Here is a 57,671-nt window from a genome sequence, read left to right as displayed (position 1 = left end):
GTCCGTGATCTCTTCATTATTTATATAAATTTTGCCCCCACTTTTTGGCTCGCTAAATGATATGAGCTTTGCAAGCGTGCTTTTGCCACTGCCACTTTGACCTAAAATGGCTAAATTTTCGCCATCATCAAGCTCAAAATTTATCCCCTCTAAAAGGTGCAGCACTTCAGCTCTAGCGTTAAAATGCTCCTTAAAACTTAAACTTTTTGAGACGTTTTCAAGCCTTATTTTCACGCATTTTCCTTTAAATTTAGCCGCCCATCTCTCATCTGCCAAATTTCATCACTAAGATAGTTCGTTAGCGCCTCATCGTGCGAGATAAAGATGACGCTCATCTTGCCCTTTAGGCTCTCTAAGATACCCGCCACATGACTAGCGCTAATGCTATCAAGCCCGCTTGTTATCTCGTCGCAGACTAAAATTTTTGGCTTCAGGCAAAGTGCAAGAGCGATCTGCACACGGCTCGCCTCACCGCCACTTAGCTCGTATGAGTATTTGTGCCAGATGAGATTTGCGTTATTTAAACCAAACTCCTTAAAATAGCTAAACGCAAGCTCTTTATTTGCCTTATTATCGCCATTTAGATAGGCGTTAAAGTGATCACCCACGTTTAAGAGTGGATGAAGGCTAGCGATAGAGTTTTGAAAAACTAGTGCGGCAACCTTTCTTCGGTGCTCTTTTAGCTCATTTTGGCTAAGTTTTAAGATATCTTTTTTATAAATGCTAAATTTATCTGCCCTCACTCTAAAATCATCGTCAAATAGCCTTATTAGGCTCTTTGCAAAGAGCGATTTGCCACTGCCACTTGCACCCGTGATACCTATAAATTTATCCTCACTCATACTAAAATCAAGCTCATACAAAAGCTTCTTATCCTTATAAAAAACGTTTAAATTTTTAATCTCTATCATATTTTTATATTGCCATTTTTTGAATTTGACGTGATGATCGAGGTTGCGAGGATGAGCAAAAAGAGCGTCACGCCAGGGAAAAGCACCATCCACCAAGAGCCAAGAAAAAGTGCCTCTTTACTCTCATTTAGCATGATGCCAAGGCTTATTTTATTTGCGTCGCTACCCACACCAAAAAAGCCAAGCGTAGCCTCCATGACGACTGCGTTTATCGCGTTTATGCCAAAGATGCTAATTATTAAATGCTTTAAATTTGGAAAAATTTCAAAGCAGATAAGACTAAATTTACTAGCCCCATTTATCACGACTTGCTCGGCATAGTCGCACTTTTTACTAAGTCTTAAATTTTGCATAAAGACTTTTGCGCCCTGCATAAACGAGCAAATGGCGATGATAAAAGATGTTATAAGCAGATCTCCGCTACTAAATGAGCTAAAAAGCATGATGAAAACGATGTTTGGGATACTTAAAAAAGCATCAAGCCCCTTATCAAAAAGGCTCTCACAAACTCTACTCTTGCTCGTGCCAAAATATGCGTAGATGAGCGAAAAAAGCGTCGTTAAAAAGCCAGCTAGCAGTAAGATAAGAAGCGAGTTTTTAAGTGCGTAGGCCACTCTTATGAGATTGTCCCTGCCTAGGATATCGGTACCAAAGATATGCTCACCACTTGGGGCTAAATTTACCGCCATAAAGTCAGTAAAATTTGGCTCAAATTTAGAAAAAAATGGCGTCACAAAGGCAAATGCGACAAGTGCCAAAAATACAAAGCAAGCTAGGAAAAATATAACTTTTCTCATAAATTTCTCTTATCTGCCAAGATGGCAAAAACTTTAGCTAGCAAATTTGCCAAAACGACAAAAGCAGCCGTTAGCAAAATGGTCGCGAGTGCGACTGGATAGTCTTTGGCAATCACCACGTCAAGACTTAGTTTGCCTATGCCTGGAAATGAAAAAATACTCTCAATGACGTACGAGCCAGCAAAAACACCAGCCACAAGTGTCGCGAAATAATAGACTATGTCCGTGCTTGCGTGCTTTATGGCAAAGAGATAAATTTTGCCCCGCCCCAACCCTCTAGCGCGTGCTGTTTGGATAAAGTCAGCATTTAGGCTTTGATTTAGCCTGTCTCTTACAAATTTCACGTTTGTGCCAAGGTGTGGCAAGATGATGGCAAGCGTTGGCAAGATGATAAATTTAGCCCCTACTCCGCTAGATCCCAGCTCGTTTGCCCCAGAGCTTGGCAGCACGTTTAGATAGACGCTAAAGATCGCTATTAGCACAAGTGCGATGTAAAAATGCGGTAGTGAAGCCAGCAAAAAGGAGCTAAAATTTATAAAAATATCAGCAAATTTATTCTTATAAATGGCACTTAAAAATCCTAAGAAAAAGGACAAAAGAGCTATCAGAAAAAACGAAGCAAAAAATAAAATGAGCGAGTTTAAAAGCCTCTCTTTAATGAGTAGCGACACACTTGCCCCACTTACAAAACTAGTGCCAAAGTCGCCTGTCACAAAGTGAGCCAGCCATCTAAAATACTGCACAAAAAAGCCATCTTTTAGCCCTAAATTTTCTAAAATTTGCTCTTTTATAGCGAAATTTATCGCCTCACTCCTTGAAAACATCGCGTCAGTGACATTTCCTGGCAAAAAGTATATGAGTAAAAATAGAAAAAACGAGATAAAAAACAGCAATCCAAGACTTGAGATCGCTGTTTTTAAAATGGCTCTAAACAATGCTCTTATCCACTATTTTACTTGCCACTCTCTTATATTCCATAAAAATCCAGCCCCATGGTGACCTAAAATTTGCGTCTTTATACCTGAAATTTTGTTATTAAACACAAGTGGATAGTCAAGATAGGCTATAAAAATGTAAGGTGGGTTTTCATGAAGCGCTTTTAAAAATTCCTTATAGTACTTTTTCCTAAGCTCTGCGTCTTTTGTGTATCTTGCGTTTTTTAATGCCTCATCGACGTTTGCATCCTTGTAGTGGCTAAAGTTCCAGCCATTTTCATTTACGCTAACATCGGCAAATCCGCCAAAAATTCTATATGTGTGAAAGTCTGGATCAAACGGGCTTCCCCAGCCGATCACGAAGCTATCAACCTCGCTTATACTAAAGGCTGTTCTTGGCTTAGCGTAGGCTTTTGCTCTCACGCCAAATTTATTTAGCTCACTGCTTAAAATTTTAGCTAGATTGACCCTTAAAATGTCGTTATTAAAGGCGTAGATATCAAAGCCAAGCTCCTTGCCGTCCTTTTCGAAAAAGCCAGCCTTGTTTTTCTTAAAGCCGCTCTTTTCAAGTAGCTCTTTGGCCTTTTGCGGATCGTAACTAAATTTAAACTCGCTGTCATTTGCAAAGCTTTTTTCTATCGGGTTATTCGCTACGCTTGCATATCCGTGAAATAAGCTTTTAACGATCTCGTCTTTATTTACAGCGTAGTTTAGGGCTATTCTTACATTTTTATCTTGAAAGATAGGATCTTCAAGGTTAAACATCAAAGCTCTATAGTCCGCACTTTTAAACTTAAGTAGGCCAAGTTTTTTATCATCTTTTATGAAATTTACACCAGTTGGAGAGATGAGCGCGACATCGATCTCGCCGCTTTTTAGTCCAACAAGTCTTAAATTTTCATCGCCAACAATTTTAAAAAATACCCTTTTTATCTTTGGCTCACCCTTGTAAAATTTCTCATTTGCCGCAAATTTCAAGCTCTCATCTTTTTTCCATTTTACTAACTTGTATGCGCCAGTGCCGATGGGTGCCTCGTTAAATTTATCAGTTGCAATATCTTTACCTTTTAAAATGTGCTCAGGCAAAACGCCAAAGCTAAGTGCGTCAAGAAACGGCGGAAAAGGCTCTTTTAGCGTGATCTTTACTTTATAATCGTCTAAAATTTCAACGCTTTTTACTACCTCATAGTTTGAGATAGCAGGCGCGTTTAGCTTCTTATCTTGAGCCGCTTCGATGGTGAATTTAACGTCCTTTGCGCTAAATTTCACCCCGTCATGCCAAAAGGCATCATCTCTTAGCTCAAAAATATACTCCAACCCATCGTTGCTTACTTGCCAAGACTTCGCAAGCTCTGGCACGACGTTACTATTTTCATCGTGGCTTGTAAGGCCAGAGAAAACCAACGAAAGCGTAGGATCGTGATCCTCGTCGTAAAGTGGATTTATACGAGGTGTTTGCTCCTCGATAGCGACCACAACGGCATTTTCATTTGCATAAGAAATAGTACCAAACAACAAAAAAAAGACAAGCAAAATTTTCTTCATTACAATCCCCTTTGCTTAAAAATATTTCTGCATAGTAATACGAATCGTATAAAAGTGTTATTAAGCTAAATGTAAATTTATAGTATAGAAGTTTTAAATTTCTAACTATCTTTTAACCTTTTTTAAAGTAAAATCTCTCCCTATTTTAGATAATAATAAGGCAAATTTTACAATGAATAAAAATAAAAAAATAGCCCTAATTTCAGGTATAAGTTTAGTTTCACTTTTGCTTATTTACACGCTTCTTGGCTTTTTTGGTGTACCTTACGGCATTAAACATATCGCTCCAAAGTATCTAAAAGACTACAATGCAACGCTTTTTGTGGAAAGTGCTAAATTTAATCCTTTTACCTTCGAGCTAAATGCGACAAACGCTGAGCTAAACAGCACTTCGCCACTTTTTAGCACAAAGCAAATCGACATCAAGCTAAAGCCATTTTCTATCTTTAAAAAATTAGTTGAAGTTGATATTTTTAGGCTTCAAGAACCAAATGTCAAAATTTTACGAGATAAAAATTCAAAATTTAACTTTAGCAATTTTATAAGCGACGATAACGCAACTACCGAAGATAACAGCACTAGCTCTATAAATTTTGCCTTAAATAACGCAAAAATCATCAAAGGCTCATTTTCATATAGCGATCAAAATTTAACAAATCCATTTAACGTAAATTTTGATGATATAAACTACGAGCTAAGCTCGCTAAATACTAAGAAAAATAGTGCAGGCAGCCATATTTTTGACTCAAACTCGACTCTAGCTCACAAGATCGATCTAAATGGCGATATCGAGCTAAATCCCCTAAAAATCGAGGGCAATATCAGCATAAAGAACTTTAGTATCGATCCAGTGGCGATTAGCTTTATCGATAATGACACACTAAATCTTAAAAATGCGGTCATAAATTTAGGAATAAATTACGTTTTAATTGCCGACGAGAACGCTACAAATATAAATTTAAAGGATAGCTTTTTAAATGTAAAATCGCTAAACATAAATGAGGGCAAAAACGAACTAAGCCTTGGTGAGCTAGAGCTTCCAAAATTTGATCTATCAAGTAAGATAGCAGACAAGATAGATGCTAAATTAGAGTTAAATGCCATAAATTTAAGCGATGTATCATTTAAAAATGCAATAACAGCAAGCTTAAAATCACTAAATTTAAGCAATATTTCGCTTTTAGCAAATTTAAATGAAAAAAGTGAGCTAAATGCGACAGCTGCACTAAATAGCATAAATGCAAATACCCTAAAAATAGACGAAACCAGTAAAAATTTAGTAAATCTAAAAGATATAAATGCCTCAAATTTAAATGCAAATTTAGCAAATAACAAAACAGCTCTCGCGCTTGAAAAAATAGCGTTTGATGACATCAATGCCCCGCTTAGTAAAAATGCGAATGCAAATGTGACAGGGGCTAAATTCTCAAATATTAGCTTCACTCAAGATACTAATAAAAGCCTTGCAACTCTTGATGAGATTAGTATAAATGGTATAAATTTAAAGGCAAAAAATAAAGAGATTTTAGATATCGCTAATGTGCTTACAAAAACGATCAAATTTGATATTTTAAATATGGCTTTGAGTGCTGAGAATATCGATGTAAATAGACCAAAATTTAACTCAGAGTTAAATGATAGCGGCTTAAGCGTGATAAACCAGCTTGGACTTGGTGAGAAAGAGCCGGCAAAAACAGCTAATCATCGCACTAAAACTAAAAAAGAAAATACATCAGCTTCAAAAAGCAAAGAAAATGAGTTTAAATTTGATATAAAAAATATCAATGTAAATAATGCTAGTATCGCTTTGACGCATCTTTTTGAAGGCGAGAAGATCACTCATAAATTTGATAATTTGTTTGTAAAAATAGCAAATTTAAGTAGCGATTTTAGTAAGCCATTTGACGCGAAAGTGGATATAAAAAGCTCGCAAAAGCTAAATTTGGACCTAACCTCAAAGATCAAACTTGAACCACTTGATATAACTGCTAAAATCAAACTTGAAGATAAAAATTTGCCAAAATATTTTGCCTACGCAAAGCCATTTTTAGAGGCAGACCTTTCAAGTGGAGAGATGAGTGCAAACGCCGAGCTTCACTATGCAAAAGATATAAAAGCAGATTCAAAACTTAGTGTAAAAGATATTAGATTAGATGATAAAAATAAAGAAAAGCTAATCGCGTTTAAAAGTTTAGAAGTGGATAAAATTTCACTTTTTAAAAATAATCTTGAAATTACTGGAGTTGCTCTAAATTCGCCATTTATCAAGGCTCATCTAAGCAAAGAGCGCGAATTTAATCTAAGCAAAATCGTAAAAGAAGATAAAAACAAAGCCCAAAATGAGCAAAAAGCTGAGAGCAAAAAGGTGGCTAGTAAAAAAGATGACGAGCTAAATTTTAGTATCAAAAATTTCTCACTTAACAACGGCGAGGTTGATTTTTCAGATGCGTCACTATTTATGCCATTTGCTACAAAAATTTCAAATCTAAATGGCAAGCTAACTGACATCGATAAAAAACGTCCAAGTTCGGGCGAGTTTAAAGGCACAGTTGGCAAAAATGGCTTTTCTCAGATCACAGCAAAATTATTTCCTTTTGAGCTAAAGCAAAATACCGATATTAAGCTTGATTTTAAAGACATCGATCTAATCGACATAACACCATACAGCGGGCAATTTTTGGGCTATAAAATAAAAAAAGGTAAGTTAAATTTAAATCTAAATTATAGCGTTGTTGATTCAAAATTAAACGGTTCAAATCTTATAAATTTTGACACACTCACACTTGGAGAAAAGGTTGATTCAAAAGATGCTGTAAATTTGCCACTTTCGCTTGCTATATCGATATTAAGCGATCAAAACAATCAAATAAATATCGACCTGCCAGTTGAAGGAAATTTAGACGATCCTGACTTTAAATATGGTGGCGTCATTTGGGCTGCTGTTAAAAAACTCTTTGCAGACATTACGTTAGCTCCGTTTAGATTTTTAGGTAATGCTCTAGGGCTTGGCAGCAAGGATCTTAGCTCTATTGATTTTCTTGCTGGAAGTAGCGAGCTAATAAGCTCAGAAGCACCAAAAATAGCTGATTTTATAAAATTAACTACTGCAAAGCCTATGATGAAACTTAGCATCACGCCTACTTACTCCGAAATAGATGTGCTCTACTTTAAAGAAAAAAAGCTTGATCAAAAGATAAATCAAATAATCGCCTCAAGTGGCAAAGATTATATCACTGTGCTAAATTCTCTCGTTCCAAACGCTAAAGATAAAAGCGATAAAGCCTTAAGAGAAGAGGCAATAAAAGCTATCGAAGTGGATAAGGAAAAGCTGGTTGAGCTAGCAAATGAGCGTGCAAATGCAGTAAAAGAAGCACTCATAAAGGCTGGACTTGAGACTAGCCGCATAAATGTAAATGATGCAACAAGCTCAGAGCCTAAACAAAACACCTACACAAGTGTGCTTATGGGAGTGGCGAACTAAATTTCATTTATCTCGCTGCTTCTTGCGTTGTAAACAAACCAGCTAAGAAGCATGAGCATCATAAATGCGCCAAAGACTAGGCTTGCGTAAAAATATAAGCTAAAGCCTTCGCCTAGTAAATTTGCATTGTGAAGAGCGATCATAACGCCAGCAAGTGAAATTAAATAGCCAATTAGCTTTATGATAAAAATTTTTGGATTTACAAGAATGAGTAAAAGCCCGCAAAGCATGACACTAAGGGCTATTTGTAAATTTAAAATGTCAGTTTGAGCATTTGAGCCAAATGTCAAAAAACCAAGCAAAAATATGACTAAAACCATCAAAACAGCATAAACTACCCTGCTTCGTCCAAAGCCGTACATAAAGCAAACAAAGCCTTTGTTATGTTTGTTGTAGTCCATTTTTCGCTCCTAGTAACAAGTTTTTGTATTTTAATGCCAAATTCTTAAATAAAGGCTTTAATCTGAAATTTCACTCATTTTGGCTAATATTTTGCATCTTAAAAAAGGAGCAAAAATGCCTTATGTTAATATCAAAATAGCAGGCCCAGAGCCGACAAAAGAACAAAAAGATCAAGTTTTTAAAGAGGTGACTGAGACGCTTGTAAGAGTGCTTGGCAAGAAAAAAGAGGCGGTTATGATTTTCATAGAAACTCACGACGCTAGCAACATCGGTGTAGGCGGCGAGAGCGTAGAAGATAAGCGAAAGGGGATAAAATGAGCGAATTTAGCAAAGCAGATATTGAACGAAAAATAACACTTGAAGTTGGTGACAAAGCACCAGAGTTTGAAGCGCTAAATCAAGACGGCGTAAAGGTCGCATTAAAAGACTTTATAGGCAAAAATGTAGTGCTTTACTTCTACCCAAAGGACAACACTCCTGGCTGCACGACTGAGGCTTGCGAATTTAGCGCAAACTACGATCAGTTCATCAAAAATGACACCGTCATCATCGGCGTTAGTCCAGATAGCGTGAAGTCGCATGCGGGCTTTATCGCAAAGCAAAATTTAAAGCACATCCTCTTAAGCGATGAGGATAAAGAAATTTCAAAGCTTTATGGCGTTTGGCAGGTCAAGAAAAACTACGGCAAAGAGTATCTTGGCATCGTTAGAAGCACCTTTGTGATCGGCAAAGACGGCAAGATAGTTAAAATTTACAAAAGCGTAAAAGCCAAAGACCACGCCGCAAAAGTGCTAGCCGATCTAGCAAAATAAGGAGCAAAGATGAAGCTTGTAAAAATGCTAATTTTAAGTGCGTTTTTTGCGCTAAATTTATCAGCACTAACTGAAGGCGTAGAGTATCAAACTCTAGCAAAACCGCTTAACGTACCTAAAAACTCAGTCGTCAAGGTCTTTAGCTACGACTGCCCACACTGCTATAAATTTGACCGGACTATCACAAAAAAGCTGATGTCAAAGCTTGAAGATGTAAAATTTATCCCATATCATCTAAGCACAAAAGGCAAGCTTGGCGAGACTGCAAGTAAAATTTTTGCTGCTCTTATCTTTATAGATGAAACAAATGGGACTGATCTACTAAGCGATGAGTCAAAATTTAAGCAAGCAAAATTTGCGATCTATAAAGCAAGACATGATGAGAAAGATGATTTTAATGATGGCAAAGACAAAGAGAGATTTATAAATTTAGCCCTTAAAGCAGCTCACGTGAGCAAGAACGACTACGAAAAAGCACTAAATAGCGAAAGAGCAAAAGAGCTTTTAGACGCATGGTTCGCCTCTTATGATGTTGCTAGCATTAGCGGTGTGCCAGCTTTTGTAGTAAGCGGCAAATACTTAATAAACTTAAGCGCAGCTTCATCAATCGATGAGATGGCAAAGATCATACAAGAGCTTTTAGATAAGTAGTTTTGGCGGGTAATATCTGCAAATTTTGGTCTTAGAAATGTAAATTTAAAGCAATTTTAGATAAACTCAGACCAAAATTTCTAAGAAAAAAGAAAGGTTTAACAATGAATGCTTCAGAATTTATCTGGATGGATGGAAAATTAGTTAAATGGGACGATGCAAAAGTACACGTTCTAACTCACTCTTTACACTATGCTAATGCCGTATTTGAAGGCACAAGAGCTTATAAAACAAAAAAAGGTCTAGCTATTTTTAGACTCCAAGATCACACAAAAAGGCTTTTAAGATCAGCAAAAATGACTGTTTTAAATGTACCTTACACTGAAGAAGAGCTTGAAAAAGCGCAAATAGAGCTTCTTCGTGCAAATAAATATAATGGCAATGTTTATATCCGCCCACTTATATTTTTAGGATACGGCGTAATGGGTGTAGCTCACACAAAAGCACCGGTGCAAACTGCTATCGCTTCATGGGAATGGGGTGCTTATCTTGGCGATGAAGGCCTAGAAAAAGGCATCAGAGTTAAAATTTCAAGCTTTGCCAAACTCGCACCTGCTGCTCAAATGAACAGAGCAAAAGCTAGCTCAAACTACCTAAGCTCACAAATGGCAAACTACGAGGCAAAAGAGGCTGGATACGACGAGGCGCTACTTCTTGATAGCGAAGGCTTTGTGGCTGAGGGTCCAGGCGAGTGCTTCTTTATCGTTGAAAATGGCGTTTTAATCACTCCTCCAAACGACAACAGCCTACTTAGCATCACTCAAGATACAGTCATAAGACTTGCTCACGATCTTGACATAGAAGTAAGAAGAGAGCGCATCACAAGAGATCAGGCTTACACAGCTGACGAGGCGTTTTTCACAGGCACAGCAGCTGAAGTAACACCGATAAATAGCATAGATAACCGCATCATTGGTAACGGCGCTAGAGGCGAAGTGACAAAGAGACTACAAAAAGCTTATTTTGACGTAGTTTATGGACTAAATAAAAAGTATGAATCATTTTTAACATATATTTAAAAATTTAAAGGAACGAAATGCCCGCTGATTTAAACGATTATTTCAATAAAAAAAAGCCAGGTAATGACAACAGAGGCTCAGGTCAAAATAGCGACAAAGAGCCACCTTTCAAAAAGGATTTTAAAATGCCAAATCTACCAAGTGGCTTTGGTAAATTTGGAGCACTTGCCTACATTGTAATTGCAATTATTGCTATTTTTGCTATCACTCAGCCATTTAAAGTGATTCACTCAGGCGAAGTTGGTATTAAAGCTACGGCAGGCAAATATGAACCAAATCCTTTACAGCCAGGCTTTCACTTCTTTTTACCTTTTATCCAAGACATCATCATCGTAGATACCAGAGTTAGGATCATAAACTATACTTCTGGCGAGGATATGGGCGAATCAATGCAAAAGTCATATCAAGGCGTTGGTGCTGGAATTTTACGTAAAAATTCTATTTCAGTACTTGATGCTAGAAATTTACCAGTTAGCATTGATATTACTGTGCAATACCGTTTAAATCCAGAAAATGCTCCTCAAACTATTGCCTCTTGGGGTCTTAGCTGGGAGAGCAAGATAGTTGATCCTGTCGTTCGTGACGTGGTTCGCAGTATCGCTGGTAAATATACAGCAGAAGAGCTTCCAACAAAGAGAAACGATCTAGCAAGACAAATCGATGATGGCATAAGAAAAGATATCGACTCTCAGCCAAATAAGCCAGTTGAGCTTTTAACAGTGCAGCTTCGTGAGATCATCTTGCCTTCAAAGGTAAAAGAGCAGATTGAGCGCGTCCAAATCGCAAAACAAGAAGCTGAAAGAACAAAATACGAAGTAGAAAGAGCAAATCAAGAAGCCTTAAAACAAGCTGCACTTGCAGAAGGTACCGCTAAAGCTGCGATCATTGAAGCAAAAGGTAAGGCTGATGCCATTAAAATCGAGGCTGACGCAACTGCGTATGCGAACAAAGAGGTCGCAAAAAGTGTCGATCAAAATCTACTAAATTTAAAGCAGATCGAGACGCAAAACAAATTTAACGAAGCCCTAAAAGAAAATAAAGATGCTAAAATTTTCTTAACACCTGGTGGAGCTGTGCCAAATATCTGGCTAGACGCAAAAGATAAAGCAAGAGCTAGCTCAGTAAGCGAGAGATAAAAATGAATAGCGTAACAAAAAGTATAGACTGGCAAAAAGTTGGTGGGTTGCTTCCAGTAGTGGTTTGCGATCATACCACAAAGGAAGTTTTAATGCTTGCTTACATGAACGAAGAAGCATTAAATTTAAGTCTATCTAGCCGTTACGCTCACTACTTTTCACGCACCAAAAATAGAATTTGGAAAAAAGGCGAAGAAAGTGGCAACACTCAGGAGATAAAGGCTGCTTTTTTAGACTGCGACAACGATACTTTGCTTTTAAAGGTGATTCAAAACGGAGGCGCTGCTTGTCACACTGGAGCAAGGTCGTGCTTTTTTAATGAGATAAATTTGCATGACGGCAAAATTTTAGATACAAAAGTTGAAGTCAAAAAAATAAATTATGGTGTGCTTGATGAGCTTTACCATGTGATAGAAGATAGAAAGCTAAATGCTAACCCTGAAACTTCATACGTAGCAAGTCTTTTTAAAAAAGGTGAAAATCAAATTTTAAAGAAAGTTGGTGAAGAGGCTGGTGAATTTATAATGGCTGCAAAGGATCTTAGTTTCGCAGAAAACTCAAAGCAAAATGAGCAAAAAGCAAAAGATGACCTAACCTACGAAGCAGCCGATCTTTGCTTTCATGCACTTGTAACACTTTCAGCCCATAATATCCATCCAGATGCTGTAAAAAACGAACTTGCAAGGCGTTTTGGCATGAGCGGCATTGAAGAGAAAAGATCGCGAGATGTTAAATAGCATTAAGCACAACTTGCTTTTTGTATTGCAAAATGCAAAACTCATCGATTTTCTAACCTATGGCTGGATATTTTTAGCATTTATACTAATCGTGCTTTTAGGGATTTTTATAGCGATAAAGTCGTGGTGGCAGATAGGATTTTTATTTATTTTGGCTGCTTTTTTCGGACTTTTTGTAGGTAATTACTACGCGAACAAATATATAAATGAAAATTTAAGGCCAGTTAGCATAAGCAAAATAACCACCAAACAGCTTCAATATGTCGATGCACTAATGGTTGATTTTAATATTACAAATAATTCAAATAATGTACTTAGTATCTGCAAAATCGAACTTGACTTCTATCTAAGCTCAAGACAAAATACGAAAGACTTTTTTAACTCACTTAATCCATTTGCTAGAAAAAGAATCATCTTAAACGAGGAATTTTTACCAAAGCAAAGCATTGAGGTTAAAGAATTTGTCAATGATTTCGCATTTATAGACTACAATATCTCTAAAAAAGTGGAGTGTTTTTGATGAGCTCAGCATATTTTACGATCGTTCATATTATCGTTCTTTTTGCGATTGCTCTGCTTTCTATTTTATTTCTTGTTCTCTCACTTAGAGCTGAGCGAAAGTTATTTTTATCACTATTTTTTACAAACATTCTAGTCTCAACCACACTTGCTGTTTTTTTGATGCTAGTGCTTGATAAATATACAAAAAAAGGCATGCTTGAAAATGTAAAAAGTGAGCGAATTTTACGAAATGAGAGTATCGTTTTTAAAGGGCAAGTGAGAAATATCGGTAAATTTACAATTAGCAACTGCACACTGACAGTCAAACTAATCAATCAACCGCTAAATAAAAATGACCTTGGCGGTGAAGCATTTTTTAAGCCAAGTGGGCTTTCATTTTTCTCATGGGTTCTTGGCACAGATAAGGATGAGAGGCCAAATACAGTTGAATATAAATTTGATGTAGCCAAAAATTTACCAAAGCAAAAAAGCACACCATTTACCGTATATATGCCATATCCGCCTTACTTTAAAAATGGCATAAATATCACAAAACTAAATTGCTACTAATCAAATTTAAAGCAAATTTTTACAAATTTCATAGGATAAAACGTTAAGTCTTAGTTTGATTTTAGAGTAAATTTTATCTTTTAAGTATATGCAATAAGCACAAATTTTTAAGATAAAGATTTAAAAAGTACAAAGTATGTCAAGTAGCCTGCCCAATTTTTGTAGGTCATTTAAAAAAAGCTGCTTTGCCTTTTGTGTAAATTCTTTTGCTTCTTCTAGGATTTTAATCTCAGCTATATTATAAACAAACTCTTTTTTTAGGATCTTTGCGCCTTTTTTATAAAAGAAATTTGCCTCTATTAAGCTTGCAAAAAAGCTATCATCTCTTAAGTAGTAGTTGGTGGCCGCATTTACAAAAACTGGCTTTTGAGCCAAAAACTCACCGCAAACGCCGTTTTGCGAGCTAAATTTAACACTCTCAACCACGTCAGGTCTTATCTCGTAAAATCTTATCTCACTAGATTTTTTAAGAGCCAAAATGTCACTAGCTTTGTTTAAATTTATAGAGGCGTGATCCGCTTCAATGACGTTTATAACGCCATTTACAAGAGAGTAAGCACTTGTAGTTTTATTTTGATCAAGAAAATTTACCATGCCAAAAAATGGCACACTAGCATTTTTATCAGCCAAATTTGGCATACTTTTGATTAGCAGCTGCTGCTTTTCGCCGTTTAGCTCAAAGTAGCTTACCATGATGAAAATTTCATCCTTTTTGCTAGGTGTCTTTTGCGAGCAGCCTGCAAAAAAGAGTATTGCTAGCAGCAAAACTACTAAATTTCTCATTTTATGAAATAATCACCATCAAAGCTTACAAGCGAATATTTTCGCTCATTGCCGATACTTTCTTTAAGTTCGTCTATACTTAAAAATTCTAAGCTATCTGCACCGATATATTCTCTTACTTCCTCTGCATTTTTTTTAGAGCTTATTAACTCTTCAAAGCTTGGCGTGTCGATACCGTATCGCTCAGGGTATTTAAGCTCAGGGCATGCGACTCTAAAATGAATCTCTTTAGCGCCCGCATGTCTTAAAAGATCAACCACCTTTTTTGAAGTAGTACCGCGAACGATACTATCATCTATGACAACGATACTTTTACCCTTTAGAACTGATGACATCGGGTTAAGTTTTAGCTTAACTTTTAAATTCCTCATCTCTTGGCTTGGCTCGATGAAGGTTCTACCCACATAGTGGTTTCTAGTGATAGCTAGCTCAAAAGGGATCTTGCTCTCGTTTGCATATCCGAGCGCTGCTGGCACACCGCTATCTGGTACAGGTACGACGAAATCTGCTTTAATTTTGCTCTTTTTAGCTAGTACTTCACCCATTTTTTTTCTAACTTCATAGACACTTTTACCTTCTATCACGCTATCTGGGCGAGCAAAATAGATATATTCAAATGCACAAATTCTAGGATCTGGATCATAAATTTGGATACTTTGAAACTCACTTTTTCCATGTTCAAAAACTATCATCTCACCAGGCCTAATATCTCTTATAAAGCTAGCTCCCACAAGATCAAAAGCGCAAGTCTCGCTAGCTACGATATATCCACCATCTTTTAGCCTGCCAAGACTTAGCGGCCTAACACCCCAGCGATCTCTTATGGCAAAGGTTTTATGGCGTGACTGGATAAGCAGACAATAAGCGCCTTTTATCTTATCAAGTGCCGCGATAATACGGTCCTGCAAGTGCTTGCTATGGTTTCTTGCGATTAGATGGATGATATTTTCAGTATCCATATTTGTCTGAAATATCGCACCATCCTTAATAAGCTCATCTCTAACCTCATCTTTATTTACCAAATTTCCATTATGGACGATTGAAATCTGCCCCAAAGAGTAGTTAGCGGCTATTGGCTGGGCGTCACGACCTGAGTTTTTACCAGCCGTTGCGTAGCGGTTGTGACCGATCGCCATATCACCTTTTAGCGATCTTAAAATTTCTTCATTAAAGACCTCTGTAACTAGGCCATTACCCTTGTGAGTAGAAATTTCTCCATCATCACAAACGCTAATGCCGCTTGCCTCTTGACCGCGATGCTGCATAGAAAATAACGCATAATAGGCAGTCTTTGCTGCATCTTTAGAATTTATAATACCAACTATTGCACACATTTTTTTCCTTTAGTTTTCATCATCTTTGTAAATTTCAAGAACATTTTTGTAGTTAAACTTGATCTCATCGCCAACATTTAAACAGCCTTTTGTAAATGGTTCATTGTCTAAAATGCCGGTAAATTCGCCGTTACTTGTCTCGTTAATGACCACCCACATGCGCTCAACCTGAGCAAACTCATCATCTTCAAACCTAAATATAAGCTTTACTATATCGCCAGTTCTTAAATTTTGACGCTTTTTACACTCCAGCAGGTAGAATTTATCACCAAATTCTAGTTTGTAACTCTCTACATCATCAAGCTCAAATTTAATCATCAAGCCCTAAACTATCGTCTATCGAGTAAAGGCCACTATTTTGATCTTTTAGCCAAATGGCAGCCCTGATCGCACCTTTTGAAAAAGTTGCCCTACTCGTTGCGGTGTGATTTAGCTCGATGAACTCGCCGTCATTATAAAAGCCAACCGTGTGGCGACCGACCACATCTCCACCACGAAGTGCCATGACTGCGATCTCGTCTTTGCTCCTAGCCCCTACCATACCGGCTCTACCAGTCACTAAAACATCTTTTAAATTTAAATCTCTTGCCTCAGCTACACTTCCTGCAAGTGTCATCGCTGTACCGCTTGGAGCGTCCTTTTTGTGCCTGTGGTGTTGCTCTACGATCTCTATGTCAAATTCTCTTAATGTTTTTGAAGCAATCCTTGCAAGGCGGTTTAGTACAGCCACACCCAAACTCATATTTGTTGCGTAAAGAATAGGCATAGCCCCTGATGCTAGGTGGAGCAAATTTTTCTCGTCATCATCTAAGCCGGTCGTACCGATAACTAGTGGTTTTGGATTAGTTCTAGCGTAGTTTAGCAGTGCCATGGTCGCCTCTTTTTGACTAAAGTCGATTATCACATCGCATGCTTCAAAAAATTTAGCAAAGTCATTTGTCAAAAGATCGCTACTTAAATTTTCAACCTGATTTTTTTGGCTAAAAGCGATGCCTAAAGTGGCATCTTTTTCATCTTTTAAACAAGAAATGATACTTTGAGCCATCTTTCCACTAGCACCATAAAGGCCTATTTTTACCAAAATTTATCCTTTGATTTTTGATTGAAATTTAACATAAAATTTATTATAGATAGATTACAAATAGGCTTTAAAGATACGTATAAAATCAAAAAATTTGATAGAAAAAAGAAGAGAAATTTAGCCAAAAATTTGGCTAAATTTGAGTACTAATGCAAGCTTTCTATGTAGCTCATAGCGCTAAGTGCAGCCACAGCGCCATCGCCTGCAGCCACGATGACTTGTTTTGGAGCATCCTCTCTGATATCACCTGCTACAAAGAGCCCTTTTAGGCTAGTTTGCATCTTAAGGTTTGTCTTGACCTGTCCACCATCGACCATATCGCAGATAAATTTGCCGTTTTCATCTTTTAAAATTTCGTTATTTACATTCAGTCCGACAAAGGTGAAAATGCCCGGCACATCAAGCACGCGCTCACCATTTTTGGTATCAAGCACAATCTTTGTTAGGCCCATTTTATCGCCAAGCGCCTCTTTTATCGTCGCACTTGTTATAAATTTGATCTTCTCATTTTTTCTAGCTTTTTCAACGGTCGTAGGTGCTGCTCTAAACTCGTCACGTCTATGGATAAGATAGACTTTTGAGCAGATATTCGCTAGATAAAGTGCCTCTTCAACAGCTGTGTCACCACCGCCAAGGACAGCTACCTCTTTGTTCTTGTAAAAGAAGCCATCGCATGTTGCGCATGTACTTACGCCTTTGCCAAAGAACTCGTCCTCGCCTTTAAAGCCAGCACGTCTTGGGGTTGAGCCAGTCGCTACGATGACAGCCTTTGCCTGCTCGCTCTTGCCGCCTTCAAGTAAAATTTCAAAGCTACCGTCGCTATTTTTTCTAACACCAACGACGTTTGCCCACTTATGAACTAGTCCAAATGCGCTACACTGCTTCCACCAAGTACTCATAAAGTCAAAGCCACTCTCACCAGGTGCTTTTTGGCCTGGGTAGTTTTCTATCTCTGAGCTAGAGGTGATCTGACCGCCAGGCTCGCCTTTTTCAAACATTACAACATTTTTTAATCCGCCTCTAGTGGCGTAAAGTCCGGCGCTTAGTCCTGCTGGACCGCCTCCGATGATCGCTAAATCAAGCATAAATTTCCTTTATTCTAAAACATTTATGGGCGAATTTTGTTTATAAATTTCGCCCTTTTGATGAACTATCTCAACACTACTTGGAAGCTTTGTAATGCTTAAATTTTGCATTAGCTCCAAGACCGTATTAATATCTGAGCTTATATATTTTAGTGTTGAGTTTGACTCATATCTTTTTTGAAAGATATCGATTGCTACAACTGTTTCATTTTTGGTTGGTAAAATTTCGTCTAATTTTGATTGATTTGAACTGAAGATTAAAAGCGTGTATTTTGGCTCTTTTGGAGTGAAAATTTCGCTTTTTTCGTAGAAAACTAGCTTCGCAAAATCAACAAATTTATATTGTGAAAAACGATAGTTGCTATACGTAAATGCAGCTGCTATCATAGCTGCACCAAAAAATGAACCAAATATATATGTAAGAGGAAGTAGGCTTCCTCTTCTTTTTTCGCTCATTAAAGAAGCGAATTTAGTTTGTCAGTTAAGGCTTGTTTTGACTGTGCACCGACCATTTGCTCAACTAGCTCGCCATTTTTGAAAAATAGCAATGTTGGGATCGATCTGATGCCAAACTCAACCGCAAAATCTTGCACTTCGTCAGTATTTACCTTGCAAATTTTTGCTTTACCGTCAAAGTCTTCAGCAAGTTCTTCGATCACCGGAGCTAGCATACGGCAAGGTCCGCACCATGGAGCCCAAAAGTCTACTAAAGCAACGCCTTCTTTTGTAACATCAAAATTTTCTTTTGTAAGTTCGATGTATTTTCCCATTTTTTCTCCTTATTTTTAAAATGTGGCAATTATACAAATTAAATTTAAATTTTATCTAAATCATAAATTTTATTATAAACTCATATTTTCTCTCAGTTCTAAATCTTCATTTTTTATGACGAGTAAATCGACTTGGAAATCTCTATTTGGCTCATTTTTCATCATATAAAAATTTATAGTTTTTAAAATTTTTATATATTTTGTCTTATTTAATCGGTATTCTACTTCATATTCTCCGCTAGTTGCTTTTACCTCTATAAAGTGTAAAATTTTATCACTACTTAGTGCAATAATGTCTATCTCGCCAAATTTAGAGTGAAAATTTCTCTCTAAAATGATAAAACCAAGCTTTTGTAAAAATTCACACGCCCTATCTTCTGAGTTTTTACCGAAGAGATACTCTTTTAACCCCAAGCTACTCCTCGATCCTCATCATAAATGGCTCTTCTTTTATATACTCTTGCTCTTTTAAAATTTCAATTGTCCTTCTTACATCAGCCTCAAGACTCGTATGTGTCGTAAAAAACAATACCGCAAATTCGCTCTCATCTTTTGGTTTTTGAAGTATGCTATCAATCGATAAGTTATTTTCGCTCATTAAATTTGTAATCTTTGCTAGCACACCCATTTTATCTTCGACTTTTAATCTAAAGTAATACTTTGTCTTTATCCTATCGCGGTCAAGTAGCTCAAGCGTATTTAATTCAAATGGTGCTTTATATCCTAGCATCGGCGATTTGCTATCTCTTGCGATGTCGATAAGATCGCTGATCACCGCGCTTGCCGTTGCATCGCCGCCAGCTCCAGGTCCATAGTACATCGTCTCGCCAACGACCTCGCCAACGACACTGATCGCATTTGTCACGCCACTTGCCTTTGCTATCATTTTATTTTGTGGCACAAGTGCTGGATGTACGCGTAGCTCGATTTTACCCTCACTTTTTTTGGCAATGGCCAGAAGTTTTATTGAGTATTCAAAATCTTTTGCAAAAAATATATCTTCAGGTGTAATACCTTTTATTCCTTCGATCAAAATATCCTCTGGATCGCCATGCACACCGTATGCGATGCTTGCCAGTATAAGAAGCTTATGAGCCGTATCAAAGCCTCCCACGTCAAAAGTAGGATCAGCCTCAGCGTATCCGAGCTCTCGCGCCTTTTTAAGTGCGTCTTTAAAATTTGAGCCCTCGTCCATCATCGAGGTTAGGATAAAGTTACTAGTTCCGTTTAGTATGCCATTTATACTAACGATATGATTTGCGCTTAAGCCTTCTCTTAATGCTCTAATGATCGGTATGCCCCCAGCCACGCTTGCTTCAAAGCCAAATGGCGTGTTTTTGGCTAAATTTTGCAAAGCATATCTGTGGTAGGCAAGAAGTGCTTTGTTTGCAGTTACAACTGCTTTTTTGCGCTTTAAAATTTCACTCACAACCCTAAAAGGCTCTTCTACACCACCCATAAGCTCGACAAAAACGTCGATATCATCGCGGTTTACAACGCTATTTATATCGTCAGTCAAAGGGATACCGGCTTCTCTTTTTTTATTTAAATTTCTAACCACTCCAATGACTGGTACGATCTCCTCGCCACTTCTTGCTGCAATTAGCTTTTTGTTTTTTAGTAAAATTTTAGCAACTGACTCGCCAACCGTTCCAACGCCTAATATCGCTACATTCATTCAAATTCTTTCAAATATTTTTTTATATTTCTTGCTGCTTGCCTTATTCTATTTTCGTTTTCGATAAGAGCTAGACGCACATAGTCGTTTCCGCCCTCGCCAAAACCAATACCCGGACTAACTGCGACTGATGCCTTTGTAAGAAGCTGCTTTGAAAACTCAAGGCTACCTAAGTGGCTAACTTTTGGCGGTAGCTTCGCCCAGATAAACATACTAGAGCTTGGTTTTTTAAGCTCCCAACCAGCCTGAGCAAAGGCCTCTATCATCACATCTCTTCTTTTTTCATAAATTTGGCGTATCTCTTCAACGCAGCTTTGATCGCCATCAAGTGCGACTGTGGCAGCCACCTGGATCGGCGTAAACATGCCGTAATCAACCCATGATTTTATCTTTTTAAGTGCAGCGCAAAGTCTTTTATTTCCGCACATAAAGCCAACTCTCCAGCCAGCCATATTATAGCTTTTTGAAAGTGTGTAGCACTCTACTGCAACATCTTTTGCACCATCAACCTCAAAGATGCTTGGCGTTTTGTAGCCGTCAAATGTAAGATCAGCGTAAGCGATGTCTGAGATGATGTAAAATCTCTCTTGTTTTGCAATGCTTACAAGGCGCTCATAAAAGCTCTTTTGCACGGTTACGGTCGTTGGGTTGTGAGGAAAATTTACGACTACGTATTTTGGCTTTGGTGAGCTTGCATGTATAGTTTGGATCAAATTTTCAAAAAATTTATTCTCATCTAGCTCAAATTTATCATTATAGTGAAGTGGCATCTTTGCGACACTTCCGCCAGCAAATAAAAACGCTTGCGTGTGTATCGGATAAGCAGGATCGGGCACGATAGCCACATCGCCTGGGTTTATCACGGCTTGAGCTAAGTGAACAAAACCCTCTTTGCTACCCATCGTGGCGACTGCTTCAGTGTCTGGGTCTAAATTTACGCCATATTTTCTTTTGTACCAGTTGCAAATGGCAAGGCGAAGCTTATAAATTCCAGCACTGGCTGAGTAGCCGTGAGTCTTGTCCTTTTGCGCGCTTTCGCATAGTTTATCGACGATGTGCTGTGGCGTTCTGCCCTCAGGATTACCCATAGAAAAGTCGATGATGTCTTCTCCAGCTCTTCGCGCAGCCATTTTTATTGCATTCACTTCGGCAAAAACGTAGTTTGGCAAACGCTCAATTGTATTAAATCTTATCTCATCAAACACTGCTTACTCCTATTTTATAAGCTTGATAATTATCTCATTTTTTATATTATTTATATCAACATTGTCGCTAATTAATGCGTATTTTGCGCCTATTGCTAAATTTATAGAAACGGCGGTTTTTGCTTGCTCCTCTTTTATAGAGTCAATCTGATTTAAATTTTTATCATAAATTCTAACAAGTGGCATCCATCTATTTGACTCTTTTGATGCGATATCTAGACTACTTGCACCCTCAACATCAACAAAATAAGTACCACCACTTTTTAAAAGTGGCGTCTCTTCGTCAAAATTTACCTTTGCAGCCTTAAGGATCATATTCTGAGCATCTAAAAATATCTCTAAATTCCCATCAACTCTATCAAATCCTAAAATTTTAAAACCGCTTTGACTAAGTGCTAAGCTTAATAAATTTGGATCTATTCCACCATTTTTTATGGCTGAAATTCCATAAGAAATTTGATCTCCATTTTTTAAGGAATTTATCCTTGAAATACTTATGTTGGCATCATCCAGAGTTGAATTTATTGATTTTACAAATAATGTAGAAGGAACCTTTTGCTCGCTTATAAATTTTAAATTCAAACTATTTGAACCAAATGAAATGCTATCGTAACTTGAGTTTTGTTTTAATCTTGATACTAGCTCATTGACATTGAGTGAGCCATTTTGGTCTAAATTTTCTAAAGAAATTTGCACATTTCCAACATTGCTTAAAGCACTTGCACTAGTTTGCAAGCTAAAAGCATAGGCAAATACACTAAAAGCGGTGAAAATCGCTATTTTTCTTACCAAGATTTGCCCTTGTTAAGTTCTACAAACTCATCATAGCTCACAAATTTCATCTCTCCATTTTCCACTAAAAATCTAGCCGGACGACTTGGATTATATTTTGTTACCTTATCGCCAATCTTTAGCTCAATGTTGCCATTTCCACAAACCACAAGCTGTCTTTGGTCTAAATTTATATTTATGCTTTTACTTGTGTCGTTTGATATTTTTTGACCATTTTCAAGATTAATTATCCCTATCCAGACACGTTGTTTTGGTGTAATGACCGCCTCATTTAGTGGCTTTGTAATGTTTTGCTCTATCTTAGGAGCTGACTGAGCCGTCATGCTTGGCTTCACAGCGTTTTGTTCCATGTTCACAGGACTTGTTGTCACATTTTGCTCAACTGGAGCTGAAATTTTTACGCTTGATATGTTTGCTTCTATTTTAGGGCTATTTTGAGAGATGGTGATATTTGTATCGATGATATTTTTCTTCACCTCATTTACTATGCTTGACTGCGAATAGCTCACGCTTTTATTCTCATCATTTAAAAACGATAAAAAATTCTCGATATATTTGTAAGCATCAAAATGATATGCCCCGCCAGCGATAATAGCTAAAATGATGAGCCAAAATAAAAATCCAACACCGCCACTACCGCTTTGTTTTTGTATGGTAATATCTTTTGGAGTGTAAGAAGAAATTTTTGGAGTAACTTTAGTTTTGTGACTCTCATCTGGAGTGTTTTCTTGCATAAAGGCATCATATTCAGCGAGCAACTCGCTCAAATCAACATCATATTCACGTTGCAAAATCTTGGCATAACCTCGAATATTTAAACGTGATAATTTTTCAAAATTTTTATCAAAAATATATTGTAAAAATGTAGGCTCAATATGCGTTTTACGTGAAATTTCCTTTATACCTATCTCTTTTAAATTCTCTAATTCATTCATCTATCATCCTGTCACAAATTATTGCAAAAGCTGCACTTACATTTAAGGAGTCCCAGCCCTCTTTTAACTTTATACCGATACACTCATCGCACTTTGCCAGAGCCTTTTGCGGTATACCTTCGCCCTCTGAGCCCATCACCAAAGCTCTCTTACCAGCAAACTTCATCTCTTTTACGTTTTTGCCATTACTTGCTGTTGCATAAATTTTAAAACCAAATTGTTTTAGTTCATTTAGCAAACTAAGCCCGTCTTCAAAAATCGCTATTGGTATCTCATAAGCAGCACCACTACTTGATCTTAAAACACCTTGCATATTTATACTTTTTGCCACTATCACAAGACCTTCGCAGCCTAGAGCATAAGCACTTCTAGCGATAGCACCGATATTGCCAACATCGCTTATGCCATAAAGAATAGCGATAAAATTTAGCTTTTTAAGCTCGGCAATGTCTGAAAATTCAAACTCACTAACATTCGCTAAAAAACCTTGATGGTTTCCACCGCGAGCCAAAGACTGTGCTTTTTGATTATCCACGCGAATGATCTTTTTGCCTGTGCCACAAATTTTAGAGAAGAGTTTTTTGTCACACTCTTTTGAGAGATATATCTCTTCTAATATCTGTGGTCGCTTGTTCAAAATATGTAAAAATAGTTGTTTTCCGTATATTATCATGGTAACTTATGGTAGCTAAAGTCAATTAAAATTTAACTTATTTTTGTATCTAACTAGAGTAAATTTTACACTTTCGTTTTAGTATCACTTAGCAGTTTTGTAGCATATAATTTAAGCTTTTATAAGCTCATCATATATCTTTTTTACATCTTCTCCGGTTATTTTGTTAAGCAATTTTGCTTTTACTTTTGGGGCAAGATTAAGCGAAAGTATCTCATCTTTTGTGATATTTTGAGTGGCTGTTTTGTCACTTTTTGAGATGACAACCGCCCACTCTCCGCTTAAATTTGCTTTTTCTAAAATTTGAGCTAAATTTTGAGCCTTTTCTTTAAATTTAGTCTCAAATTTTTTCGTAGCCTCTTTTATGGCAAAAATTTCTCTCTCAGGTTCTAGATTTGCGATGCTTTGTACTAAGCCTAGTATGCGTTTTGGGCTTTCGTAAATAACGGCTGGATAGGCTAAATTTAGAACATTTTGTATAGCCAAAGACCTATCTCTGCCAGTATTTGGCAAAAAGCCTAAAAAGACAAATTCCTTATCACAAAGCCCGCTTGCAACCACGCTTAGAAGTGCGGCGTTTGCTCCACTTAAAATTTCATATTCAATGTTATTTTTTTGAGCATATCTTACTAGGCTAACGCCTGGATCGCTGATACCTGGCATGCCGGCATCGCTCATGTAGGCTACATTTTTGCTAAAAAAATCATCACTTAAATTTACAAAAAAATCATTTTCGTTGTGAGTGTGAAGTGGAATAAATTTTGATATATTTATACTTGCTTCAAAGCGTTCATTTAGCAAGTTTATAAGACTTTTACAGACTCTTGTATCTTCGCAGATAGCTATCTCACATTCACGCAAAATTCTAATCGCGCGAAGCGAGATATCTTCTAAATTTCCTATTGGAGTAGGAATAAAGTAGAGCAAGGCTTATTTTTGAGCGTATTTTTTCTTAAATTTCTCAACACGGCCGGCACTGTCAACTATCTTTTCGCTGCCTGTAAAAAATGGGTGGCACTTGTCGCAAATGTCAATTCTGATCTCGCTTTTGTTTGACTTTGTTTTAAAAGTGTTTCCGCAAGCACAAGTTACAGTGCAATCTACGTATTCTGGATGGATATCTTTTTTCATCATTTTTCCTTTATTATTTTTGGGCTAATTATCTACATTAAAAGTTGCTGATTATATAAAAAGAAATCTAAAAATCAAATAAATTAAGCTAGGAATTTTGCCGCTACTGAGATAACCGCGGTCTGCGATCTTAAGATGTTTTTAGTATTTAGGCAGTAGCTATTTTTAAATTTAGCCGACTCATCCTCGCTAAATCCACCCTCTGGACCAATTATTAAAAGCTCATCATCTTTCTTTTCATTTAAGCTTTTACCGCCAAAATTTATAGCTGAGACATTTTTATAAACACTCATTAGCTCGTCCAAATTTTTATAAATTTCAAAATCCATTAATGAAGTTCGTCCGCACTGCTCGCAAGAGAGAGCATTTATATAGTTTAGCCTTTCAATATCTATCTTAAAATTTGCTTGAGAAAATTTAGTATAGACAAAAGCTATTTTACCAACGCCAAGTTCATTTAAAAATGGCAATGTCTTTTCAATTGTCTTTGGATCGACGATAGCCCAAGCGATCGTAAAGTCGAATTTTTGCTCGCCATTTAAGCTGGCAAAGACAAGACTTAAGCTCGCACTTCGCCTATCAATCTCATCAATTTCATAAATATACTCTTTAAAATCTCGTAAATTTCTAACACTTATTCGCTCACCAGCTTGCATTCTTCTAGCTTTTAGGTGCAAAAAAGCTTCATTTACTATCTTTAAGCTTTCATTACCTGCATTTTTATCATATAAAAATTTCATCTAAATCCCTGCAACTACAACTAAAACAAGATCACAAAATCCCTTAATAAGGGCAAATTTTTTAAATTTTTCTAAATCGCCATTAGCTGCATAAATTTTTAATCTTTTAAAACCTATGGCACTAAGTGCGATTAAAATTATTAAGATGATTAACATTTTTATGGCATTAAATTTAAACTCATATCCATAATACGCCCATAAAATAAGTCCAGTAAGTGTAAGAAAACTAAGTAGCATATGATAAATCGGTAAAAAATATCTTATACGAAGCACATAGTTTTTACTATTGCTGCTAAACTGAGTAAGTATTAAATAAAGTATATTACAGGCAACTAGCGCATAAAAAAATGTCACATGAAAAGGCAAAGTGTATGCAAAAAGCGAGGAGAGATGTTCGTTCATTTCTTATCTTTAGAAGGCTCGTTCTCTTCGACGACTGGCTCAGGCGGGAGTTGTTCATCAATTGTGACATTTGCGTCTGGTTGAGCTATGGTCACGTCACTCGGCACTGGCTCGCTAATATCATTTTTAGCCTCATCTTTATCTCCACAACCCACAAATAGACCAGCTATAAATAAAAAAGAAGTTATAATTTTTTTCATCAAACGTCCTTTGGAATTTCTATTTTTAACCTATTTTTCATTTTCTCAAATAAATTTTTATCTTCCCACTCTTCTATGATAGCATCTGAAAATTTGATCTCATCTAGTCTTATCTCGCCCATTTGCGCATTTACGGCGTCCTCTTTAAAGCACTGTGCATAGCCCGTATCAGTCTCATGCACGATAATGCTATGAAGCTTCACTTCACGCTCACCGTTGTTCATCACACTAAGCTCAAGTAGTCTTTCTATGAGTACAAAAAATATACGGCAAAACTGCTCTGCACTTGGATTTAGCGGGATCTCGATCCATCTTGCCGAGTGCTTTTTTAGATCATTTTTATACTCATCATTATCGCCTGAAAATATTGTCGTAGCGTGATCAAAACTATCAATAATCGTTTTTATATTTTGCTTCATTAAACCAAAATCATAGACCATGCCGGCGTTATCAAGAAAATTTGAGCTAAGTAAAATTTCAGCCACATAGCTGTGTCCGTGGATGCTAGTCCTGCAACGCTTTGAGCTACAAAATCTCACAATATGTGCATTTTCAAATCTAAAAAGCTTTCTAATAATCATCAAACACCTTCTTTATCACTCCAAAGCCTGATGTGGATACGCTCCGAGTAGTTAAATCCATACTTTATGGCGAATTCTGCTGTTTTTAAAGCATTTTCGTTTAGCTCAGCTCTATTCGCCCCTATTGCCATGCACCAAACTGGCAAATCAACTTGATTTTTTATATTTATAATTTCGTCTAACTCACTTTTGTCAAAGTGTGAGAGGACAAATTTTAAAAAGCTACTTCTTGCATTATTTTTAATAGCTAAAATAGCGTCTAAATTTATACGTTTTTGTTCATTAACTCCGCTATTTGCTAGCTTTATACCAAGTGCAAAGTGGCATTTTTTATAAATTTCATATTTAGCAAAATCAACCAAGATCGTGCCATTCGTCTCAAAATGCACTTCATAATCTTCAAGCAATTTCTTTACCAAATTTATAAAATTTTCATTTTCATGCCAAATGAGCGGTTCGCCACCGGTCAAAACAATGATCGGTTTTTGCATTAAGCCTTTACATAGGTTATCAACTAAGCCTAAAATTTCATCTATGCTGTAAACTTTATAATTAAAATGCCCTTTAAAAACAGCCCTTATGCTATCACACCCTAGTAAGCTTTCGCCAGTTTTTAAAGACTTTGTTTGCACGCCAAAGCCAGAGCAGTTTAAGTTGCAGCCTAAAAAGCGTAAAAATATAGCGAGTCTACCTTGGTAAGCTCCTTCGCCTTGGATGCTTAAAAACGCCTCAACTAGCTCTAGCTCTTTGCTCATCAACCACCAGTTTGATAAAAGGCACGCGAAGAGGTTTCATTGCTAGCACCTATCGCCCATTTGTTCTCTTTTGGCTTGCTTGCTAGTACTTGCCTTAAAATTTCACTTGCAGCTACGATATCACCTTTTTCAACCGCTTTTTTGATGCTAAGAGCCTCTTCAAAGTAAAGGCAAGGTATCAAAAGCCCCTCGGCACTTAGCCTGATACGGTTGCAACTCTCGCAAAAGTCGTGCTTATGCGGATCAATGATACCAAATTTATAACCATCATCAAGTCTATAAATAGACGCAGGCGCATTTGGTAGTTTTCCATCTTTTGTGACATTATATTTTTGTGAGATGATTTTTAAAATTTCATCGCTACTTAGCCCTTTTAGATCATCTTTAGCGTGTGAATTTTCCATATACTCAATAAATCTGATCTGAGAATCTCTAAATTTAGCAAACTCTAGCAAATTTATAAGCTCATCATCATTTACACCTTTTAGTGCGACAGTGTTGATTTTTACTTTTAATCCAGCATCATGAGCTGCTTCAAAGCCAGCTAGAACTTCGTGTAAAACGCTTTTTTGTGCGATAAATTTAGCCTTTTGCTCATTTAGTGTATCAAGCGACATATTTATGCGCTTTAGTCCAGCGTCTTTTAGCCTTTTGGCAAAATATGAAAGCATATAACCATTTGTAGTAAGCGCTAGATCAATGTCTGGATTATAATCACTTATCATCTTTATAAAAACGTCTAAATCCTTACGTACAAGCGGTTCGCCACCAGTGATTCTTATCTTTTTTATACCTTCATCGATAGCCACTTTTACAAATAAAAATAGCTCTTCAAAAGTTAATAAATTCTCTCTTGGCGTCCAGCTAAATGGCGTTGTAGGCATGCAATACCTACACCTAAAGTTGCAACGCTGAGTTACAGAAATCCTTAAATAATCAACAACCCGACCATATTTATCGATTAGCATAAAGCACCTTCTTAAGCTTGGTTAGAGCTTTTTATAATTTTTTCAATTATATGTTAAAAGATTTAAATCAAAATAAAAATTTAAGCTAATTTTTGTAGTTTAAGAGTAGTTTTGTCTTTTAAAATTAGCCCAAATTTAGGCTAATTTATGAAATTTAAGCACAAATTCAACTCGCCCCATACCCACGTGAAGATCTTTAGCGATCATGGCTGCGCTTTTGCCATCTTTAAACATTTTTAAAATTTGCTCTTCTTCATTGATGACGCTTGGTGCGATTTTATTAATATCTCTTGTTCGCTCTTCAAGACTAACTATCCTATCTTTTTGCTCTGTTGCAAAATCATCAATTACTCGCTCAATACTCTTAATCGCACGAATTATTGGTACAATTTTCTCATTTATTTGCAAATCAATATTTTCTTTTATCTGTTTTTTAAGTGGCTCATATTGTTCACTATTTTTAAACGCCTCGCCCTCAAGCATTGAAATTTGTTTTTTTAGATTGAAATTTTCTTGCATAACGCTTTCTATCGCTCGCTCAAATCTCGCAAATTTTTTATTTGTCTCACTATCTTTTATCAACATTAAAGCTACTATTATCGCCAAAACGATACCAAAGCCTAAAAAGATATAAATTTCCATATTTTTCCTTTACGAATTCGCTCTCATTTCTCTTATCATTACACGCTCTCTGGCTGTTACGTAAGCGTTCCAGTCGGCTTCATCCTCTTCGTGCATATTTTCTATCTTTGCTAAATTTTCACTAATAGCTCTTAAATAAAGGCTCAAATTTCTCTTTGGAAAGATAGGCATAGCAATCCTTGCGTAGTAAATTTCATCTTTTATAAATTTTTCTTCGCTTATTTTTATATGAGTAAAACCGATTTCTTCGATACTCGTCCTCTCTTTTAGTGGCAAATATTGCTTATGTTCGTTTTTAATATAATCACTCAGCGTATCAACTTTTCTGTGAAGCTCGATCAGCAAAGTTAATAAAACTTGATCGCTCTCTTTGGTTTCGCCACGTGATTTAGCTCGTTTTAGCCAAGCCCCAAGCGCGTCCTCTTCGCCCGGCAAGATGGAGTCAAACTCTCTTTTAAATTTCTCGCTCCCATCTTTATCAGACTCAAATTCCATATCAAGAGGTGCTTTAAACAGCTTAATCTCACTCATAATACGCTAATCCAAACAAAGATAAAAAATAAAATTCCCAGATAGCCATTTAACGTAAAAAATGCTCTATCTATCTTGCTAAAATCGCGTCTTACGATCCTATGCTCAAAAAATAAAATAACGCCACTTACTAAAATTCCAAAAAATGCCATCGCTCCAAGTCCAGCTGCCCAAGCAAAAAGTAGCCAAAATATAAAAGCTAAAGCGTGAAAAATGGCCGATAAAAAAAGCGTAGCCTTGTCGCCGTAAATAGCTGGTATGCTAAAGAGCTTATTTTCTTTATCAAATTTCATATCTTGAAGCGAGTAAAGCAAGTCAAATCCAGCTACCCAAAATGTCACACCAAGGCAAAGTAACACGCTCCAAAGCGGTATAGCAGCGCTCACTGCGACCACGCCAGCGATTGGAGCAAGACCTAGGCTAAGGCCAAGCACCAGATGTGCTAGCTCGCTAAAGCGTTTAAATAGCGAATATCCACCAAGAACAGCTAAAATAGGAAAACTTAGCCAAAATGCTAGCGAATTTATAAAATAAGCGCATACAATAAAAATAAACGCATTTGCCACGATAAAAAGCTGCATATTGCTCCTACCGATACGGCCATCAACGCTTGGACGGCTCGCAGTTCGCGGATTTAGCTTATCGATATCTTCATCTTTATATCTATTAAAAGCCATAGCAAAATTTCTAGCACTAACAGCGCAAAAAGTACCTAAGATAAGCAGTTTAAAGCCAAACCAAGCAGAGCCACTTTCTATCTTGCTAGCAACTATCATCGCAACAAAAATAAAAGGTAAAGCAAAAACAGAATGCTTAAAAACGATAAGTTCAGCAATAATTTTTAATTTTTCTATCATTTGATAAATTTCCATTTTCTTTAAAAATGGTTGATTTTACACCATTTTGCTTTAAATTTGAATTTATATTATCATTACAAGAATAATTTAAAACAAAGGGTTATTATGGGCAAAGTAGCGATTATTGGAGATAATTTTAGTGCGTTATTTACGGCTTACGAATTAGCTAAAAAAGGTGAAGAAATTTTAATTATTAGCAGCCAAAAAGATGATTTTACAAATGGAATTTTAGCACCCTTTAGCACACACGCTCTTGCAAAAGATGGAGCGATATCTAGCTCGTTTATGGGGCTAGTTAGCAAAAAAAGCGAGCTTGATATAAGTATTTGCTTAAATGAAAATTTTAGAGCTTGGATGACAAATTTTACACTTAAATCAACCAAAGCTCACGACAAAAAGATGCAAATTTTGTTTTCAAAATTTGGTAAGAAAAGCTTTGAAATTTTAAGAAAGCTAAACGAAAAATATCCGCAGATAAATTTCGATGAGAGCGGTATTTATCTACTTTTTAGCAATGACGAAAGCTTTAAAAAAAGGCTTGATGAGATAAAGGTTGCCCATAGCGAGCAAGAAATTTTAAGCGTAGATAAAGAGCTTGCAAATTTTGGACTAATAAATAAAAACATAAAAGGCGCTATAAATTTAGTCAAAAACGCAAGTATTGACACAAATGAGCTAAAAAAAGCTTTGATAAATGAGTTAAATTCTCTCGGGGTAAAATTTATAAATGATGAAATTTATGAGCTAAAAACGCAGGGGCAAATAGTGCAAAAAGCTACCGGCAATAACGGCGAATATGAGGCTGATAACTTTGTGATCACTTCAAAAAATTTAGAGCTTTCAAATAAACTAGGTACGAGCTTAAATGCGATTTTGGCTAAATTTTATACTATTGATCTTAGCTTAAATGAAGGGCAAATCCCTAAAAAACCAATCATTTTAAATGATCTATTTGCCAAAATTTATCCTACTAAAAATGGCGTTACGATTATTACAAATTTACAAGTCGGCGCTATCGATACGCTTGTTAAAACTGAAAAGATTAATGCATTTTTAAATGAGCTAAAGATACATCTTGGCATAAGCGAGCTAAAAGAGCCTAGTTTTAGGGCAAACTACGTACTTCTTAGCTCAAACGATAAGCCAGCTCTTGGACGCGATAACATATATAGCAACTTGATCTATAACCAAGCTTATGGACTAAATGAGCTTAGCTTTGCTCCGTATTTTGCTGGTGTTTTGGCTAGTCTTATAAAAGATAGCAAAAATAACGAGGAAAATGATGAAATTTTACTCTTTAGCTCGTTTTACGAGGGCTAGACTTGTTTAAAGAATTTGCAATAATTGGCACCACGGCAAGTGGCAAGAGCGATCTTGCATTTGAGCTTGCAAAGGAGCTTAATGGCGTCATCTTAAGTCTTGATTCGCTTGCACTTTATAAAGAGATAGATATCGCCAGCGCAAAGCCAAATAAAGAGCAGCTTGAAGCCATAAAGCACTTTGGTGTAAATGAAATTTATCCTGATGAAGAATTTAGCGTTGGAGCATTTTTTGAAATTTATAAAAATGCAAAGGAATTTGCACGCTTACAAGACTGCCCACTCATCATTACAGGAGGCAGCGGCTTTTATCTAAAATCAATGCTTAGTGGACTTGCACCAAATGTGCCAAAATGTGAGATAAATTTAAGCAATGAAGAAATTTATGAGCTAGCTGTAAAAATCGATCCTGAGTTTGCAAGTAAATTTAGCCAAAATGACTCTTATCGCCTCGAAAAGTGGTATCAAATTTATAAATTTAGTAGCCAAATCCCAAGCATTTGGCTAAGAGAAAATACAAAAGAGAGCATCATAAAAGAGCTAGCGATATTTGAAATTTTATGGGATAAAGATGAGCTTAGAGAACGTATCAAAAAGAGAACAAAAGGCATGCTCGAAGCTGGGCTTATAGATGAGGCGAAATTTTTATTTGATAAATACAAAAGTGAGCCAAAACCCCTAAAATCAATAGGTTTAAAAGAGTGCAAGCAATTTTTAAATAAAGAAATTTCTCAAAACGAGCTTGAAGAGCTCATAACTACGCACACAGCTCAGTTAGCAAAACGTCAGCGAACCTTTAATCGCTCGCAGTTTGAAAAAAAATTTGTGGGTGATTTGAATCAAATTAGAAGTGAAATTTTAAAATTTTTAAGAGAATAAATAAAAACTAGCCCACAAGGGCTAGTTGATAAAATCAAATAGGCATAACTCTAATTTTTGGGCTTAAGCTCTCTTGCAAGACATTTTCAATCGCATAAAGAGTACCAGTTGAGCCGCTCGCACAGCCCGAGCAAGCACCAAGATAGCGAATGTAAATATCAGTATTTTCTCCGTTATCATTTCTGATATCTAAAATTTCTAAATTTCCACCATCCATCTCAAGCATTGGGCGAATTTCTTTATCTATGACAGACTCTACCGCTTTTAACTGCCCTACCATCGTCATATTTTCAAAGCTAATGTCGCCTAAAGTATGATTTGCTTGGGCATTTGCCTGAGCTTCGATCTTCTCACGCTCCATCTCAGCTCTAGTATCACGCAAAATATCTACCAAATAATATTCTCTTTTTTCATGGCCACCAGGCTTTACGCAAGACTTGCAAAATGCACCAGCTTTGGTGTATTGCGTGATTTCCTCAACTGTGTGAAGGTCATTTAGTCTTATCACTTCTTTAATCGTACCAAGGCTTACCCTAGCGCACTCGCAAACGATGATCTCATCTTCAAAATGCTCTGGATCTATGCCTTTATAGCTTGCAGCTGCTGCTTTTATAACATCATACGCCATAACTGAGCAGTGCATCTTTTGAGGTGGGACTGCTGGCGTTTCTGGATTGTCGCGCATAGCCTTTTCTACATCAAGGTTTGTGATCTTGACCGCTTCATCAACTGTTTTGCCAATACAAAGCTCTGCCATCGTATCAGAGCTAGCTATCGCTGTGCCACAGCCAAAGCTTTTAAATTTAGCATCTATTATTTTGTCTGTCTTTTCATCAACAAGCCAGTATAACCTAACCGCATCACCGCAGCTTTCTGCACCAAAGTCAGCCACAATAAGCTTTGCGTTTGCCTTTTTAGCATCTTCTTCAGTTATCTCTCCCATAAATTTAGGGTTATTCATCCTATCTTGCACTACCTTAGAATACTCATCCCAGATAGAGCCTCCGATCAAATTATTCTTTGCCATATTATTTTCCTTTAAATTTTATAATCCACTCTTATGCCATTCTGGGGCGTAGGCAAATGTACTAGAGATACCTCTTAGTCTATTTACCGCTTTTGTTATATACTCGATCGCATAATCAATCTCTTCTTCTGTATTAAACCTAGAAAGAGATAGTCTAAGTGCGGTGTGAGCCAGCTCCTTATCTGCCCCTATGGCCTCCATTATTGGGTTACTCTCCAATGTTTCACTCGCACATGCTGAGCCAGTTGAAGCTGCAATGCCAGCTTTGTTTAGATCCCAAAGCATAGCTTCGCCTTCAACGCCTTTTATAGAAGCCAAAATGGTATTTGGCACACGTTGTTCTTTTTTACCAACGACGCTAACGTCAGGAATTTTTAAAATTGCATCTTCAAGCTTATCACGCAAACGGCGAACATGAGAGTGCTCATAATCCATAAATTTATTTGCCAGTTCAAGTGCTTTACCCATGCCAATGATGCCAGGAACATCGAGCGTGCCACTTCTGCGCCCGCCCATGTGCTCGCCGCCGTGAAGCAAGCTACTTAGTGGCATACTATTTTTTATAAATAGCGCTCCAACACCCTTTGGTCCGTGAAATTTATGCGCAGAAAAGCTTAGAAAATCAACGTCAAGGTCTTGAACATTTATCTTTATCTTACCAACTGCTTGAACCGCATCCGTGTGGAATAAAGCCCCATATTCATGAGCGATACTAGCAAGCTCTTTTATAGGAAAGATCATGCCAGTTTCGTTATTCGCGCTCATTATAGAAACAAGTGCTACATTCTCATCCATTACAGCTCTTAGCTGTTCTGGAGTGACTATGCCATCGTTATTTACATCTAAAACAGTAAGCTCTACGCCATATTTTTCTAAAAATTTACAAGTTGCCAAAATAGCTGGATGTTCAACTGCGGTTGTTACGATACGCTTCTTCTCGCCAGTTGCAATTTTGTCAAAGTAGATGCCTTTTACTACCCAGTTGTTGCTCTCAGTTGCACATGAGGTAACAACGATGTCATCGCTATCTTTTGCGTTTAGTCCGGCATAGAGCTGATCTAGCGCTGTTCTTAAAGCTGGATGTGTTTCAGAGCCAAATTTATGAAGCGAGTTTGGATTACCGTATTTTTCACAAAAATATGGCTTCATAAGCTCAAAAGCTTCAGGATCAACCATTGTTGTAGCGTTATTGTCTAAATATACTCTCAAATTTAAAACCTTAATTAGGATAAAAAATATCCTTTTTATTTTTGATGGGATATTATAACAAAAAAGTTAAAAGCAAGTTTAAAAATATGCTTTAATTTTTTCAAAATTCAGCTCATTTTGATATTAAAATATATTGAAATTCTTTATCAAAATTTGTATAGATCGCTATTTGCGATTTTTCTTATAAAAAAGTCTAATTATCTCTTAAAATTAATTTATTTTTTTAAGTTAATAGCGTGACAAACATATTGCCTATGTGCATTATCTCTTTATAGTTTTCTTCTAGTTTTTCATATGAGGTTTTATAAAGTTCTATTAGTCCGGTTATCATAGAGATGCCTATGCCCTTGATTGTAGTGGCTTAATATATTTATATTTGGCTCCATTTGGAGCCATAGATATTAAATTTATTCTTTAATCCTTTATATTATGCTCTTTTGCATAACTTAGTATCTTTTGCCTAAGATCTTCAGGGAAGCTATCTCTATACATTACTGGTGTTAGAGGATTTAGCTTTTTGTCTAATTTACCAGCCTCATATAGTCTTGTTAGCTCTTCTGGAGTGTTATAGTATGGTGCATTAGGATAACCTTCAGGTGGGGTTAGAGACATTATTTTAGATTCTAGAAGGGTGGAGTCGATGTAAAGAGATAGTCTTCTTTCATCCCACCCCGCAGGAAACCCACCTTTAAAATCCTCTTTATTGTCATCTAGGACTTTCTTTATAAAGTTATCAAATTCATTTCTTGTAGTCTCATTAGCATCTAGGTCTCTAGGATCAAGAAGTTCACCTTTTTCCTCTACTATCTCTCTTAAGCCAGCATAAAAACCTCCATTTGGTATAACCGCTAAATTATCTCTATTAAAATCCATCACAAAGTAATTACCTACTATTTCATCTAAATAAGGCATCATGCCATATTCATCTAGTGGAGGATTTTTATATAGTTTAAGAATTTTCGTGTAGGTATCTAAATTTTTATTTACTCCCATGCCATAAGTATAGTATTTAAAAGAGTCTGCCAGATAGTTTAATGCTTCTACTTCTCCTAGTTGGGCTGCTAGAAATGCTTTTTGAAAATCTCTTGCTTTAAATCCTGCTGAACCGCCAGTGCCAAATGCTGATGGATTACCTAATACTCCAGCACATAAATTCCACTCTCCTATAAAGAGTTCTGATTTAAGTGTATTTTTATTTCTATCTACTTCATCATAAATTTCAGCATATTCAGGTTTAGTTAGTTTGCCATTGCTATCTACTCTAGCTATTGCATCTTCTGGGATATCTATCATAGTGCATTTTAGATTACTTCTTTTTACTAGATAGATATATCTATCTCTTTTATCTTTTAAGCTTTCATAGTAGGCTTTTTCTGATTTAGTCCAAGGTGATAGTTTAGTTGAGCTTGGTTTATAGCTAATATCTAGCCATGGTTTAAATGATAGATAGTCTGTTTGACCTAGAGAGTTTGGTTTAGGGTTATAGTATAGTGGTTTATAGTTTTTATATGGAGATGAGTCTAGGATGGAGCGGGCTTGAAGGAGCATTTGGGATTTTTCTTTTAGGTAGGCTTCATCATTTGCAATATTTTTTGAAGCAATTAAATTTGTTTTTTTGTCAAATTCTATCTTGTCTCCATTTGGAGCTATAACCGTATATGTGTTAGTGTTATCCATTAAATTTCCTTTATCTTGTAATTTTCCTTTGCTTATTACTGCTACTACTATGACCGCTAAAATAGCTAAAGTTATAAATATTATCTTTTTCATATCTTATCCTATATATAGACCATCTTCCATAACTATGGTAGTAGCTAGACGACCTATTAGGCGTGGGGGGATTATAGGTTTTGAAATGTTAAATTTACCATTATTATAATTATCCTTACACCCCACATACATACCCTTTACATTGTTGTTTCCTATCACATCTAATGCTTTTAGTAGTCTTCTTGATTTATTATCTACTTCACATACATTGGTATTTAAATTTCCATTTTTAAAGTCTTCTAGTATCTCCATAGCTTCGTTGTATTTGTCTATTGGAATACCAAAAGTTGCATTGGCACTTTTGTTTTCAGCTACAGATTTTTTATACATCTCATAAATTTCATCTCTTTGTTTTATATCTATTGAGTTTGATGGACTTATTATTAGCAATGTTTTAACTCCTTGTAGCATAAGCTCTTTTGGTGAATATGCTAGTTTTTTATTTCTTTTATTAAGGTTATTAAAGAACTCTTCATCAGTTTTATTATCTGTTCTTAGCTCATCTAGACATAGATAAGATATCATAGTATCTAGGCTTATATCTTTAGATAGATTAGAGTCTAGTTTGTTTGTAGTGGTATTTATATCATAGTAGAAGAAGTTATGATAGTCTAGTCCTCCACTAGATAGTCTTCCTCCTATGATAGTTCTTTTTAGATCTATATTTATAAAAGATGAGTATATCTCTATAGGGTAGTAGGTATATTCACTTGTTTTATTTGAATAAGGTTCATAAGATATATTCTTAACAGCATAGGTATCATTAAATTTATTTGTGAAATACTTATGAAGTATTAGTTCATAAGATCTTTTTTGTTGTTCGTAGTTGTTGATGAAAAAACTATCTACTAAAAAGCCAAATCCAGCTTGTATTAAAGTTTCTGCATAAGTTTTTAAGCTATTTTTTAAAAAATTTTTACCAGCACTTATAGCTATTTGTCTTTTTACATTTATGCCTACTTCAAATTCATCTATCCATTGTTTTGTTTTTTTTATGCTGTGTTTGGATTTTTTTTTGTTATCTACATATATATAGAGAAGTTGGTTGCCTTTTACTTTGACCACTCCAGCAAATGCTGTTTGTTTGATTTTTTTCAAGGCTTTTTTATTATTTTCGTGAACTAGTTTTGCAACTGGCGCTTCGCCTAGCATACTAAATACTTTTAGTTCTCCTATTAGCTCCATAAAAATATTCTTAAAGATATTGCCTTTACCACCTGAGAACACAGCGTCAATTACTTTTTTCATTATATCGTCAGACTTGTCTATGAAAAAGCCATAAAATGGAAATATATCATATAGGGCATCATCTAATGTTGATGTTAAAGATATATCTATAGTATATTTATACTCATCATCATCTATCTGTTTAATATACTTTTCAAAATTCTTATCATCTATGCTTTCTCCGTCTATGCCGGTAGAATTTTTAAGAAGCTCTTTTAGCTCATTATAGGAGTCATCGTCTAGTATATTTTCACCATTTCTTACATGGCTTTGCTCTATTTTTTCTACTATCTCTTCTATGCAGATAGCATCTTGTTCTTTTTTTGCTTCTTTTGTTTGCTTGAAGAAGTAAATAGGCACAATAGCATTATTTTCTTGTATATAATATGTGTTTTCGTAAAGAACATTAAGTTTTTCACCAAATATCTCTAGTGTCTCATAGTTTGATGAAAGATATGAAAATTTTAATCCTTTTTGCTCAATAATAGAGCTATCAAATATCTGCCTTATGACATAATAGCCCATCACTAGAAGAAATATTTTTGTAGCAGGGTAGTAATAATGTGTCCTTATAGAAACTTGATTGTAAGATTCATCAGCTATTGCTTCAAAACTCTCCATCCCTTCATTAGGCATTTTAAAGTATTGGTTTAAAAAATAAGCCACTTTATCATGTTTCAAGTTTGAATTTAAGCCTGAAAAGAAAATTTCAAATTCCTTTATATTGGCTTTTAAAAATTCCTCTTCATTATTAACTATCTCTTCCATATCTTTGGCGTTTTTAAAGTGTCTATTTATACGACCTAGATATAAATTTGCCTCATTAAATTTTTTGTATTTTGCGTTAAAAGTGGTGTTTAAAACCTCTACTGATTTTGCGTCACCTCCATGAAAATTTTTGACACCTTTCATATATGAGTTATACTCCTCTATATCCTTTTCAAATTTTGCAAGCCTAGAGTTAATAACTCTCGTAAAAGGACTTAAGCTTAAAAGATAAAGGTCTTCATCGTTTTTGGCACCTATTTGTATAGAGTACTGACTATAGTCTTTTACATTGCCTACATTTTTGGGATCAACTATCTTTTTACCGCTAACTCTGTTTATACTATCTTCTATCTTATAGCTTAAGATATTTTGTATAAGGTGCTCGTTTAGCTTTGCGTTTAGTTTCATGGGGGCGTTTGAGACGACAAGATAGTTTTTAGAGATGCCGCTACTATTATTTGTATTGTGAGTATCGTCTTTTGTTGTTAGGGATTTGTCTTTTAGGAGATTTGCAAATTTGAAAGAGTTAAAAAATGGATATTGCATATAGACAAAATTTGCTCTATTTGCGATCACGCACTCTTCTATCCTTTTAAGTAAGCTCTCTTCGCTATTGTTCTTGTCGTTTTTACATATAGATATATTTTTAGACTTGTCTACATTTTCATTTTTGCTTACTCTAGCGTCAAATAAGCTTTGCTCATCGCCCTCTAAAATAAAATCAGAACAAATACCAATATACTCATCATAATTGCTCTTGGCTTTAGTGGCTGTTATATCAAAGCATGAAAAATCTATAAATTTTCCACTTTTTTGATCGTTATTTGTAAAAACCAATATATTATTAAACGACACTGTATTTAATAGACCTAGTATAAAGCCAAATTTAGTAGCTAGCAAGCTAGCGGCTGGACCAGAAAACGCGTAAAAGCCCCTTTTGTTTAAAAAGTCAATTATATTTGTAGTAGTAGTTATCGCCTCTGGAGCTGCCAGCAATAAAGCTAGCGGCTTAAACGATCCTTTTATATCGCTTATGTCGACAAGATTGATTAGAAATTTTGTGATCTCTTTTAAAATATATTTATTGCCATCATCTGAAGCTTTTTTGAGATTTTCTTTTATATTTTTAAAGCTCTCTTCTATGGCCTTTACGGTTTCATCTCTTTTATCAAAATTTTCACGACTTAGTATTGTATTGGTTTTGTTGATTAGCGAATTTTTTAGCTTATCTAATATAGCCTCAAAATTTGTCTCTATATTTTTATAGTTAGATACCAACTGGCTGGATGCATCGTCAAAATTTTTAATCTTATTGTCTTTGCTTCTACCATTATTTGCAAGTTCTATTAGCTCTTTTACGAATTCTGCTATTACATCTTGTTCTTTACTAAGAACCTCTACATCTATATCAATATCTTTGATTGCTATCTTATTGGTTGTGTTAACAGCTTTTTCGCTTTTAAATAAATTTGACTTTTCTAAATACTTATATGTTTTTATAAGCACATTTTTATTGGCTTTCTTGTGATTGTATAGCCTCGCGATTGTCTTGTTATATAAAGCATCTCCATTTAATATATTGGTATCATGAAAATGGTTTAAATCGCGACAATAAAATGTTATGTTTTGATATTTGTCAGCAAAAACATCAAATGCGTCAAGCAAGTCTTCTATACTTCTAATAATTTTTGTATTATCTAATCTCAAGAACGATCCCTCTCTTTAAATTTATCAACTAACAAGCATTACAAAGCTAGTTGTATTTATGTCATTTGTATAGCCACTATCTAGCCCTTTAGCTATCTCAAGCTCTATGCTTTTAGCTCCAGTTGGAGACATAAAAACATAAGTGTAAGTACGTCTATTCTTTTCTATATTAGAACTATTAAATTCATCTAAACTGGCAAAAAAGCCTACCCCGCTTTCCGGGCTATTTGCCTTTTTGTAGTTCTCTTTATCAAGAGAGCTAAAATTCTTTGGAACTACAAATATCAAATTCAGTTTATCCACTCCATATCTTAGTTTAAATTCTTTGATGTCGTAACGCTTATCGTCATAATTATCCGCTAAAAGAGCCTTTAAATTCTTATCCTCTACGTCTCTTCCCTCATCTAAATTGAGTTTGATCTTGCCAAAGCCATTTTTATCTTCAAATTTTTTATCAAATAGATAATAGGTAGTTACCAAAAGATTATCTATTTGGGAAGCAAAAGCTTTTATATGAAGTCTGATCAATGGCTTATTTAAATTTGGATTTTGTACGGCAAGGTTATTATTCTCAAACATAGGATTACTTAAACTATGCTCTAGTTTAAGTTTATTCTCTTTTTTTATGCACCTTAGCGAAGAGCCGGTGTTGCTTAGGCAGTTTGGCACTAGATCTTGCATTACAGCGTAGTGATCATTCATGCTTTTTAGACTAAGTGCTGATCTTGGTACATAAGCTACTATGACGCATGGGATCCTAGCTGAGCAGCCTACTATCGGCGAGTTTATAAAATCAACATCAAGTATCACGCCTTGATCGTCTGATCTTATACTCCTGCCTGCCCTACTTTTTAAGATCACATGACCGCCATGTGGGCAAATAATAGTGTCATCCTCTATGACAGGGCATGAAGTCGCGGTGGATGAAATTTCTTTAGATTGATTATCTTTTTGTAAATTTTGCCTTTGATTTAAATTTGAAAGAGCCTCTTTAGTCTTTTTGTTCATTGGTTTTAGATTGATATTTAGACTCTTATTTAATAGTGAATAATTTAATATATTTGCTTGAGAATTTCTATAAGCAACATTTAGCCTTCCTATATCTTTATCCTCATCTCTTGGCTGATGAGTAAAATTTAGAGGTATATTCTCATCACTATTATATTTTTCATCTTTAAAATAAAGTGGATAATCCTCCTCTTCATTGGCTTTAGACAAAAGGGCAGAGTTTAGATATATTCTTTGATTCATATTTTTACTATCTAGCTTAAATATCTCCTTTAATACCTCAACATCGACTATACTTTTATCTACTGCACTTACACTAAGAGTATCGTTATTTTTATAAAAGATACTTCCTACGCTCTCATTCATAAGGGCTTTTATATCATCGGTTGCTACTTTATTGTTGTAAGCTACATCATCGTTATTTTGAGCGGATTTATTATTAGCTATTACTATGGCTTCATCGCTAGAGCTTATGTCATTAGAGTCTATGCTAGCCAAGAAATTTTCATTTTCTTTTAGCTTTACTAGATCCGCATATTTTAGATTTATTATGCTCTTTAGCATATCTATTCTATCTTTTACGAAGATGCTAGCCTCCGCTATATCCACTCTATTATCTCGTAGTATCGTTATATTTTTATAGATGTTTTTGCTATAAGAGAAGTATTTACCAAGTTCATTTACATCTATCTTTTTTTCAAATACAAATAAATTCAAAGCACAAATAGCCACTAGCATATCTATATCGCCAGCTCTAGCATCACTTACTATCTTTGTCGCATCTAGTTTATCTAGGTCATCTATATCTAGTATCTTTACTAGATGTGCTTCTTTGTTGCTATTTTTATCTATGTTGCTGCCTAAATTTTCTATTATATACCCGACCATATCTTGCTTAAAATTTTCATCACTAAATTTGCCATATTCGTAAAAGAGATTTAAATAAGCATAAAAGATATATAAAGGCGTATCTAGCATAGAAGCATCACTTATATCATCTATATTTACATCTAAATTTAACTTCGATCTTATGCATTTTAGTTTAAATTTAAGCGACTGGATATATTCATTTAGATAATCAAGTGCTTCAGCTATATCTTTGCCTTCTATCTTGGCTTCATTTTCTTTGTTTTCCAAGAGATAACACAACATATATAAAACCAAAACGCTCTCTTTTAAAAAGTGAGATCTAATTAATATATTCACCAAGTGTCTATTCTCGGTATTTTCATACTTTACTTCGCCAGTTGTATCTATGCCTAGCTTATAGCCTAGATCAGATATTACTGAAAAGGTAGGTTCTATCAAAACAGCTACATCTTTTGAAAAGCTATCTTCATCTCTATTGATACTTTGTTTAACGCTCTCTACGTGATGTATCTCTATGTCTATATCTTTTTCTTTGCTAGCTTTATTTATATTAGAGCTTACTTTTTTATCTGCAAGAGTCTTTTGAGCCTGTTCATTATTTTTAACTACATCTACGTATTCATCTACACTGCTCTTATCATCTTTAAAGCCAAACATACCTTTTATCTTGTTAAAGACTGAGCCTACCATCTTTCCTATAAAGCCATCTTTATCTATGACTCTTGCTATCCATCTTGCACCTTTTGCTATGGCTTTAGCCACAAAGCTAAGAAGCCTTAAGCTCCAAGTAAAAGCTGAAGCCAATATACCACCATAAATTCCTGGAGCGTTATAAGTATAAAGTTCTTTTACTCCGCTATCTTTAAAGGTTACTGCATATATTTGAGCTAGATGACCTCCTAATGAGTGACCTGATAGGATGATATCTTTGGCAGTGTTATCTAAACCACTTAAGTTTTGACTATGAGAATTTATTGCTTCTTGCATAGAGGATTGAAGTGATTTTAAAGCAGATATTTGCATAAGCGCTCTTGATGTGATAGCCATAAAGGCATCATCTAAGAGATCATTTATTTTCATCTCTGTTCCTCTAAAGCCTATGATATAGTTTGACTTAAGCGTATCATAAAATATAGTTGAGCTAAAACCTGATTTTTGATTAGGTATGTGCTTTACTAGCTCATAGCGATTGACAAAAAGTTTTGTGCGAGGGGAGAGATCATTTTCCTTATAAAAAATATAAGGATCTCCTATTGCTTCACCTTTTTCATCAGTTGGAGTTGTTATAAATCTTTTTACATTGTTTTCTAATTGTTTCGGTTTTTTATTAGGTTTAGCATTAGGTTTTTTTACAAATTTATCTGCCATAAATCTGGCCTCAATACAAAGAGCATAAGCAGTAGGGTCACCAGTAATTTTTATTGTGTTATTATTCTCATCTTTTTGATCTGATTTTAAAACATCACCTTTTGTTATACCATCCGCATATCTCCAAATAGGTTTATCTATCTCATCTTTTCTATATGAATTTGCAATGTTGTCAGGAACATTATCTTTACCAAATTTATCATAAAGCTCATCAAGTCCATTTATTTCATTCTCAAATACATTATGAAGCATTGCATAACTTGCATCAGCTATATCAATATAGTCTTTAAAACAATTTATTAGCTCTTTATTTGATTTAGTTGATTTCAATATAAATCCTTTTACTTTTCTACTCTTGTAAATTTGTCATTAATTAATATAAATTTATTGCCACCACGTATAAGAATTTGCTCTTCATCTTTAAATCTAATTCCCATTCCTTCATCTCCAAATAAGCCATATCTGGTTTTATAGTATGTATAAGACATTGATAGTTTTATAGGTACTATTTTGTCATTATCATTGACATAAAACATTACTAAAATAGGGAAATTTGGAGATTTATCATAGTTGCTTTCGCCCATAAATTCTTTTATCTTATTTATATAAACTTCTGATACTTTGGCTTCTTTGCCAGTTTGGTTTTCATAATCTATCCAACGAGTATAATATCTTTTACCATTTGAGAGGGTTTGAGGGAATTTTTGATTTACCAAGGTCATGTCTACATCATATATCGTTATAAATTTATCACCTTGTTTTATCTTTCTAGGATTAGATCTTATTTTATTCCCTAAATTTTTGGCTAGATCTTCTCTTTCTTTTTCTCTTTTTTCTATCTCATCAACAAATTTTTGATTAAATATATATACTCCACCATATTGTTTAGCTAAGTTTTCTAGTTCAGAGTTACTTATCTTTTTGTTTGCTTGATTAGCTGAGCAAGCTATTAAAAATATACTTGTTAGAAGTAAGAGTATTATAGCTAGAAATTTCATTGATTATCCTTTTATGTTTGAAATTTTAGTTTGGATATTTTATTGTTATTGTATTTATAATATTATTAATTTATTATGTGCTGTTTGGGGTTTATTAAAATTTATTATGCAGATAAAAATTTATTTCAAGTATTTTTATAACTTACTTCATTTATCATAAAGCTCATCAAGTCCATTTCTTTCGTTCTCAAATACATTATGAAGCATTGCATAACTTGCATCAGCTATATCAATATGGTCTTTAAAGCAATTTATTAGCTCTTTATTTGATTTTTTAGTTTGCACTTACTTGTCCTTGTTTGCTTTTATGAAATTTGTTGTTTGTTAGAATGAATTTGTTTCCACCACCAAGACTTTCAAAGCTATTTTTTTTAAAACTAAAGCCTCTGCCTTCATCTCCAAATAGTCCATACTGTGTTTTGACTCTTTCATAAACTACAGTACATGAAATTTGAACTATATTATCCTCTTTATCTTTGTAATATAAATTTGAAAATATCCAAGGTTCATATTTTTTTAAATTCTCATGACCTATGAAATTATAAATTTTTTCATAACAACTTTGTGAAATTTTACTAGATGTTCCGCCTAGAAAATACGGTTTACCATTTGAGAGGGTTTGAGGGAATTTTTCATCTACCAACTTAGTATTAACAGCATAAAGACCGCCACCTAAATCTTTACCTTTTGTATTTTTTCTTAGCTCTTTTCTATCAGCTTCTATTTTCTCTATCTCTTTCTCAAATTTCTCATCAAATATATATACTCCACCATATTGTTTAGCTAAGTTTTCTAGTTCAGAGTTACTTATCTTTTTGTTTGCTTGATTAGCTGAGCAAGCTATTAAAAATATACTTGTTAGAAGTAAGAGTATTATAGCTAGAAATTTCATTGATTATCCTTTTATGTTTGAAATTTTAGTTTGGATATTTTATTGTTATTGTATTTATAATATTATTAATTTATTATGTGCTGTTTGGGGTTTATTAAAATTTATTATGCAGATAAAAATTTATTTCAAGTATTTTTATAACTTACTTCATTTATCATAAAGCTCATCAAGTCCATTTCTTTCATTCTCAAATACATTATGAAGCATTGCATAACTTGCATCAGCTATATCAATATAGTCTTTAAAGCAATTTATTAGCTCTTTATTTGATTTTTTAGTTTGCACTTACTTGTCCTTGTTTGCTTTTATGAATTTGTTGTTTGTTAGAATGAATTTGTTTCCACCTGGTATAAAAATTTGCTCTTCATCTTTAAATCTAATTCCCATTCCTTCATCTCCAAATAGTCCATATTTGGTTTTATAGTATGTATAAGACATTGATAATTCAATAGGCACTATTTGATTATTATCTTCATAAAACATTACTAAAATAGGGAAATTTGGAAATTTATCATAGTTGCTTTCGCCCATAAATTCTTTTATTTTATTTATATAAATTTCTGGTACTTCTGCTTTTTTACCGGTATCTCTTTCATAATCTATCCAACTAGTATAATATTTTTTACCATTTGAGAGGGCTTGAGGGAGTTTTTGATCCATGATTTCTAGGTCAGATCTTTTAAAATTTCCTTTGTTATTTTTAAAGAAATCGTCCATATAATCGCTTCTCTCTTTTTCTCTTCTCTCTATCTCATCAACAAATTTTTGATTAAATATATATACTCCACCATATTGTTTAGCTAAGTTTTCTAGTTCAGAGTTACTTATCTTTTTATTTGCTTGATTAGCTGAGCAAGCTATTAAAAATATACTTGTTAGAAGTAGTAATATAAATGCGGTAAATTTCATAAATAAATTTTTAAAATAAATAATCAAAAATCTAAGAATTTTGCATAATGAAGTCAAGAATTTCATCTAAGGATTTCGTCCCTAGATGAAAGATTAAGATTTTTTGATCGCTCTAATAGGAATAACAAATATCGCTGCGATCACATAAAAGGCGATACAAAAAACAGCCGCCATCATAAATATCTCACCGATATCATAAAAGCTTGACTCAAGCCTAAATGTATCAACGTAATTTATCGCAAACCATAATGCTACGCCAAGAGCGATAGCAAAAACGAAAAAACCCCAAGAAAACAAGAAATTTAATATCTTAGTTCCCAATTTCTCTCCTTTTTAATTATTTTTCTAACTTAAAACCGCCACCAAAAGCCCTATAAACTTCGACTGCACTATCGACCTCATCAAGCTTAGCTGAGACATCTTGTAATTTTGCTTGAAGCAAATTTCTCTCTGCATCAAGAAGCTCTAAATGTCCAATATAGCCAGCATCATATTGCTCTTTAGCAAGCGAGTAAATTCTTTGTTGGGATTTTAGCAAATTTTTCACTTGTTCCAAAGAAATTTTTGCATTTTGCCTTGAAACAAGCGCATCTCTTACTTCACCAAGAGCCGATTTTACCGCTGCTTCATAATTAACAGCGGCAATTTGTTCATTTGTTTTAGCCACTGCAACATTATTTTTTATCCTACCAAAATCAAAAATTTTCTGTGCTAAAGAGCCACCTATGCTCCATGTATTGGCATTTCCAACAAAGATATTTTCAAAATCAATACTTGAAAAGCCAAAAAGTCCAGTCAGTGAAATGCTTGGAAAATACTCAGCCCTTGCAACACCAACAAGAGCATTTGTAGCTTTTAAATCAGCCAGTGCCTTTGCCACGTCGCTTCTTCTTAGCAAAATTTCAGAACTAATGCCAGCACTTATCTCGGGAGAAGCTGGTAAATTTTGTGAGCTAGTAACAGCTCCATTTAAAATTTCATTATTACTTTTACCAGTCAAGATAGTTAGTGAGGTAATAGCCTTTGACTTTGCATTTAATATAGAAGTAAGATTGGTCTTAGCGCTTTCTACTGCTGCCTTGCTTTGCAAATAAGTCATCTCATTTATGCTTCCAAGATCAAGCTGTGTTTTGCGAAGCGCTAGTGTATCTTCATAAGTTTTTAGAGTCTCTCTTAGCACAGCTTCTTGCATATTTAATGAAACTAACGCAAAGTAGCTTTTTGCAACACTTGAGCTGATACTTAGTCTCGCGCTATCGTAGTCAAATTTGGTTGCATTTAGACTTTCTTCGGCTACTGCTACATTATTTCTTACTCTACCCCAAAGATCAATCTCATAGTTTAATCCTAAATTTATATCTGATTTTCTATAACGAGTTTGTGGTTGTTTAGTATATGTTTCACCGCTACTTTTTGCTTTTTCGTAGCCTACATTTAAATTTATACCAGGAAGCAAATCTGCCTCAGCTATACCAAGGCTTGCCTTTGCTTTCTCTAAATTTAAATAAGCAACACGTAAATTTGTATTTTTCTCAAGTGCATTTTCTACTAGAGAATTTAAATTTTCATCGTTAAATTCTCTCCACCAAAGATCCCTTATATCGCTTGTCTCATAAGTGTAAGTAGATGTGAAATTTGTATCTACATTTGGCATATCTGGACGAAATGAGCAACCAGCCAAAAACGCCGCCGTTATAAGTATAAACGCCTTATTTTTCATCTTTTTTTGCTCCCTTTTTCCAGTATTTCTCATTTAAATTTTCAAGCAAATAGTAAAACATTGGCACGAAAAATATAGCTATTGTTGTTGATGCGATCATACCACCAACCACGCCAGTTCCTAGTGAGTGGCGAGATGCAGCGCCTGCGCCTGTGCTTATAACCATTGGAAAAACGCCTAGAGTAAATGCAATTGAAGTCATTACGATAGGTCTAAAACGAAGTCTAGCTGCATTTATCGCTGAGTCAAATATGCTCTTACCACTATCACGCTCTTGCATTGCAAATTCTACGATCAAAATGGCGTTTTTAGCCGCCAGACCGATGAGTAGCAAGAGTCCGATCTCAAAGTAGATATCGTTTGTTAGCCCTCTTATCCAGACTGCGAGCAATGAGCCAAATACCGCAAATGGTACGGCAGTGATGACTGCAAGCGGGATGAGCCATCTCTCGTACTGAGCTGCAAGAATCAAAAAGACAAAAATCATACCAAAGATAAAAGCAACCGTGCCTGTTCCTTGAGAATTTACCTCTTGATACGCCGTTCCCGCCCAGCTTATAGCGTAGTCCTCGCTGCTTAGCGTATCATTTACGACCTCTTGTATCGCTCTGATCGCATCACCTGATGTGTAGCCAGGTTTTGGATCGCCCATGATCTTAGCTGATGGAAAGAGGTTAAATCTATCAACGATATCAGGTCCGATCGTTCTTGTAAGCGTCGCTACTGAATTTAATGGCACCATGCCACCATCATTTGAGCGAACGAAAATTTTTCTTAGATCCTCAGGGCTGTTTCTAAAGTTATCGCTTGCCCTTGCATATACGCGGTAAGACTTGCCTGCAAGGTTGAAGTCGTTTATATAGTAAGAGCCAAAAGTAGCTGCTACCGTGCTAAAAATTTCGCTCTCACTTACGCCAAATAATTTAGCTTTTTCTTTATCAACTGTTATCTTGAACTGACGATAATTTGTCTCAAGCGTGGTTCTGACATTTGTTAGCTCAGGCCTTGCATTGGCTATTGCTGATACTTTTCTAGCATCTGCTTCTATCTCATTGTAGCTCTTGCCGCTTTTGTTTTGTAGATACATCTCAAAGCCACCAGTCATTGATAGACCCATAATAGGCGGTAAATTTACAACGAATGTCATTGAGTTTTTTGAGCTCCAAAGCATACCATTAAACTGGCCAGCTAATGTATCAGCTCCATTGTTAGCGCCTTTTCTCTCACTCCAATCTTTTAGCTTTATAAAGCTAACGGCTGAATTTTCCCTAAGCGAGCTAGCTAGTATGTCATAACCTGCAAAAGCCATAGTGAACTCAACATTTGGATTGCTTAAAATGGCGTTGCTAATCGAGACTACTTCTTCTTTTGTCTTTAGCATATTTGTTGAAGGCGGAAGCGAAGTGATAACCATTAAAGCACCCTTGTCTTCTGAAGGCACAAGTCCTTTTGGCACCTTTTGAAATAAGCCATACGTCGCAAATCCCATTATGCCAATGACTATAAAACTAATGATGACGTGTTTTAAAATTTTTGCCACGCCTGCTGTAAAGAGCCTAGTACTAAAGTCAAAGAAGTCGTTAAATTTCTGAACTATCCAAAATGGCTTACTCTCTTGCTTCTTAAGCATAACCGCACAAAGTGCTGGCGTAAGAGTAAGAGCGACAAAGCCTGAGATACAAACAGAAATGACAAGTGTGAGCGCAAACTGCTTTTGTATAACGCCAACAAAGCCCTCCATAAATGAAACTGGCACGAAAACCGCACAAAGTACAAGTACAATAGAGATAACCGGAGTTTGCACCTCCTCCATCGCCTTAAATGTTGCATCTTTTACACTTATGTCTTTATCTTCATGTAAAATTCTCTCGACATTTTCTATGACGATAATAGCGTCATCTACGACGATACCTATGGCTAGGATCAGTGCAAAAAGTGTGATCAAATTTATACTAAAGCCCATTACATAAAGTCCACCAAATGTACCTATGATAGATACTGGCACGGCAAGCATCGGGATGATAGTTGCACGAAAACTTTTTAGGAAAAAGTACATTACGATTAAGACGAGTACCATCGCTTCAATAAAAGTTTTTATAACCTCATCAATTGAAACATCTATAAATTCTGTTGGATTGTAAGCTATGGTGTGCTCTAGGCCAACAGGATAAGTTTTCTTTAGCTCGTTAAGCTTTTCTTTTACAGCATTTGCGGTAGCAAGAGCATTCGCATCGTTTTGTAAAAATAGCAAAAGAGGAATAGCCGGTTTGCCGTTTAACATCGCGTCGTTAGCATAGCTAGCTGCTCCAAGCTCTATGGTAGCTACATCTTTTAGCTTCAACACTGATCCATCGGAGCTTTTAATTATTATATCGCCAAACTGGGCTGCATCTTTAAGACGTCCATCGGTACGAACAGAATAAACATAAGGATTACCACCATCCGATGGCTGTTCGCCTATCTTGCCAGCAGCGTATTGTGAGTTTTGAATTTTTACTTGAGAAATGACGTCGCTTGGAGTTAGTTTAAAATGAGCTAGTCTATCTGGCTTTAGCCAAATTCTCATAGAATACTCTTTAGTACCTATCAATACTGTATCACCGATACCACTAACCCTTTTTATCTCATCAGCAATATTTAAATTTACATAGTTATATAGTTCGATCAAATCCATATTTGGATTTGTAAAGCCAACAACTTGAAGGATCGAGCCACTTCTTTCGCGCACTGTTACGCCCATATTTTGCACTTCTTGAGGCAACCTTGAAAGGGCAGCTTGCACGCGGTTATTTACATCGATCGTAGCTTGCTTTGATGATGAGCCGATCTTAAAATATACGCTTATATTCATAGTACCTGCTGAGCTTGAGGTGCTTTGCATATAGAGCATATTTTCAACGCCATTTATCTGATCTTCAATGGCACTTGCAACCGAGTCGGCGATAGTCTGCGCATCAGCGCCACTATATGTCGCACTTACAGAGACGGTAGGCGGTGTAAGACTTGGATACTCCTCTATTGGAAGCCCCTTGATACCCATAAAACCTGCTATAACTATAATGATAGATATAACAGTCGCAAATATCGGGCGGTTTATGAAAAATCTTGAAAACATCTATCTGCCTTTACTTGCTACTTGTAGCGTTTGCATCTTTGCCATTTATAAATTCCGCACTTAGGTCTTTATCAGTTTCAACTGGTGCACCAACTCCGATTTTAAGGAAGTTATTAACGATTATCTTATCGCCATCTTCGAGACCTTCAGTGACTGCTACCATATTTTTTGTTTGATATCCTGTTTTCACATTTTTCTGGCTTACTTTGCCATCTTTTACGACTAAAACATAAGAGTTTGTAGCGCTTTGTTGAAGGGCAACTTGTGGGATGTTAAAGGCATTTTTTTGAACAAAGCCGCTCATCTTTATATGACCAAACGTACCTGGTAAAATTTTACCTTCACTATTATCAAAACTAGCCTTTGCCAAAACGCTACCAGTTGCAGTATTTACGACGTTATCTATAAAATTTACTTTACCATTAAAATTTTCGCCATTGACACTTAACACAGCGTCACTATTTAGCTGCTGCCATGAGCCGTTATCCAGATTTGTCTTTCTAGTTAGATTATCCACATCAGCGATATAAAATTCTGCCTCAATAGGATTTATTTTTGTAAGCCTTACAAGTTTTGTTTGGTTTGCTATGACAAGCGAGCCAACATCTACTTGGTTATCACCCACTACGCCGTCAAATGGCGCTGTAATAGTCGTGTATCCTAGATCGATTTTTGCATTTTTTAAATTTGCTTTTGCACTTACTAAATTTGCATTTGCAATATCATAGGCTGCAACTGCTGCGTCGTAGTCTTTTTGAGAGACTGCATTTTTCTTATAAAGGGCAGAAATTCTTTTAAACTCGGTCTCGGCATTTTTTAAATTTGCATTTGCTACTCCAACAGAGGCATCAAGTGAGTCAAAGCTAGCTTGATATTTTTCTGGATCTATCAAAAATAACTTATCGCCCGCTTTTACTTTACTTCCTGGCTTGAAAAACTGCTTTATGATAGTTCCGCCAACTTTTGGATAGATAATAACATCTTGACTACTTGTAACCGTTGCGGTGTAATCAAAACTAATAGGCATGTCTGTTTTTTGTGCGGTAAAAATATCCACATGAGATAGCGGCATCTGGCGACCTGCTGCCGCTTTATTCTCTTTATTTTCAAAACAACCACTTAGAAATAAAACTGCAACCGAAAGCACAAGAACACTCTTAAAATTTGCCATAAAAACCTCTCTTAATTTTAAATTTTAATATCATATTTAGTTTTTGTAATAATTGTTACAAAAATTTAAAGTTCTCGATTATATTAGAAAACAAATAAAAAGTCAATTTTATTTTTTACTAATTCCATCCAAAAACAACTCAACACACAAGTCAATATGCTTTTTACGCTCTTTTTCACTAAGTTTTGGTTCTTCATTTATCAAAAGCGAATCGTAGTAATAAGCCCCGATCACGCTTTGTATAAAGTACTTTGCAGCAAATCTGGCTGAAAATTTTGAGTCAAGCTTGGCTTTTACTTCGTCTCTTTCAAAGAAATTTATAAGCACAAGATCGATCTTTTTTAAAATTTGATCCAAAAACGTCTTACCAAGCTTGCCACCATTTTTAGAACCCTCGCTCATCATTATCCTGCCAAGAGAGATGTGCCTTTTGCTACAAACGATAGAAAATATTATAGTTGCAAATTTGGTTAAAAACTCCTCCAAGCTGTGAGAAATTTTAAGATCTATTTTCTCATCGATCTCTTTTATAAGGCTATCTATCTCTTGCTCAACGATCGCCTCAAAAAGCCCCTCTTTGTTCTCAAAAAATGTATAAATGCTAGAAAGCGATCCACCACTTATCGCTACGATATCACTTAAGCTTGTCTTTTCGTATCCTTTTTCTAAAAATAGTTCAAGTGCTGTTTTTACGATAAGTTCGTATCTTTTTTTACCCTTTTCTGAGATCGCCATCTTGTTTCCTGTTAAATTTTTGCCATTTTATCATCTTTTAGGATAGATAAAAGTACTTTGCCTTTGCACGCTGATAGCTGGCTCATCGGTAGCATAGGCTTTTATATTTATATGTTTTAAAAGATCTTTATCGCTTAAATTTTCATTTTTTGATTTTAATGTGACGATGACTCGTTGTTTTGCGCCAGCTTTTAATATAAATGGCTTATTTGGACGAGAAATTTCTATATTCTTATCGTCTACTTCAAAGTAAAAGGCATGCTCTTTATTTTGTGTGTTTTGCACCAAAAATACGTAAGAATTTTCGACTTCATTTTCGCCTAAAATTTTATAAAGCTCGCTTGTTCTATTTATGTTTAAAAGCATACTTTCTTTTTTCCCACTCATCAATGCCCCAGCTGTCAAAACAATGCCCAAAATAACGAGATAAGCAACCGTTCTAAAGCGTAAAATTTTGACTCTTTTTTGCTCTTTTATAGAATTTATACTTCTCCACTCAATAAGCGAACTTTCATCAAAATGCTTCATCACTTTAGCACAAGCATCGCTACATTCTAGACAATTTATACATTCAAGCTGCATACCTTTTCTTATATCAATGTGCGTTGGGCATATCCTCACGCATGCCTCGCAGCCAGTACATAGCGCACCCTCTTCTTTTGGCTTTTTAAATTTCTCTTTTCCATTATAGATTACGCCGCCTCTTTTTTGGTTGTAAATAACTTGGATCGTATCGTTATCAAACATCACTGATTGCACCCTAGCGTAAGGACAGACATAAATGCAAAAATTTTCTTTTAAAATGATGACATCATAAACTAACCAAATAGCGATAACAAGCCAAAATGCAAGCAAAACCCCATGTTCGCTTGGCTCTTTTAAATAAGTAAAAAAATCAAGCGGTGGCACAAAATACCATAAAAAATTTGCCGAAATAACAAGAGCTAAAATACACCAAATTCCAACTGCTAAAGCACGCTTTAAAATTTGTCCTTTTGGCTCATTCTGCTTATTTTGTATATTTTTTCTGATCTTTAAAATTTTAGTTTGCAAAAGGTCACGGAATATCGTTCTAAAAATAGTTTGCGGACAGCTCCAACCGCACCAAACACGCCCTGCAAGTGTCGTTAGAAAAAATATGCTTAAGAACAAAATAATAAACAAAAATGGCAACAAATAAAGCTCTTGCATATCAAATTTTGTAAAAAAGAGATCAACTCTACTTTTATCAAAACTTAGCAAAAATAGCTGCGCATCATTTACTCTGATAAATGGCAAAACAAAGACAAATAGCGTAATACAGGCGAAAAAAATGTAACGCCTCTTGGCGTAGCTAAGATGAAAATCCTTTGACATAATAAGCCTTTTTTGAAATTTTATGATTATAAAGCTTATGGCATTAAAAGAGTTTTAAAAAAAAATAGTTAAAAGCTTAAATTTATGAAAATTAAACTATACTCACGGCTTATTTTAATCTGAAAGGTGGTGAGGACGTTGCCTGGTATTAAGGTACATCCTAACGAGTCATTTGACGAGGGTTACAGAAAGTTTAAAAAACAAACTGACCGTAATTTAGTCGTTACTGAAGCAAGAGCTAGACGCTTCTTTGAGCCTAAAACTGAGATCCGCAAGAAACAAAAAATTGCAGCTCGCAAGAAAATGCTTAAACGTCTTTATATGCTTAGACGCTACGAGTCAAGACTCTAAAACCAAGACAAAGAGGGCTTTGCTCTCTTTGTTTAACTCTTCTTTTAGCCTTATTTTTTTATAATCAAAGCAAAATTTTTATTTTATTTTAAACGGAAATTCGATGCAAAAGCTAGCTATAAACGAAGCTGCAGAAATTTTAGGCATAACAAAAGAAGCAGTCTATAATAGAATCCGCCGTGGTTCGATAAATACAGTCATTGAAAATGGCACAAAATTTGTCATCCTTGATGAGAAACCAAGTAGCGAAAAGGCCACAAAATCCACTCCAAAAAGTACAAAAACTAAATCCCAAAATGATGAGTTTGTAAATTATTTGCTAAATGAGTTAAGCGAGTTAAAGAGTTTAAATTTAAACTTGCAAGCCGATAAAGATAGGCTTTTTAAAGAAAAAGAGCAGATGCTAATCGAGCGAAAAAATGAAATTTTGCAAATTTATAAAGATAGAGATGAGAAACTCATACAGTTTCTAAATGCCATGCAAAGGCCGCTTTTAGCACAAAAAAATGATGATATGCCAAGCAATGAAGCGATAGAGGCCGAGATAGAAAATGAGTCAAAATGGATAAATTTAAGTGAATTTTTAAAGGAGCTAAATCTAAAGCCAAAGGCAACGAAAAAGGCCAGTGAAAAGATAATAAAAGCGATACACCACTCAAAATTTATAAAATTTAAACGAGGCGTGATACTTGTTAGAAGACATAAAAATTTAAAAGAGTTGATAGGAGAGATATGAAACACATTAAAAAAATAGCTACTTATGCTGCGGTGGGCGGTTTTGGTGCGATCGTTATGGCTGGCCTTGCAGGTTGCGGAAGCGACAATGGCGGTAACGAAAATGCACTAAATGAAGTTGCGCAAAAAAATGGCGCCTTTGTCATCATCGAAGAGAGCGCACCTGGTGTTTATAAAATTTTAGAAGAGTATCCAAGCACCGAAACTAGAGTCGTGCTAAAAGATATCAACGGCACTGAACGTGTGCTAAGCAAGGAAGAGATCGATAAACTCTTAGCTCAAGCGAACGCAAATATTGATAATGGTACTTCAAATTTAACAAAGTCTAGCGACGCACAGCTAAGCAGTGGCGGCCTAAGCCTTGGAGAAACAATACTTGCCTCAGCAGCTGGCGCGATACTTGGTAGCTGGATAGGTAGCAAACTCTTTGGCAACCAAAATTTCCAAGCAAATCGCCAAAGTACTTACAAAAATCCAAGCTCATACACAAGAAGCGTTGATAGCTTTAATAAGCAAAAAGCGGCAAATTCTGCCGCAAGAAGTAGTGGTGGCAAGAGTGGATTTTTTGGTGGTGGCTCAAAATCAAGCTCTAGCTCATCAAGCTTTGGAGGCTAAAAATGATAAATTTAAGAAAAATCACTCCGTTAAATAACGAATTTATGGAAAAAATCGGCTTTGCGTGGCATACAGATAACGACAACAGCTCATATATCGCAGATGAGATCGTACAGGTAAAAGCAAGTGAAGCGGACGCTTACTACGAAGCGGCAAATGAGCTATACGATATGTATGTAAATGCCGCTCAACACGTCATTGACAACAACCTTTTCCACGAGATAGGCATACCGTTTAATCTCGTTGATAGTATAAAAAAAAGCTGGGAAAACGACGTTCACTGGCACCTTTATGGCAGATTTGATCTTGCAGGCGGACTTGATGGTAAGCCGATAAAACTGATCGAATTTAACGCAGACACGCCAACGGCAGTCTTTGAGACAGCGATCATTCAGTGGGCGATGCTAAAGCTAAATCATATGGACGAAGCAGAGCAATTTAATAACCTTTACGAAGCTCTAAAACAAAATTTTAAACGCCTTATCACGCTTGGCAACGATAATGTAAATTTCGAGGATGTTTACGAGGGTTGGGGGATACTCTTTAGCTCTATCGCTGGTAGTATCGAGGACGAGCAAACCGTGAAATTGCTGCAATACATCGCAAAAGAGGCCGGCTTTAAAACCGACTTTGCTTACGTTGACGAGGTCGTTTTTAACGATAACGAGGGCATTTTTAAAAATGATGAAAATTTCGAATACTGGTTTAAACTCGTACCTTGGGAGAGCATAGCGATCGATGAGGGCGAGCTAGCACTCATACTCTCAAATATCATCAAAAATCAAAAAGCCATCATCATAAACCCAGCCTACACGTTACTTTTCCAAAGCAAGGGAATTTTAAAAATTCTTTGGGATCTTTATCCAAATCATCCACTCTTACTTGAGACCTCAAACGAGCCGCTAAAGGGTAAAAAATATGTGAAAAAGCCGGTATTTGGTAGAGAGGGCGCAAACGTCTCGATACACGATGAAAACGGCGCACAAATAGCAAGCAGTGATGGCAAATACGACTCAAATAAAGCTATCTATCAAGAATTTTACGAGTTTAATCAAGATGAAAGAGGCGATAACTACCAAGCAGGCGTATTTTACGCTTATGAAGCGTGTGCGCTTGGATATAGAAAGGGCGGCAAAATTTTAGATAACTACTCTAAATTTGTAGGACATTTCATTAAGGACTAAAGATGAAGATCGTTTGTTTAGACGCGGCAACGCTGGGAGAAAACGTTGATCTTAGTGTTTTTAAGAAATTTGGCGAGTTTATCAGCTACCAAAAAACA

At 35.6% G+C, this 57,671-nt stretch carries 62 protein-coding genes (2 of these 62 cut by a window edge); 16 read left to right on the top strand and 46 right to left on the bottom strand.

Annotated features, from left to right (window positions below; genetic code table 11):
* The 5 genes in view from CVS93_RS00925 to CVS93_RS00905 are tightly spaced (at most 12 nt apart) and all read right to left on the bottom strand, a layout consistent with a single transcriptional unit that may run on beyond the window.
* Window positions 1–234, bottom strand: the beginning of a protein-coding gene (locus CVS93_RS00925) for an ATP-binding cassette domain-containing protein (protein ID WP_107686215.1). Its footprint begins 516 nt before the window's first position; the window shows 234 of its 750 coding nt (coding positions 1–234); its start codon is at window positions 232–234; its stop codon lies beyond the left edge, outside the window.
* Window positions 231–911 (bottom strand): ATP-binding cassette domain-containing protein, encoded by a 681-nt coding sequence (locus CVS93_RS00920; RefSeq protein WP_103600255.1) that lies wholly within the window; start codon window positions 909–911, stop codon window positions 231–233. The genes CVS93_RS00925 and CVS93_RS00920 overlap by 4 nt, the downstream gene beginning before the upstream one ends.
* Window positions 908–1,708, bottom strand: coding sequence for an ABC transporter permease (locus CVS93_RS00915; protein ID WP_107686214.1), 801 nt, complete (start codon window positions 1,706–1,708; stop codon window positions 908–910). The genes CVS93_RS00920 and CVS93_RS00915 overlap by 4 nt, the downstream gene beginning before the upstream one ends.
* Window positions 1,705–2,643: an ABC transporter permease gene (locus CVS93_RS00910; protein WP_107686213.1), complete on the bottom strand. Its 939-nt coding sequence runs from the start codon at window positions 2,641–2,643 to the stop codon at window positions 1,705–1,707. The genes CVS93_RS00915 and CVS93_RS00910 overlap by 4 nt, the downstream gene beginning before the upstream one ends.
* A gap of 12 nt (window positions 2,644–2,655) precedes the next feature.
* The gene (locus CVS93_RS00905) at window positions 2,656–4,188 is read right to left on the bottom strand and encodes an ABC transporter substrate-binding protein (RefSeq protein WP_107686212.1); all 1,533 of its coding nucleotides are present in this window, start codon (window positions 4,186–4,188) and stop codon (window positions 2,656–2,658) included.
* 172 nt (window positions 4,189–4,360) lie between these two features.
* On the opposite strand from CVS93_RS00905, the gene CVS93_RS00900 reads away from it, so the two are divergent.
* Window positions 4,361–7,669, top strand: coding sequence for a DUF748 domain-containing protein (locus CVS93_RS00900; protein ID WP_107686211.1), 3,309 nt, complete (start codon window positions 4,361–4,363; stop codon window positions 7,667–7,669).
* On the opposite strand, the gene CVS93_RS00895 is transcribed toward CVS93_RS00900, so the two are convergent.
* Window positions 7,666–8,070, bottom strand: a complete 405-nt coding sequence (locus tag CVS93_RS00895; RefSeq protein ID WP_107686210.1) for a hypothetical protein — start codon at window positions 8,068–8,070, stop codon at window positions 7,666–7,668. The two genes, CVS93_RS00900 and CVS93_RS00895, sit on opposite strands and share 4 nt — an antisense overlap.
* 115 nt (window positions 8,071–8,185) lie before the next feature.
* On the opposite strand from CVS93_RS00895, the gene CVS93_RS00890 reads away from it, so the two are divergent.
* The 8 genes from CVS93_RS00890 (at window position 8,186) to CVS93_RS00855 (ending at window position 13,497) form a co-directional block, all read left to right on the top strand.
* Window positions 8,186–8,389, top strand: coding sequence for a tautomerase family protein (locus tag CVS93_RS00890; RefSeq protein ID WP_021090801.1), 204 nt, complete (start codon window positions 8,186–8,188; stop codon window positions 8,387–8,389).
* Window positions 8,386–8,883 carry a thioredoxin-dependent thiol peroxidase gene (bcp, locus tag CVS93_RS00885; protein WP_107686209.1) on the top strand — a complete coding sequence of 166 codons (498 nt, stop codon included), beginning with the start codon at window positions 8,386–8,388 and terminating at the stop codon, window positions 8,881–8,883. Before CVS93_RS00890 ends, bcp begins: the two co-directional genes overlap by 4 nt.
* A 9-nt stretch (window positions 8,884–8,892) precedes the next feature.
* Complete coding sequence (locus tag CVS93_RS00880) at window positions 8,893–9,534, top strand: thiol:disulfide interchange protein DsbA/DsbL (protein ID WP_107686208.1); 642 nt, start codon at window positions 8,893–8,895, stop codon at window positions 9,532–9,534.
* A gap of 104 nt (window positions 9,535–9,638) precedes the next feature.
* Window positions 9,639–10,553, top strand: a complete 915-nt coding sequence (locus CVS93_RS00875; RefSeq protein ID WP_054196075.1) for a branched-chain amino acid transaminase — start codon at window positions 9,639–9,641, stop codon at window positions 10,551–10,553.
* A 17-nt stretch (window positions 10,554–10,570) separates the two neighbouring features.
* Window positions 10,571–11,689: a prohibitin family protein gene (locus tag CVS93_RS00870; RefSeq protein WP_107686207.1), complete on the top strand. Its 1,119-nt coding sequence runs from the start codon at window positions 10,571–10,573 to the stop codon at window positions 11,687–11,689.
* A gap of 2 nt (window positions 11,690–11,691) precedes the next feature.
* Window positions 11,692–12,426 (top strand): bifunctional phosphoribosyl-AMP cyclohydrolase/phosphoribosyl-ATP diphosphatase HisIE, encoded by a 735-nt coding sequence (hisIE, locus tag CVS93_RS00865; protein WP_107686206.1) that lies wholly within the window; start codon window positions 11,692–11,694, stop codon window positions 12,424–12,426.
* Entirely contained in the window at window positions 12,416–12,946 is a 531-nt protein-coding gene (locus tag CVS93_RS00860; RefSeq protein ID WP_107686205.1) for a DUF2393 family protein, read from the top strand. Before hisIE ends, CVS93_RS00860 begins: the two co-directional genes overlap by 11 nt.
* Entirely contained in the window at window positions 12,946–13,497 is a 552-nt protein-coding gene (locus CVS93_RS00855) for a DUF2393 family protein (RefSeq protein ID WP_107686204.1), read from the top strand. The genes CVS93_RS00860 and CVS93_RS00855 overlap by 1 nt, the downstream gene beginning before the upstream one ends.
* Before the next feature lie 120 nt (window positions 13,498–13,617).
* Here the strand turns inward: CVS93_RS00855 and CVS93_RS00850 are convergent, their stop codons facing one another.
* The 24 genes from CVS93_RS00850 to mqnP form a co-directional block, all read right to left on the bottom strand.
* Entirely contained in the window at window positions 13,618–14,280 is a 663-nt protein-coding gene (locus CVS93_RS00850) for a hypothetical protein (RefSeq protein ID WP_107686203.1), read from the bottom strand.
* A complete protein-coding gene (gene purF, locus CVS93_RS00845) occupies window positions 14,277–15,614 on the bottom strand; it encodes an amidophosphoribosyltransferase (RefSeq protein ID WP_087579493.1) in 1,338 nt (445 codons plus the stop codon). The genes CVS93_RS00850 and purF overlap by 4 nt, the downstream gene beginning before the upstream one ends.
* Window positions 15,615–15,623: 9 nt before the next feature.
* Entirely contained in the window at window positions 15,624–15,932 is a 309-nt protein-coding gene (locus CVS93_RS00840) for a DUF2314 domain-containing protein (RefSeq protein WP_107686202.1), read from the bottom strand.
* The gene (gene dapB / locus CVS93_RS00835; RefSeq protein ID WP_107686201.1) at window positions 15,925–16,695 is read right to left on the bottom strand and encodes a 4-hydroxy-tetrahydrodipicolinate reductase; all 771 of its coding nucleotides are present in this window, start codon (window positions 16,693–16,695) and stop codon (window positions 15,925–15,927) included. Before dapB ends, CVS93_RS00840 begins: the two co-directional genes overlap by 8 nt.
* A 146-nt stretch (window positions 16,696–16,841) precedes the next feature.
* Window positions 16,842–17,780 carry an NAD(P)/FAD-dependent oxidoreductase gene (locus CVS93_RS00830; protein WP_107686200.1) on the bottom strand — a complete coding sequence of 313 codons (939 nt, stop codon included), beginning with the start codon at window positions 17,778–17,780 and terminating at the stop codon, window positions 16,842–16,844.
* A gap of 9 nt (window positions 17,781–17,789) precedes the next feature.
* Window positions 17,790–18,236 (bottom strand): hypothetical protein, encoded by a 447-nt coding sequence (locus CVS93_RS00825; protein ID WP_107686199.1) that lies wholly within the window; start codon window positions 18,234–18,236, stop codon window positions 17,790–17,792.
* Window positions 18,236–18,550 carry a thioredoxin gene (gene trxA, locus CVS93_RS00820; protein WP_107686198.1) on the bottom strand — a complete coding sequence of 105 codons (315 nt, stop codon included), beginning with the start codon at window positions 18,548–18,550 and terminating at the stop codon, window positions 18,236–18,238. Before trxA ends, CVS93_RS00825 begins: the two co-directional genes overlap by 1 nt.
* A gap of 72 nt (window positions 18,551–18,622) precedes the next feature.
* Window positions 18,623–18,964 carry a YraN family protein gene (locus CVS93_RS00815; RefSeq protein ID WP_107686197.1) on the bottom strand — a complete coding sequence of 114 codons (342 nt, stop codon included), beginning with the start codon at window positions 18,962–18,964 and terminating at the stop codon, window positions 18,623–18,625.
* A 1-nt stretch (window position 18,965) separates the two neighbouring features.
* The gene (locus tag CVS93_RS00810) at window positions 18,966–20,228 is read right to left on the bottom strand and encodes a homoserine dehydrogenase (protein WP_107686196.1); all 1,263 of its coding nucleotides are present in this window, start codon (window positions 20,226–20,228) and stop codon (window positions 18,966–18,968) included.
* Window positions 20,225–21,433 (bottom strand): LL-diaminopimelate aminotransferase, encoded by a 1,209-nt coding sequence (locus tag CVS93_RS00805; protein WP_107686195.1) that lies wholly within the window; start codon window positions 21,431–21,433, stop codon window positions 20,225–20,227. The genes CVS93_RS00810 and CVS93_RS00805 overlap by 4 nt, the downstream gene beginning before the upstream one ends.
* 9 nt (window positions 21,434–21,442) lie before the next feature.
* Window positions 21,443–22,225 (bottom strand): hypothetical protein, encoded by a 783-nt coding sequence (locus CVS93_RS00800; RefSeq protein WP_107686194.1) that lies wholly within the window; start codon window positions 22,223–22,225, stop codon window positions 21,443–21,445.
* The gene (locus CVS93_RS00795) at window positions 22,219–23,160 is read right to left on the bottom strand and encodes a phosphatidylglycerophosphate synthase (protein ID WP_107686193.1); all 942 of its coding nucleotides are present in this window, start codon (window positions 23,158–23,160) and stop codon (window positions 22,219–22,221) included. Before CVS93_RS00795 ends, CVS93_RS00800 begins: the two co-directional genes overlap by 7 nt.
* Entirely contained in the window at window positions 23,153–23,833 is a 681-nt protein-coding gene (rlmB, locus tag CVS93_RS00790; RefSeq protein WP_054196059.1) for a 23S rRNA (guanosine(2251)-2'-O)-methyltransferase RlmB, read from the bottom strand. Before rlmB ends, CVS93_RS00795 begins: the two co-directional genes overlap by 8 nt.
* Before the next feature lie 111 nt (window positions 23,834–23,944).
* The gene (gene rsmI / locus CVS93_RS00785) at window positions 23,945–24,760 is read right to left on the bottom strand and encodes a 16S rRNA (cytidine(1402)-2'-O)-methyltransferase (protein WP_107686192.1); all 816 of its coding nucleotides are present in this window, start codon (window positions 24,758–24,760) and stop codon (window positions 23,945–23,947) included.
* A 3-nt stretch (window positions 24,761–24,763) separates the two neighbouring features.
* Complete coding sequence (gene rpmE, locus CVS93_RS00780) at window positions 24,764–24,964, bottom strand: 50S ribosomal protein L31 (protein ID WP_002942443.1); 201 nt, start codon at window positions 24,962–24,964, stop codon at window positions 24,764–24,766.
* Between the two features lie 83 nt (window positions 24,965–25,047).
* Entirely contained in the window at window positions 25,048–25,704 is a 657-nt protein-coding gene (locus CVS93_RS00775; protein ID WP_103624780.1) for a 16S rRNA (uracil(1498)-N(3))-methyltransferase, read from the bottom strand.
* Entirely contained in the window at window positions 25,705–26,106 is a 402-nt protein-coding gene (locus CVS93_RS00770; RefSeq protein ID WP_103624781.1) for a hypothetical protein, read from the bottom strand.
* The gene (locus tag CVS93_RS00765; RefSeq protein ID WP_021090529.1) at window positions 26,103–26,306 is read right to left on the bottom strand and encodes a hypothetical protein; all 204 of its coding nucleotides are present in this window, start codon (window positions 26,304–26,306) and stop codon (window positions 26,103–26,105) included. The genes CVS93_RS00770 and CVS93_RS00765 overlap by 4 nt, the downstream gene beginning before the upstream one ends.
* Window positions 26,306–26,887, bottom strand: coding sequence for a 6-pyruvoyl trahydropterin synthase family protein (locus tag CVS93_RS00760; protein ID WP_103577347.1), 582 nt, complete (start codon window positions 26,885–26,887; stop codon window positions 26,306–26,308). The genes CVS93_RS00765 and CVS93_RS00760 overlap by 1 nt, the downstream gene beginning before the upstream one ends.
* Window positions 26,887–27,642 (bottom strand): 7-carboxy-7-deazaguanine synthase QueE, encoded by a 756-nt coding sequence (locus CVS93_RS00755; protein ID WP_107686191.1) that lies wholly within the window; start codon window positions 27,640–27,642, stop codon window positions 26,887–26,889. The genes CVS93_RS00760 and CVS93_RS00755 overlap by 1 nt, the downstream gene beginning before the upstream one ends.
* A complete protein-coding gene (gene moaA, locus CVS93_RS00750; RefSeq protein WP_107686190.1) occupies window positions 27,642–28,610 on the bottom strand; it encodes a GTP 3',8-cyclase MoaA in 969 nt (322 codons plus the stop codon). Before moaA ends, CVS93_RS00755 begins: the two co-directional genes overlap by 1 nt.
* A gap of 135 nt (window positions 28,611–28,745) precedes the next feature.
* Window positions 28,746–29,252 (bottom strand): DUF6115 domain-containing protein, encoded by a 507-nt coding sequence (locus CVS93_RS00745; RefSeq protein WP_021091068.1) that lies wholly within the window; start codon window positions 29,250–29,252, stop codon window positions 28,746–28,748.
* 9 nt (window positions 29,253–29,261) lie between these two features.
* Entirely contained in the window at window positions 29,262–29,783 is a 522-nt protein-coding gene (locus CVS93_RS00740) for a hypothetical protein (protein ID WP_107686189.1), read from the bottom strand.
* Entirely contained in the window at window positions 29,780–30,640 is an 861-nt protein-coding gene (mqnP, locus tag CVS93_RS00735; protein WP_107686188.1) for a menaquinone biosynthesis prenyltransferase MqnP, read from the bottom strand. The genes CVS93_RS00740 and mqnP overlap by 4 nt, the downstream gene beginning before the upstream one ends.
* A gap of 105 nt (window positions 30,641–30,745) precedes the next feature.
* On the opposite strand from mqnP, the gene CVS93_RS00730 reads away from it, so the two are divergent.
* Window positions 30,746–31,960, top strand: a complete 1,215-nt coding sequence (locus tag CVS93_RS00730) for an FAD-dependent oxidoreductase (protein ID WP_107686187.1) — start codon at window positions 30,746–30,748, stop codon at window positions 31,958–31,960.
* Between the two features lie 2 nt (window positions 31,961–31,962).
* Window positions 31,963–32,838: a tRNA (adenosine(37)-N6)-dimethylallyltransferase MiaA gene (gene miaA, locus CVS93_RS00725; protein WP_107686186.1), complete on the top strand. Its 876-nt coding sequence runs from the start codon at window positions 31,963–31,965 to the stop codon at window positions 32,836–32,838.
* A 34-nt stretch (window positions 32,839–32,872) separates the two neighbouring features.
* On the opposite strand, the gene CVS93_RS00720 is transcribed toward miaA, so the two are convergent.
* The 16 genes from CVS93_RS00720 to ccoG form a co-directional block, all read right to left on the bottom strand.
* Window positions 32,873–33,865: an iron-sulfur cluster assembly scaffold protein NifU gene (locus tag CVS93_RS00720; protein ID WP_054196048.1), complete on the bottom strand. Its 993-nt coding sequence runs from the start codon at window positions 33,863–33,865 to the stop codon at window positions 32,873–32,875.
* Between the two features lie 18 nt (window positions 33,866–33,883).
* Entirely contained in the window at window positions 33,884–35,074 is a 1,191-nt protein-coding gene (locus CVS93_RS00715) for a NifS family cysteine desulfurase (RefSeq protein WP_107686185.1), read from the bottom strand.
* A gap of 414 nt (window positions 35,075–35,488) precedes the next feature.
* Window positions 35,489–36,844, bottom strand: coding sequence for a thioredoxin reductase (locus CVS93_RS00710; RefSeq protein ID WP_107686184.1), 1,356 nt, complete (start codon window positions 36,842–36,844; stop codon window positions 35,489–35,491).
* Between the two features lie 3 nt (window positions 36,845–36,847).
* Window positions 36,848–40,546 carry a hypothetical protein gene (locus tag CVS93_RS09780; RefSeq protein WP_199907221.1) on the bottom strand — a complete coding sequence of 1,233 codons (3,699 nt, stop codon included), beginning with the start codon at window positions 40,544–40,546 and terminating at the stop codon, window positions 36,848–36,850.
* Between the two features lie 24 nt (window positions 40,547–40,570).
* Window positions 40,571–44,122: an Mbeg1-like protein gene (locus CVS93_RS00700; protein WP_159071502.1), complete on the bottom strand. Its 3,552-nt coding sequence runs from the start codon at window positions 44,120–44,122 to the stop codon at window positions 40,571–40,573.
* A gap of 11 nt (window positions 44,123–44,133) precedes the next feature.
* Complete coding sequence (locus CVS93_RS00695; protein WP_107686183.1) at window positions 44,134–44,790, bottom strand: tRNA 2-selenouridine synthase; 657 nt, start codon at window positions 44,788–44,790, stop codon at window positions 44,134–44,136.
* Between the two features lie 147 nt (window positions 44,791–44,937).
* Window positions 44,938–45,075 carry a diadenosine tetraphosphate hydrolase gene (locus tag CVS93_RS00690; RefSeq protein ID WP_107686182.1) on the bottom strand — a complete coding sequence of 46 codons (138 nt, stop codon included), beginning with the start codon at window positions 45,073–45,075 and terminating at the stop codon, window positions 44,938–44,940.
* The gene (locus CVS93_RS00685) at window positions 45,065–45,682 is read right to left on the bottom strand and encodes a tRNA 2-selenouridine synthase (RefSeq protein ID WP_107686181.1); all 618 of its coding nucleotides are present in this window, start codon (window positions 45,680–45,682) and stop codon (window positions 45,065–45,067) included. Before CVS93_RS00685 ends, CVS93_RS00690 begins: the two co-directional genes overlap by 11 nt.
* Window positions 45,683–45,829: 147 nt before the next feature.
* A complete protein-coding gene (locus CVS93_RS00680; RefSeq protein WP_085657902.1) occupies window positions 45,830–45,967 on the bottom strand; it encodes a diadenosine tetraphosphate hydrolase in 138 nt (45 codons plus the stop codon).
* A complete protein-coding gene (locus CVS93_RS00675; protein ID WP_107686180.1) occupies window positions 45,968–46,657 on the bottom strand; it encodes a tRNA 2-selenouridine synthase in 690 nt (229 codons plus the stop codon).
* 27 nt (window positions 46,658–46,684) lie between these two features.
* On the bottom strand, window positions 46,685–46,912 hold the full coding sequence (locus CVS93_RS00670) for a hypothetical protein (protein ID WP_021090435.1): 228 nt from the start codon (window positions 46,910–46,912) through the stop codon (window positions 46,685–46,687).
* 16 nt (window positions 46,913–46,928) lie between these two features.
* A complete protein-coding gene (locus CVS93_RS00665) occupies window positions 46,929–48,311 on the bottom strand; it encodes an efflux transporter outer membrane subunit (protein WP_107686179.1) in 1,383 nt (460 codons plus the stop codon).
* Window positions 48,301–51,426, bottom strand: coding sequence for an efflux RND transporter permease subunit (locus tag CVS93_RS00660; protein ID WP_107686178.1), 3,126 nt, complete (start codon window positions 51,424–51,426; stop codon window positions 48,301–48,303). Before CVS93_RS00660 ends, CVS93_RS00665 begins: the two co-directional genes overlap by 11 nt.
* 10 nt (window positions 51,427–51,436) lie before the next feature.
* Window positions 51,437–52,597, bottom strand: coding sequence for an efflux RND transporter periplasmic adaptor subunit (locus CVS93_RS00655; RefSeq protein WP_107686177.1), 1,161 nt, complete (start codon window positions 52,595–52,597; stop codon window positions 51,437–51,439).
* A 108-nt stretch (window positions 52,598–52,705) separates the two neighbouring features.
* Entirely contained in the window at window positions 52,706–53,332 is a 627-nt protein-coding gene (locus CVS93_RS00650; RefSeq protein ID WP_107686176.1) for a TetR/AcrR family transcriptional regulator, read from the bottom strand.
* Window positions 53,333–53,362: 30 nt separating this feature from the next.
* Window positions 53,363–54,688, bottom strand: coding sequence for a cytochrome c oxidase accessory protein CcoG (gene ccoG, locus CVS93_RS00645; RefSeq protein ID WP_107686175.1), 1,326 nt, complete (start codon window positions 54,686–54,688; stop codon window positions 53,363–53,365).
* A gap of 138 nt (window positions 54,689–54,826) precedes the next feature.
* Here ccoG and rpsU point away from each other — a divergent pair, with 138 nt between their 5' ends.
* The 5 genes from rpsU to CVS93_RS00620 form a co-directional block, all read left to right on the top strand.
* Window positions 54,827–55,039 (top strand): 30S ribosomal protein S21, encoded by a 213-nt coding sequence (rpsU, locus tag CVS93_RS00640; RefSeq protein ID WP_009294994.1) that lies wholly within the window; start codon window positions 54,827–54,829, stop codon window positions 55,037–55,039.
* Window positions 55,040–55,142: 103 nt separating this feature from the next.
* A complete protein-coding gene (locus CVS93_RS00635) occupies window positions 55,143–55,775 on the top strand; it encodes a DNA-binding protein (protein WP_107686174.1) in 633 nt (210 codons plus the stop codon).
* Complete coding sequence (locus CVS93_RS00630; protein WP_107686173.1) at window positions 55,772–56,389, top strand: UPF0323 family lipoprotein; 618 nt, start codon at window positions 55,772–55,774, stop codon at window positions 56,387–56,389. The genes CVS93_RS00635 and CVS93_RS00630 overlap by 4 nt, the downstream gene beginning before the upstream one ends.
* A gap of 2 nt (window positions 56,390–56,391) precedes the next feature.
* Window positions 56,392–57,573: a glutathionylspermidine synthase family protein gene (locus CVS93_RS00625; RefSeq protein WP_107686172.1), complete on the top strand. Its 1,182-nt coding sequence runs from the start codon at window positions 56,392–56,394 to the stop codon at window positions 57,571–57,573.
* A 2-nt stretch (window positions 57,574–57,575) separates the two neighbouring features.
* Window positions 57,576–57,671, top strand: partial view of a D-2-hydroxyacid dehydrogenase gene (locus CVS93_RS00620; RefSeq protein ID WP_107686171.1) — the 5' portion only. 840 nt of this gene lie beyond the right edge of the window; 96 of the gene's 936 nt are visible here — the first part of the coding sequence; the start codon lies at window positions 57,576–57,578; the stop codon falls past the right edge of the window.

The organism is Campylobacter concisus (assembly GCF_003048535.1).
GTDB classification, from domain to species: Bacteria; Campylobacterota; Campylobacteria; order Campylobacterales; family Campylobacteraceae; genus Campylobacter_A; species Campylobacter_A concisus_S.
This window is presented reverse-complemented; position numbering and strand designations above follow the sequence as displayed.

Excerpts from the sequence above, each read along its gene's own strand:
- CVS93_RS00920 (WP_103600255.1), bottom strand. The coding sequence starts at position 911 with ATGATAGAGATTAAAAATTTAAACGTTTTTTATAAGGATAAGAAGCTT.
- CVS93_RS00915 (WP_107686214.1), bottom strand. The coding sequence starts at position 1,708 with ATGAGAAAAGTTATATTTTTCCTAGCTTGCTTTGTATTTTTGGCACTT.
- CVS93_RS00905 (WP_107686212.1), bottom strand. The coding sequence starts at position 4,188 with ATGAAGAAAATTTTGCTTGTCTTTTTTTTGTTGTTTGGTACTATTTCT.
- CVS93_RS00900 (WP_107686211.1), top strand. The coding sequence starts at position 4,361 with ATGAATAAAAATAAAAAAATAGCCCTAATTTCAGGTATAAGTTTAGTT.
- CVS93_RS00895 (WP_107686210.1), bottom strand. The coding sequence starts at position 8,070 with ATGGACTACAACAAACATAACAAAGGCTTTGTTTGCTTTATGTACGGC.
- CVS93_RS00890 (WP_021090801.1), top strand. The coding sequence starts at position 8,186 with ATGCCTTATGTTAATATCAAAATAGCAGGCCCAGAGCCGACAAAAGAA.
- bcp (WP_107686209.1), top strand. The coding sequence starts at position 8,386 with ATGAGCGAATTTAGCAAAGCAGATATTGAACGAAAAATAACACTTGAA.
- CVS93_RS00880 (WP_107686208.1), top strand. The coding sequence starts at position 8,893 with ATGAAGCTTGTAAAAATGCTAATTTTAAGTGCGTTTTTTGCGCTAAAT.
- CVS93_RS00875 (WP_054196075.1), top strand. The coding sequence starts at position 9,639 with ATGAATGCTTCAGAATTTATCTGGATGGATGGAAAATTAGTTAAATGG.
- CVS93_RS00870 (WP_107686207.1), top strand. The coding sequence starts at position 10,571 with ATGCCCGCTGATTTAAACGATTATTTCAATAAAAAAAAGCCAGGTAAT.
- hisIE (WP_107686206.1), top strand. The coding sequence starts at position 11,692 with ATGAATAGCGTAACAAAAAGTATAGACTGGCAAAAAGTTGGTGGGTTG.
- CVS93_RS00860 (WP_107686205.1), top strand. The coding sequence starts at position 12,416 with ATGTTAAATAGCATTAAGCACAACTTGCTTTTTGTATTGCAAAATGCA.
- CVS93_RS00855 (WP_107686204.1), top strand. The coding sequence starts at position 12,946 with ATGAGCTCAGCATATTTTACGATCGTTCATATTATCGTTCTTTTTGCG.
- CVS93_RS00850 (WP_107686203.1), bottom strand. The coding sequence starts at position 14,280 with ATGAGAAATTTAGTAGTTTTGCTGCTAGCAATACTCTTTTTTGCAGGC.
- purF (WP_087579493.1), bottom strand. The coding sequence starts at position 15,614 with ATGTGTGCAATAGTTGGTATTATAAATTCTAAAGATGCAGCAAAGACT.
- CVS93_RS00840 (WP_107686202.1), bottom strand. The coding sequence starts at position 15,932 with ATGATTAAATTTGAGCTTGATGATGTAGAGAGTTACAAACTAGAATTT.
- CVS93_RS00830 (WP_107686200.1), bottom strand. The coding sequence starts at position 17,780 with ATGCTTGATTTAGCGATCATCGGAGGCGGTCCAGCAGGACTAAGCGCC.
- CVS93_RS00825 (WP_107686199.1), bottom strand. The coding sequence starts at position 18,236 with ATGAGCGAAAAAAGAAGAGGAAGCCTACTTCCTCTTACATATATATTT.
- trxA (WP_107686198.1), bottom strand. The coding sequence starts at position 18,550 with ATGGGAAAATACATCGAACTTACAAAAGAAAATTTTGATGTTACAAAA.
- CVS93_RS00810 (WP_107686196.1), bottom strand. The coding sequence starts at position 20,228 with ATGAATGTAGCGATATTAGGCGTTGGAACGGTTGGCGAGTCAGTTGCT.
- CVS93_RS00795 (WP_107686193.1), bottom strand. The coding sequence starts at position 23,160 with ATGAATGAATTAGAGAATTTAAAAGAGATAGGTATAAAGGAAATTTCA.
- rlmB (WP_054196059.1), bottom strand. The coding sequence starts at position 23,833 with ATGATAATATACGGAAAACAACTATTTTTACATATTTTGAACAAGCGA.
- rpmE (WP_002942443.1), bottom strand. The coding sequence starts at position 24,964 with ATGAAAAAAGATATCCATCCAGAATACGTAGATTGCACTGTAACTTGT.
- CVS93_RS00775 (WP_103624780.1), bottom strand. The coding sequence starts at position 25,704 with ATGAAATTTTTATATGATAAAAATGCAGGTAATGAAAGCTTAAAGATA.
- CVS93_RS00770 (WP_103624781.1), bottom strand. The coding sequence starts at position 26,106 with ATGAACGAACATCTCTCCTCGCTTTTTGCATACACTTTGCCTTTTCAT.
- CVS93_RS00765 (WP_021090529.1), bottom strand. The coding sequence starts at position 26,306 with ATGAAAAAAATTATAACTTCTTTTTTATTTATAGCTGGTCTATTTGTG.
- CVS93_RS00760 (WP_103577347.1), bottom strand. The coding sequence starts at position 26,887 with ATGATTATTAGAAAGCTTTTTAGATTTGAAAATGCACATATTGTGAGA.
- CVS93_RS00755 (WP_107686191.1), bottom strand. The coding sequence starts at position 27,642 with ATGAGCAAAGAGCTAGAGCTAGTTGAGGCGTTTTTAAGCATCCAAGGC.
- moaA (WP_107686190.1), bottom strand. The coding sequence starts at position 28,610 with ATGCTAATCGATAAATATGGTCGGGTTGTTGATTATTTAAGGATTTCT.
- CVS93_RS00745 (WP_021091068.1), bottom strand. The coding sequence starts at position 29,252 with ATGGAAATTTATATCTTTTTAGGCTTTGGTATCGTTTTGGCGATAATA.
- CVS93_RS00740 (WP_107686189.1), bottom strand. The coding sequence starts at position 29,783 with ATGAGTGAGATTAAGCTGTTTAAAGCACCTCTTGATATGGAATTTGAG.
- mqnP (WP_107686188.1), bottom strand. The coding sequence starts at position 30,640 with ATGATAGAAAAATTAAAAATTATTGCTGAACTTATCGTTTTTAAGCAT.
- CVS93_RS00730 (WP_107686187.1), top strand. The coding sequence starts at position 30,746 with ATGGGCAAAGTAGCGATTATTGGAGATAATTTTAGTGCGTTATTTACG.
- CVS93_RS00720 (WP_054196048.1), bottom strand. The coding sequence starts at position 33,865 with ATGGCAAAGAATAATTTGATCGGAGGCTCTATCTGGGATGAGTATTCT.
- CVS93_RS00710 (WP_107686184.1), bottom strand. The coding sequence starts at position 36,844 with ATGAAAAAGATAATATTTATAACTTTAGCTATTTTAGCGGTCATAGTA.
- CVS93_RS00695 (WP_107686183.1), bottom strand. The coding sequence starts at position 44,790 with ATGAAATTTCTAGCTATAATACTCTTACTTCTAACAAGTATATTTTTA.
- CVS93_RS00685 (WP_107686181.1), bottom strand. The coding sequence starts at position 45,682 with ATGAAATTTCTAGCTATAATACTCTTACTTCTAACAAGTATATTTTTA.
- CVS93_RS00675 (WP_107686180.1), bottom strand. The coding sequence starts at position 46,657 with ATGAAATTCTTGACTTCATTATGCAAAATTCTTAGATTTTTGATTATT.
- CVS93_RS00665 (WP_107686179.1), bottom strand. The coding sequence starts at position 48,311 with ATGAAAAATAAGGCGTTTATACTTATAACGGCGGCGTTTTTGGCTGGT.
- CVS93_RS00660 (WP_107686178.1), bottom strand. The coding sequence starts at position 51,426 with ATGTTTTCAAGATTTTTCATAAACCGCCCGATATTTGCGACTGTTATA.
- CVS93_RS00655 (WP_107686177.1), bottom strand. The coding sequence starts at position 52,597 with ATGGCAAATTTTAAGAGTGTTCTTGTGCTTTCGGTTGCAGTTTTATTT.
- CVS93_RS00650 (WP_107686176.1), bottom strand. The coding sequence starts at position 53,332 with ATGGCGATCTCAGAAAAGGGTAAAAAAAGATACGAACTTATCGTAAAA.
- ccoG (WP_107686175.1), bottom strand. The coding sequence starts at position 54,688 with ATGTCAAAGGATTTTCATCTTAGCTACGCCAAGAGGCGTTACATTTTT.
- CVS93_RS00635 (WP_107686174.1), top strand. The coding sequence starts at position 55,143 with ATGCAAAAGCTAGCTATAAACGAAGCTGCAGAAATTTTAGGCATAACA.
- CVS93_RS00630 (WP_107686173.1), top strand. The coding sequence starts at position 55,772 with ATGAAACACATTAAAAAAATAGCTACTTATGCTGCGGTGGGCGGTTTT.
- CVS93_RS00625 (WP_107686172.1), top strand. The coding sequence starts at position 56,392 with ATGATAAATTTAAGAAAAATCACTCCGTTAAATAACGAATTTATGGAA.